General features: G+C 57.6%; 50 protein-coding genes (1 of these 50 cut by a window edge). 35 read left to right on the top strand and 15 right to left on the bottom strand.

The window, feature by feature from the left end; all coding sequences use genetic code 11:
• On the bottom strand, positions 1-2,060 hold the 5' portion of the coding sequence (plsB, locus tag PMYSY11_RS15960; protein WP_150547406.1) for a glycerol-3-phosphate 1-O-acyltransferase PlsB. It extends 424 nt beyond the left edge of the window; 2,060 of the gene's 2,484 nt are visible here — the first part of the coding sequence; the start codon lies at positions 2,058-2,060; the stop codon falls past the left edge of the window.
• Positions 2,061-2,368: 308 nt separating this feature from the next.
• Between plsB and PMYSY11_RS15955 the strand changes: the two genes are divergently transcribed.
• Positions 2,369-2,578, top strand: a complete 210-nt coding sequence (locus PMYSY11_RS15955) for a cold-shock protein (protein WP_069899496.1) — start codon at positions 2,369-2,371, stop codon at positions 2,576-2,578.
• A gap of 60 nt (positions 2,579-2,638) precedes the next feature.
• Here the strand turns inward: PMYSY11_RS15955 and PMYSY11_RS15950 are convergent, their stop codons facing one another.
• From PMYSY11_RS15950 to PMYSY11_RS15935, 4 genes are all read right to left on the bottom strand, one after another.
• A complete protein-coding gene (locus PMYSY11_RS15950; protein WP_150547405.1) occupies positions 2,639-3,010 on the bottom strand; it encodes a hypothetical protein in 372 nt (123 codons plus the stop codon).
• Between the two features lie 54 nt (positions 3,011-3,064).
• Positions 3,065-3,886 carry a putative RNA methyltransferase gene (locus PMYSY11_RS15945; protein ID WP_150547404.1) on the bottom strand — a complete coding sequence of 274 codons (822 nt, stop codon included), beginning with the start codon at positions 3,884-3,886 and terminating at the stop codon, positions 3,065-3,067.
• Complete coding sequence (gene dapE / locus PMYSY11_RS15940) at positions 3,883-5,028, bottom strand: succinyl-diaminopimelate desuccinylase (protein ID WP_150547403.1); 1,146 nt, start codon at positions 5,026-5,028, stop codon at positions 3,883-3,885. The genes PMYSY11_RS15945 and dapE overlap by 4 nt, the downstream gene beginning before the upstream one ends.
• 117 nt (positions 5,029-5,145) lie before the next feature.
• On the bottom strand, positions 5,146-7,737 hold the full coding sequence (locus tag PMYSY11_RS15935; protein ID WP_069899493.1) for a glycosyltransferase: 2,592 nt from the start codon (positions 7,735-7,737) through the stop codon (positions 5,146-5,148).
• A gap of 323 nt (positions 7,738-8,060) precedes the next feature.
• On the opposite strand from PMYSY11_RS15935, the gene tcdA reads away from it, so the two are divergent.
• Positions 8,061-8,870, top strand: a complete 810-nt coding sequence (gene tcdA / locus PMYSY11_RS15930; RefSeq protein ID WP_090508905.1) for a tRNA cyclic N6-threonylcarbamoyladenosine(37) synthase TcdA — start codon at positions 8,061-8,063, stop codon at positions 8,868-8,870.
• Here tcdA and PMYSY11_RS15925 read toward each other — a convergent pair.
• From PMYSY11_RS15925 to map, 7 genes are all read right to left on the bottom strand, one after another.
• Entirely contained in the window at positions 8,857-9,279 is a 423-nt protein-coding gene (locus tag PMYSY11_RS15925) for a SufE family protein (protein ID WP_150547402.1), read from the bottom strand. The genes tcdA and PMYSY11_RS15925 overlap by 14 nt on opposite strands.
• On the bottom strand, positions 9,276-10,481 hold the full coding sequence (locus PMYSY11_RS15920) for an aminotransferase class V-fold PLP-dependent enzyme (protein WP_150547401.1): 1,206 nt from the start codon (positions 10,479-10,481) through the stop codon (positions 9,276-9,278). Before PMYSY11_RS15920 ends, PMYSY11_RS15925 begins: the two co-directional genes overlap by 4 nt.
• Before the next feature lie 88 nt (positions 10,482-10,569).
• The gene (gene dapD, locus PMYSY11_RS15915) at positions 10,570-11,604 is read right to left on the bottom strand and encodes a 2,3,4,5-tetrahydropyridine-2,6-dicarboxylate N-succinyltransferase (RefSeq protein WP_150547400.1); all 1,035 of its coding nucleotides are present in this window, start codon (positions 11,602-11,604) and stop codon (positions 10,570-10,572) included.
• Between the two features lie 81 nt (positions 11,605-11,685).
• Positions 11,686-12,033: an ArsC family reductase gene (locus tag PMYSY11_RS15910; RefSeq protein WP_069899488.1), complete on the bottom strand. Its 348-nt coding sequence runs from the start codon at positions 12,031-12,033 to the stop codon at positions 11,686-11,688.
• Positions 12,030-13,247 carry a succinyldiaminopimelate transaminase gene (gene dapC / locus PMYSY11_RS15905; RefSeq protein ID WP_150547399.1) on the bottom strand — a complete coding sequence of 406 codons (1,218 nt, stop codon included), beginning with the start codon at positions 13,245-13,247 and terminating at the stop codon, positions 12,030-12,032. Before dapC ends, PMYSY11_RS15910 begins: the two co-directional genes overlap by 4 nt.
• A 60-nt stretch (positions 13,248-13,307) precedes the next feature.
• Positions 13,308-16,010, bottom strand: a complete 2,703-nt coding sequence (locus PMYSY11_RS15900; RefSeq protein ID WP_090508901.1) for a [protein-PII] uridylyltransferase — start codon at positions 16,008-16,010, stop codon at positions 13,308-13,310.
• 35 nt (positions 16,011-16,045) lie between these two features.
• Positions 16,046-16,828, bottom strand: coding sequence for a type I methionyl aminopeptidase (map, locus tag PMYSY11_RS15895; protein ID WP_069899485.1), 783 nt, complete (start codon positions 16,826-16,828; stop codon positions 16,046-16,048).
• Positions 16,829-17,226: 398 nt separating this feature from the next.
• On the opposite strand from map, the gene rpsB reads away from it, so the two are divergent.
• The 24 genes from rpsB to ispD all read left to right on the top strand — a co-directional run bounded on the left by rpsB (position 17,227) and on the right by ispD (position 44,809).
• The gene (gene rpsB / locus PMYSY11_RS15890) at positions 17,227-17,970 is read left to right on the top strand and encodes a 30S ribosomal protein S2 (RefSeq protein WP_069899484.1); all 744 of its coding nucleotides are present in this window, start codon (positions 17,227-17,229) and stop codon (positions 17,968-17,970) included.
• A gap of 123 nt (positions 17,971-18,093) precedes the next feature.
• Positions 18,094-18,963 (top strand): translation elongation factor Ts, encoded by an 870-nt coding sequence (gene tsf / locus PMYSY11_RS15885; protein ID WP_069899483.1) that lies wholly within the window; start codon positions 18,094-18,096, stop codon positions 18,961-18,963.
• 318 nt (positions 18,964-19,281) lie between these two features.
• Entirely contained in the window at positions 19,282-20,028 is a 747-nt protein-coding gene (gene pyrH / locus PMYSY11_RS15880) for a UMP kinase (protein WP_069899482.1), read from the top strand.
• A complete protein-coding gene (frr, locus tag PMYSY11_RS15875) occupies positions 20,025-20,582 on the top strand; it encodes a ribosome recycling factor (RefSeq protein ID WP_069899481.1) in 558 nt (185 codons plus the stop codon). Before pyrH ends, frr begins: the two co-directional genes overlap by 4 nt.
• Before the next feature lie 16 nt (positions 20,583-20,598).
• A complete protein-coding gene (gene uppS / locus PMYSY11_RS15870) occupies positions 20,599-21,354 on the top strand; it encodes a polyprenyl diphosphate synthase (protein ID WP_069899480.1) in 756 nt (251 codons plus the stop codon).
• Entirely contained in the window at positions 21,354-22,169 is an 816-nt protein-coding gene (locus tag PMYSY11_RS15865) for a phosphatidate cytidylyltransferase (protein ID WP_150547398.1), read from the top strand. Before uppS ends, PMYSY11_RS15865 begins: the two co-directional genes overlap by 1 nt.
• Positions 22,166-23,353 (top strand): 1-deoxy-D-xylulose-5-phosphate reductoisomerase, encoded by a 1,188-nt coding sequence (gene ispC, locus PMYSY11_RS15860; protein ID WP_150547397.1) that lies wholly within the window; start codon positions 22,166-22,168, stop codon positions 23,351-23,353. The genes PMYSY11_RS15865 and ispC overlap by 4 nt, the downstream gene beginning before the upstream one ends.
• An 18-nt stretch (positions 23,354-23,371) precedes the next feature.
• Positions 23,372-24,724 (top strand): sigma E protease regulator RseP, encoded by a 1,353-nt coding sequence (gene rseP / locus PMYSY11_RS15855; RefSeq protein WP_150547396.1) that lies wholly within the window; start codon positions 23,372-23,374, stop codon positions 24,722-24,724.
• Between the two features lie 73 nt (positions 24,725-24,797).
• Positions 24,798-27,194 (top strand): outer membrane protein assembly factor BamA, encoded by a 2,397-nt coding sequence (bamA, locus tag PMYSY11_RS15850; RefSeq protein ID WP_069899476.1) that lies wholly within the window; start codon positions 24,798-24,800, stop codon positions 27,192-27,194.
• 42 nt (positions 27,195-27,236) lie between these two features.
• Positions 27,237-27,746, top strand: a complete 510-nt coding sequence (locus tag PMYSY11_RS15845) for an OmpH/Skp family outer membrane protein (RefSeq protein ID WP_069899475.1) — start codon at positions 27,237-27,239, stop codon at positions 27,744-27,746.
• 4 nt (positions 27,747-27,750) lie between these two features.
• Complete coding sequence (lpxD, locus tag PMYSY11_RS15840; RefSeq protein ID WP_420830062.1) at positions 27,751-28,809, top strand: UDP-3-O-(3-hydroxymyristoyl)glucosamine N-acyltransferase; 1,059 nt, start codon at positions 27,751-27,753, stop codon at positions 28,807-28,809.
• 48 nt (positions 28,810-28,857) lie between these two features.
• The gene (gene fabZ, locus PMYSY11_RS15835) at positions 28,858-29,298 is read left to right on the top strand and encodes a 3-hydroxyacyl-ACP dehydratase FabZ (protein ID WP_069899473.1); all 441 of its coding nucleotides are present in this window, start codon (positions 28,858-28,860) and stop codon (positions 29,296-29,298) included.
• On the top strand, positions 29,295-30,071 hold the full coding sequence (gene lpxA / locus PMYSY11_RS15830; protein WP_069899472.1) for an acyl-ACP--UDP-N-acetylglucosamine O-acyltransferase: 777 nt from the start codon (positions 29,295-29,297) through the stop codon (positions 30,069-30,071). The genes fabZ and lpxA overlap by 4 nt, the downstream gene beginning before the upstream one ends.
• 3 nt (positions 30,072-30,074) lie before the next feature.
• Positions 30,075-31,208, top strand: a complete 1,134-nt coding sequence (gene lpxB, locus PMYSY11_RS15825) for a lipid-A-disaccharide synthase (RefSeq protein WP_090508894.1) — start codon at positions 30,075-30,077, stop codon at positions 31,206-31,208.
• On the top strand, positions 31,208-31,804 hold the full coding sequence (gene rnhB, locus PMYSY11_RS15820; RefSeq protein WP_090508893.1) for a ribonuclease HII: 597 nt from the start codon (positions 31,208-31,210) through the stop codon (positions 31,802-31,804). Before lpxB ends, rnhB begins: the two co-directional genes overlap by 1 nt.
• Before the next feature lie 210 nt (positions 31,805-32,014).
• Positions 32,015-33,472, top strand: coding sequence for an alanine/glycine:cation symporter family protein (locus PMYSY11_RS15815; protein WP_150547394.1), 1,458 nt, complete (start codon positions 32,015-32,017; stop codon positions 33,470-33,472).
• A gap of 91 nt (positions 33,473-33,563) precedes the next feature.
• On the top strand, positions 33,564-37,082 hold the full coding sequence (dnaE, locus tag PMYSY11_RS15810) for a DNA polymerase III subunit alpha (protein WP_090508891.1): 3,519 nt from the start codon (positions 33,564-33,566) through the stop codon (positions 37,080-37,082).
• Between the two features lie 325 nt (positions 37,083-37,407).
• Entirely contained in the window at positions 37,408-38,358 is a 951-nt protein-coding gene (locus PMYSY11_RS15805; protein ID WP_069899467.1) for an acetyl-CoA carboxylase carboxyltransferase subunit alpha, read from the top strand.
• Positions 38,358-39,671, top strand: a complete 1,314-nt coding sequence (gene tilS, locus PMYSY11_RS15800) for a tRNA lysidine(34) synthetase TilS (protein ID WP_150547393.1) — start codon at positions 38,358-38,360, stop codon at positions 39,669-39,671. The genes PMYSY11_RS15805 and tilS overlap by 1 nt, the downstream gene beginning before the upstream one ends.
• Positions 39,672-39,852: 181 nt before the next feature.
• Positions 39,853-41,484, top strand: a complete 1,632-nt coding sequence (locus tag PMYSY11_RS15795; RefSeq protein ID WP_069899465.1) for a CTP synthase — start codon at positions 39,853-39,855, stop codon at positions 41,482-41,484.
• 4 nt (positions 41,485-41,488) lie between these two features.
• Complete coding sequence (gene kdsA / locus PMYSY11_RS15790; RefSeq protein ID WP_069899464.1) at positions 41,489-42,334, top strand: 3-deoxy-8-phosphooctulonate synthase; 846 nt, start codon at positions 41,489-41,491, stop codon at positions 42,332-42,334.
• Positions 42,335-42,470: 136 nt separating this feature from the next.
• Complete coding sequence (gene eno / locus PMYSY11_RS15785) at positions 42,471-43,760, top strand: phosphopyruvate hydratase (protein WP_150547392.1); 1,290 nt, start codon at positions 42,471-42,473, stop codon at positions 43,758-43,760.
• Between the two features lie 66 nt (positions 43,761-43,826).
• Positions 43,827-44,105: a cell division protein FtsB gene (gene ftsB, locus PMYSY11_RS15780; RefSeq protein ID WP_069899462.1), complete on the top strand. Its 279-nt coding sequence runs from the start codon at positions 43,827-43,829 to the stop codon at positions 44,103-44,105.
• Positions 44,102-44,809 carry a 2-C-methyl-D-erythritol 4-phosphate cytidylyltransferase gene (gene ispD, locus PMYSY11_RS15775; protein WP_150547391.1) on the top strand — a complete coding sequence of 236 codons (708 nt, stop codon included), beginning with the start codon at positions 44,102-44,104 and terminating at the stop codon, positions 44,807-44,809. Before ftsB ends, ispD begins: the two co-directional genes overlap by 4 nt.
• On the opposite strand, the gene PMYSY11_RS15770 is transcribed toward ispD, so the two are convergent.
• On the bottom strand, positions 44,806-45,699 hold the full coding sequence (locus tag PMYSY11_RS15770) for a LysR family transcriptional regulator (protein ID WP_150547390.1): 894 nt from the start codon (positions 45,697-45,699) through the stop codon (positions 44,806-44,808). The two genes, ispD and PMYSY11_RS15770, sit on opposite strands and share 4 nt — an antisense overlap.
• Positions 45,700-45,819: 120 nt before the next feature.
• On the opposite strand from PMYSY11_RS15770, the gene PMYSY11_RS15765 reads away from it, so the two are divergent.
• The 9 genes from PMYSY11_RS15765 (at position 45,820) to rpoS (ending at position 53,889) form a co-directional block, all read left to right on the top strand.
• Positions 45,820-46,932 carry an S-(hydroxymethyl)glutathione dehydrogenase/class III alcohol dehydrogenase gene (locus PMYSY11_RS15765; protein WP_069899459.1) on the top strand — a complete coding sequence of 371 codons (1,113 nt, stop codon included), beginning with the start codon at positions 45,820-45,822 and terminating at the stop codon, positions 46,930-46,932.
• A gap of 84 nt (positions 46,933-47,016) precedes the next feature.
• Positions 47,017-47,862: an S-formylglutathione hydrolase gene (fghA, locus tag PMYSY11_RS15760; protein ID WP_150547389.1), complete on the top strand. Its 846-nt coding sequence runs from the start codon at positions 47,017-47,019 to the stop codon at positions 47,860-47,862.
• Between the two features lie 119 nt (positions 47,863-47,981).
• Positions 47,982-48,455: a 2-C-methyl-D-erythritol 2,4-cyclodiphosphate synthase gene (ispF, locus tag PMYSY11_RS15755; protein WP_090508886.1), complete on the top strand. Its 474-nt coding sequence runs from the start codon at positions 47,982-47,984 to the stop codon at positions 48,453-48,455.
• On the top strand, positions 48,452-49,510 hold the full coding sequence (truD, locus tag PMYSY11_RS15750; protein ID WP_150547388.1) for a tRNA pseudouridine(13) synthase TruD: 1,059 nt from the start codon (positions 48,452-48,454) through the stop codon (positions 49,508-49,510). Before ispF ends, truD begins: the two co-directional genes overlap by 4 nt.
• Positions 49,498-50,247 carry a 5'/3'-nucleotidase SurE gene (surE, locus tag PMYSY11_RS15745; protein ID WP_069899456.1) on the top strand — a complete coding sequence of 250 codons (750 nt, stop codon included), beginning with the start codon at positions 49,498-49,500 and terminating at the stop codon, positions 50,245-50,247. The genes truD and surE overlap by 13 nt, the downstream gene beginning before the upstream one ends.
• 41 nt (positions 50,248-50,288) lie before the next feature.
• On the top strand, positions 50,289-50,924 hold the full coding sequence (locus PMYSY11_RS15740) for a protein-L-isoaspartate(D-aspartate) O-methyltransferase (protein WP_170827738.1): 636 nt from the start codon (positions 50,289-50,291) through the stop codon (positions 50,922-50,924).
• Positions 50,925-50,945: 21 nt separating this feature from the next.
• Positions 50,946-51,875 (top strand): polyprenyl-phosphate transporter, encoded by a 930-nt coding sequence (locus PMYSY11_RS15735; protein WP_150547387.1) that lies wholly within the window; start codon positions 50,946-50,948, stop codon positions 51,873-51,875.
• Positions 51,876-51,940: 65 nt separating this feature from the next.
• On the top strand, positions 51,941-52,780 hold the full coding sequence (locus tag PMYSY11_RS15730) for a peptidoglycan DD-metalloendopeptidase family protein (protein WP_150547386.1): 840 nt from the start codon (positions 51,941-51,943) through the stop codon (positions 52,778-52,780).
• Between the two features lie 104 nt (positions 52,781-52,884).
• Entirely contained in the window at positions 52,885-53,889 is a 1,005-nt protein-coding gene (gene rpoS / locus PMYSY11_RS15725) for an RNA polymerase sigma factor RpoS (protein WP_150547385.1), read from the top strand.
• Between the two features lie 523 nt (positions 53,890-54,412).
• On the opposite strand, the gene fdxA is transcribed toward rpoS, so the two are convergent.
• Together fdxA and mutS are read right to left on the bottom strand one after the other, a co-directional pair.
• On the bottom strand, positions 54,413-54,736 hold the full coding sequence (gene fdxA / locus PMYSY11_RS15720) for a ferredoxin FdxA (protein WP_069899452.1): 324 nt from the start codon (positions 54,734-54,736) through the stop codon (positions 54,413-54,415).
• A 138-nt stretch (positions 54,737-54,874) separates the two neighbouring features.
• Positions 54,875-57,454 (bottom strand): DNA mismatch repair protein MutS, encoded by a 2,580-nt coding sequence (gene mutS / locus PMYSY11_RS15715; RefSeq protein WP_150547384.1) that lies wholly within the window; start codon positions 57,452-57,454, stop codon positions 54,875-54,877.
• Positions 57,455-57,671: the final 217 nt, after the last annotated feature.

The following is a 57,671-nucleotide window of genomic DNA, read 5'->3' as shown; positions in this document are numbered from 1 at the left end:
TTTTCCTGTTTAAGCAGGCCTTGCGAAACGAACGCCGCCAGCCACTGATCAATCACCGCGTCGAGTTCGTCGAGGCTCCAGCGGATAAACAGCTCGCTCTGCAAATACGGATAAAGCGCACGGGTGTAGCGCAATATCTGTTCACGGCTGTTGCGCGCACTGCTTTGGAAGAAGCTGGCGAGCAGCGCCGGAATCGCAAATATATGCAGCACGTTGTTGCGGTAGTACGTCATCAGGACTGCATTTTTCTCGTCCAGATAGACAATCTTGCCCAGACGATCATCCTGCTGTGCGAGCAGGTCCATACGCGCGACGTACTCGATCAGCGCCGCGCCATCGCCTTCCGGCAAGGTGGCATGCGGTGAGTAGGGCACTTCCCGGAGCAGGGCAAGATACAGATCCAAGACCCGCACCAGCGAGCGCTCATCCAGCGCCAGCTTGCTGGTGGACAGCAACGCCAATGCCACCAGATTCACCGGATTGACCGCAGCAGCTTCATTGAGGTGCTGGGCAACCCGCTGGCCGAGTCGGTTGGTTGTGGCGTTGAGCCATTCGGGGCGATAGGCCGGCGCTAAATTCTGCTGGCGCCAATCGGGTTGTTCGGCATCGAGAAATTCCGCCAGTTTGATCGGCTCGCCAAAGTTGACCCACACCTGGCCAAAGCGCTGCTTGAGCGCGCCGATGACTTTGAAGATATCGAATATCGACTCCTTCTTCTTGCTCGCGCCGCGCAACTCACCGAGATAGGTGCGGCCTTCAAGCACGCGTTCGTAGCCGATGTAAACGGGCACGAAAACCACCGGCATGCGGTTGTTGCGCAAGTAGCTGCGTACGGTAATCGCCAGCATGCCGGTCTTTGGCTGGAGCATGCGGCCGGTGCGTGAACGGCCGCCCTCGACAAAGTACTCAACCGGGAAGCCCTTGGTGAACAGGGTATGCAGGTATTCATTGAATACTGCGGTGTACAGCGGATTGCCCTTAAAGGTGCGGCGCATGAAAAACGCGCCGCCACGGCGCAGCAGGCTACCTACCACCGGCATGTTGAGGTTGATGCCCGCGGCAATGTGCGGCGGCGTCAGGCCATTGCGGAACAGCAGGTAAGACAGCAGCAGATAATCAATATGGCTGCGGTGGCAGGGCACGTAGATCACCTCGTGGCCTTGCGCGACGTCCTGCACGCCCTCGATGTGATTAACCTTGATGCCGTCGTAGATCTTGTTCCAGAACCAGCTCAGCACCAGTTCGAGGAAGCGGATCACCGTATAGGTGTAATCCGAGGCAATTTCGTTGCCGTAACGCAGGGCCTGCGCTTCGGCTTTTTCCAGGCTGATGTTGTCGTGGCTGGCAGCGTCACTGATGGCCTGACGAACCTGCGCCGAGTGCACGAGCCCCTTGACCAGATGACGACGGTGCGAGACATCCGGGCCGATAACCGCAGCTTTCTGATTACGGAAGTGCACGCGCAGTATGCGCTGAACCATGCGCAGGGTGCGTTCATGGCCCTTGTTCTGGGCGACCAGATCGCGCAACTGGATCGGCGCGGCGAACTGTACGCGGGTTTTGCGTCCCAGAATCAGAATGCTGAACAGGCGCTTGATGCGCCCGGTTACGGCCCAGCTATCGGCAAACAGTAGCTTCCAAGGGCTGGTTTCGCGGTCGGGCGACTGGCCCCAGAACACGCTGACCGGGATGATTTGTGCGCTCAGCAGTGCATCGCTGCTTAGCGCGCTGACGAGGCGATCGAGCGTCGGCGAGATTCCGCGTTTATCCTGCCGACCAAACCAGCCAGGCGCCGGGGTCAGGTAGAAAAAAGCGTTGGGCTCATCCAGCAAGCCCAGAGATACCGGCAGTACCGGGCGCGGCAATCCGGCCTTGGTACATTCAGTGTCGACCACCGCGAGGTCGGTCATCGAGGGCGATTGCAGTACGTAAAATACCGGCGTGCCGCGGTCGAGTTTGAGCGACAAGGATGACTGATTGATGGTTTCCGAGCGTACCCAGAGGTACAGCAGGCGGCGCAGTGTGCCGAAAACAAGACGGTGTAGCGGTGAGCGGGTCATACGGAGTCTGCTGGTGATTTCAATCGAGCGAATGCTCGGGGGCGCTAGTGTGACGCATCGCCCGCAGCGGGGCAAAATCTTCTCATTACCAGAGCGTTCAGCACCGGCGTCTGCTCCCGGCTTTTACTGGCCATGGACGTAAAACATCAGATAACCAGTTGAATTAGCACTTTTCAGCGAAATTCGTTGAATTATACTGAGTCTGGATTGCAGGCCGTGGCGCGCGTGCCGGTAAAGCACCAGGTGCGATTGGCGAGCTTTCAACTTACCTTTGAGACAATAAAAAACTGCAGTTGGAGAGTATGGTAATGGCTGAGCGCGAACTGGGAACCGTCAAGTGGTTCAACGATTCCAAGGGTTATGGCTTTATTCAGCGTGAGAGTGGTGCTGATGTGTTCGTCCACTATCGGGCGATTCGCGGCGAAGGCCACCGCTCGCTGGTCGAAGGCCAGCAGGTTGAATTCGCGGTAACCGAAGGCCAGAAGGGCTTGCAGGCGGATGATGTAGCGCCGCGATAAGCCAATTGGCATAAAAAAACCCGTCATCGACGGGTTTTTTTATGCGCGGCTCACATGTAATTACTGAGTGCGCCAGGTGATTTCTTCGACGCCATCGGCGCTGATGCGCATCCAGCGGTCGGCCTGCTCGACACTTTCTTCTTCAACCCAAGTGCCAGGCGCGCAGCGCACTTCTACGTTGAGAGCGGCAAAGGCTGCTTGTGCACACGCCAGATCATCTTCCCAAGGGGTGTCCGCGCTTTCGAGATACAGGCTGTGCCATTTACCGACTGCTTTTGGCAGCCAGGTCACCGCGACATCACCCGCCTTGCACTTGAAGGTCTGGCCCTTTTGCTGCCAACCGGAGCACGGGCCAATGGCCGTGGTCAGCCAGTTGCTGATGTCGTTATGGTCGGCGTCTTTCAGGTAAATCTCGATATCGGGTTGGCGCATGATGGTAAATACCTTTGGACTGTCTGGCATTGAATGGATTGGGCCGGTTGAACTCTAGTCGAGCACAATCCAGTCATAACGAATCGACACTTTAACCTGCAGCGGCTCGGCAATCACGGCCTCGCGGCGCTCGGCACTGGCGCGCCAGCCATGCGGGGTCATTGCCAGCAAGTTGGCGCGGTCAGCACTGTGTTGCAATTGCAGCTCGAACTCCAGCACTTCGCTGTGCGCCAGGCGCATACCTTGCGGAATCAGTTCCAGATGCTTCTGGTCATCGTAGTCGCGGACCTCGTCGTAGAGTTTTTCGCGCAACTGCATCAGGTGTTCACGCGTTGGCCCCATGCGCAGCAAACCGCCGCCGGGCGAGAGCAGGCGCTTGGCTTCCTGCCAGTCGAGCGGGCTGAAAACGCTGGCGAGCAACTGGCACGATGCATCGGCTAAAGGCACCCGCGCCATGCTCGCCACCAGCCACTCAACCGCGGGCGCACGGCGGCATGCACGCTTTACAGCCTCGCGCGAGATATCCAGCGCGTAGCCTTGTGCTTGTGGCAATTGTTCGGCTATCTGTGCGGTGTAATAACCTTCACCGCAGCCAATATCCAGCCACTGCTGCGGCGCATAACTGGCGGCCAGTTCGGCCAGACGCTTGGCCAGCGGGGCATAGTGACCGGCTTCCAGAAAGTCGCGGCGTGCGGCAACCATCGCGGCATTATCGCCCGGGTCGCGACTGTTCTTGTGCTGCACGGGCAACAGATTCAGATAGCCCTGACGCGCCCGGTCGAAGCGGTGGTTGGCCAGGCAGGCGACGCCGTTATCCACAGCGCTGAGCGCGCCGTGGCAAATCGGGCAAATGAGGCTTGAACGGCTCTGGCTCATGTCAGCAGATTGACCAGCGTCTGGTAGTAGATTTCGGTCAGCAGGTCGAGGTCGCTGGCGAGTACGCGCTCGTTGACCTGATGAATTGTTGCGTTGACCGGCCCGAGTTCAACCACCTGAGCGCCCATGGTGGCAATGAAACGCCCATCGGACGTGCCGCCGCTGGTGCTGGCGCGGGTTTCCTGACCGGTTACGCTGCGTACGCTATCGCTCACGGCATCCAGCAAAGCGCCTGGCTCGGTGAGAAACGGCAGGCCGGAAAGTGCCCACTCAAGGTGATAGTCGAGTTCGTGCTTGTCGAGGATCTCGCGCACGCGCTGCTGCAGGCCTTCAACGGTCGACTCGGTGGAGAAGCGGAAGTTGAAGATGGTGCGCAGCTCGCCCGGAATAACGTTGGTCGCGCCGGTGCCAGAGTTGACATTGGAGATCTGGAAACTGGTCGGCGGGAAGAAGTCGTTGCCGTCATCCCAATGTTCGGCAGCCAGTTCAGCCAGCGCCGGAGCTGCCAGATGGATCGGGTTCTTGGCCAGATGCGGGTAAGCCACGTGGCCTTGTACGCCGTTCACCGTGAGGGTGCAACCGAGCGAGCCACGACGGCCATTTTTGACCACGTCGCCGACTTTGGAGGTGCTCGAGGGTTCACCCACAATGCACCAGTCCATGCGCTCGCCACGGTCCATCAGACGTTCGACCACGGCCTTGGTGCCATGATGCGCCGGGCCTTCTTCGTCGCTGGTAATCAGGAAGGCGATGCCGCCTTTGTGCTGCGGATGATCGGCAATAAAGCGCTCGACCGCGACAATCATCGAGGCCAGGCTGCCTTTCATGTCCGCGGCGCCACGGCCGCAAAGCATGCCTTGCTCGTCGATCAGAGCATCGAACGGCTGGTGCTGCCACGCCTGCACCGGGCCTGTCGGTACCACGTCGGTGTGGCCGGCGAAGCACAACACCGGGCCGGTTTTCGAGTGACCGTGAGTGGCCCAGAAGTTATCGACTTCCTCGATGCGCATCGGCTCTACGTTGAAGCCAATGTCGGCCAGGCGGCGCATCATCAACTCTTGGCAGCCTTCATCGACCGGCGTCACGGAAGGGCGACGAATCAGATCGCAGGCAAGTTCGAGGGTCGGGGTCAGGGTGGTCATTACGACTCCAGGGCAACGGTCAGCAGAAAGGCCGACATCTTAAAGCAAAACGGCGGCCATTGGCCGCCGAAACTGCTGATCTGCATGCACCTTGAGCTGCAAGCAGGTTATTCAGGCTTAAGCCGGGGCGGTCTCGGGCGCCTCGTCTTCCTTGGGTTTGGGCAAGGAAGACAGCATCGCCATGATCAGTGCCGCCAGATACGGCAGTGACTGCACCAACAATGTGGTGATCCAGAACTTCACGTCTGCGCTCGGCAGCCCCTGAACCAGCGCAATACCTGCCGCTGCGCCCCACAGCAGGAGCATCAGGAAAACCTCTTCACGGGCCTCGGCCAACGCCACCATAAAGCCATGGCTGCTGCGCATCTTCGGTGTCCGGAAGAACGGAATGCTGGTGGTGAACGCCCCGTACAGCACGGCTTTGGCAATGGTGTGGGACAACGCCAGACCGGCTACGGCGGCGCAGAAGGCATCCTTCAGGTTGACCCCGACATTACGCTGGTAGAGGAACAGGATCTTGCCGATCTTGAACACAAACAACGCCAGTGGCGGGATTGCGAAAATCAACAGTGGCGGGTCAACCCGTTGCGGCACGATGATCATCGCCGCCGACCAGAGCAGGGCACCGGCGGTGAAGAAGATGTTCAGGCCATCGGCAATCCACGGCAACCAGCCTGCAATAAAGTGATAACGCTGCCCGCGCTTGAGCGTCGAGTCGCGGCCAAACAAGCTCTTGGCGTGGCCTTTCATGATCTGGATGGCGCCATACGACCAACGGAAGCGCTGCTTCTTGTAGTCGATAAAGGTGTCGGGCATCAGGCCCTTGCCATAACTGTCGTAGGCATACGCGGCTTGATAGCCCTTCTCGAACACGCGCAGACCCAGCTCGGCGTCTTCGCAGATGGTCCAGTCGGCCCACTGCAGTTCATCCATCACCTTGCGCCGGATCATGGTCATGGTGCCGTGCTGAATGATGGCGTTGCGGTCGTTGCGCGTGACCATGCCGATATGGAAAAAGCCTTTGTATTCGGCGTAGCAAAGCTTCTTGAAGGTGCTTTCAGTGCCGTCGCGGTAATCCTGCGGCGACTGCACCACGGCAATGCTCGGGTCGGCAAAGTGCGGCACCATGTGCTTGAGCCAGTTCGGGTCTACGCAGTAGTCCGAGTCAATAACCGCTACCACTTCAGCATCTGGCGCGGTGTGCGGCAGGATGTAGTTGAGTGCGCCGCCCTTGAAGCCTGCAAGTGGTGCGACGTGGAAGAACCTGAAACGCGGGCCCAGTTGTTCGCAGTACGCCTGCACCGGTTCCCACACCGCCGGGTCCTTGGTGTTGTTGTCGATCAGCAACACTTCAAAGTCCGGATAATCGAGGCGTGCGAGGGCGTCGAGGGTCTGTTTGACCATCTCCGGCGGCTCGTTGTAACACGGCACATGAATCGACACTTTGGGACGGTAATCAGACTCGCCCACAATCGGCCTGAAAGGGCGCCGGCGCACGCGCGTCCAAACGGCCTCGGCCAGTTCATGGGCCTCGGTGAGCAACACGATAAATACGCCGAGCGCGCCGACGCCCAGCAGCAGGCCGACCGTCAGGCTGAACCAGGTGCTGTATTGCTGGCTGTAGTCGTAGCCGATCCACACCAGCGCCGAACCGCCGGCAAAGGCGACAAAGGTCAGGAAGGTCCGGCCATTCTGGCGCAGGGCGCTGCCGTCGATCAGCAGCAGGGCGAGCGACAGCAAGGCCATGACCACAGAACCAATCGCCAGCAGACGCCACTGGGGAATCGCCACGACCGGCCCGGTCAGGTTGAACTTGGGATTTCGATCAAGGTTGTACACGCCCCAATAGGCGCCCACTGAACCTTCATCGCTGATTTTCCACGGCTGGTCGAACGCCTCGATCACAAAGTAGCTGTAGCCCTTGGCATTCAGTGTATTGACCAGGGTGCGCAGATAAATGGCCTGATCCGCCTGGCTGGCATCGGCGCCGCCACGCATGCGGCCGTTACTCGGCCAGCCCACTTCGGAAAGCAGCAGCGGCTTTTTCGGGAACAGGTTTTTCAGGTCTCGGGCACGCTCAAGCACGAACTCGGTCGAGTCCTTCATGGGAATAAATTCCCAGTAAGGCAGCACGTGCGCGGCGATCAGGTCGGAGTGCTGGCCAAGCTCCGGGTACTTCTCCCAGATGTGCCACTGCTCGGAGGTGGTCACCGGTACTTTGACTTTGCTGCGCACGTAATCGAGGTATTCGATGAGCTTGTCGGCGGTGATTTCCTCACGGAACAAGGCCTCGTTGCCCACCACAACCCGCACGACGCTGCGCGATGTGTTTGCCAGCTCGATCGCACGGGCGATCTCGCGGGCATTGCGCACCTCATCATTGCTGATCCAGATGCCCAGGGTGACGCGCAGACCAAACTCTTCGGCCAGTCGTGGGATGTCAGCTAACGTACCATCGACCGAATAGGTGCGGATGTTATCGGTGTGCTTGGAGAGCAGCTCAAGGTCGGAGCGGATCTCTTCATCGTTCGGGTAGGTATTGTTCTGCGGATCTTGCCCCTGGCGAAATGGCGAGAAGGAGAATCCGGATATCTGTTCGGGCCAGTCCGGTGCCGTAACAGGGCGGTTATACAGCGCCCAGATACCGGAAAACAGAGCGGCAATTGCCAGTACAACAACCAGGTTGAGACCAAATTTGCGCGATGGCATGGTGTTTTCAAATTCCGCAGAAAGTAGCAGAAGGGAGCAGGGAGAATCCGGCGAACGCCGGTTGGCGCGCATCCTACTCTCACCCAGGCAGGCTGTATAGCCTGCGTATGCACTGCTCCCCAAGGCAATATTTAACGATGAAGGTTAGAGCGTCGCGTTTGCAATGAGTTCGAAATTTCCTACACCTAACTTCCTGCCCTTAATAAGCGGCGGCGCGTTTCGCGGCTGGCTGATTACGGCTTATCTACCAGCGGGCTTGGGGGTTTGCGTTGAGCTTTCTATAATGCTCGCCTGCATTCAATAGCCGCCTTCAGGGGACAGTAATGACGTTCGACCCACAACGCTTCGGCGGTATCGCCAGACTCTATGGCCAGCAAGGTGCTGAGCGTCTATTGGCGGCGCATGTGGCCGTGGTCGGGATTGGCGGCGTTGGCTCGTGGGCGGCCGAAGCTTTGGCGCGCTCGGGCGTGGGCGAGATTTCGTTGTTCGACCTCGATGACGTGTGCATCACCAACACCAATCGGCAAATTCACGCAATGGACGGCGCTGTCGGCAAGTCCAAGGTCGAGGTGATGGCCGAGCGGGTAAGGGCGATCAATCCGGCGTGCAAGGTGCATGCGGTCACTGATTTCGTCACCCGTGAAACCATGGCCGAGTACATCACCGAAGACATGGATGCGGTCATTGACTGCATCGACAGTGTTAACGCCAAGGCGGCGCTGATTTCGTGGTGCAAGCGGCGCAAGATTCAAATCGTCACCACGGGCGGTGCGGGCGGCCAGATTGATCCGACGCAGATTCGCGTGGGCGATCTGAACAAGACGTTCAACGACCCGCTGGCATCCAAAGTACGCTCAACATTGCGCCGTGATTACAGCTTCTCGCGCACTCAGGGGCGTAATTACAGCGTGCCGTGCGTGTTCTCTACCGAGCAATTACGCTACCCGCTACCCAATGGTTCGATGTGCCTGAGCAAGAGTTTTGTCGGCGACGCCGTGGCCCTTGACTGTGCGGGCGGGCTTGGCGCGGCGATGATGGTGACGGCGACCTTCGGCATGGTCGCCGTGAGTAAGACCGTGGAGAAATTGGTGGAGGGCGTGCGCCGGCCATCTGAGCGGGTTAAGCCGAGCTGACCGCCAACTTCTGCATGCGCTGCAGCACGGCGTTGAGGCCGTTGCTGCGCGAGGGTGACAATTGCCGTGACAGGCCGAGCTGATTAAACCAGTCGATCAGGTCGAGTTGCGCCAGTTCACCGGCAGACAAGCCATTCACCCGAACCAGTAACACGCTGAGCAGTCCGCGCAGCAGGCGGGCGTCGCTGCTGGCGTTGAACTGCCAACTATCACCCTGTTGTTGCGCAACCAGCCAAACCTGACTTTCACAGCCATGCACGCGATTCTCTTCACAGAGTTGCGCGTCACTCAGCGGTTCGAGCCGCGCGCCCCATTGCATCAGCAGTCGCGCGCGTTGCTCCCAGCTACCGGCCGCTTGAAACGCGCTAAGCGCTTCGGCCGCAGGGGCGGGCAAGTCCGGCAGGCTCATTGCAGCAACTCCAGGGCCTGATCAAAGGCATTGAAGAAGCGCATCAAGTCGTTGCCGTTGTTGTACAAACCCAGCGACACACGGATCGCACCCGTCTGGCCGAGGCTTTTCAGCAGCGGCATGGCGCAATGATGACCAACGCGTACCGCAATGCCTTGCTCGGTGAGCAGGTGGGCGAGGTCGGCGTTGTGCACGCCATCAACCACAAAACTAACCAGCGCGACCTCGGGCTGGCCGAGAATTTTCACCTGCGGATACTGACTGAAGCCGGCAAGCAGCGCCTTATGCAGCGCCGCTTCATGCGCGGCGATGGCCGTTGGATTCTGCCCGCTCAGATAATCCAGCGCGGCGCCAAGGCCAATCACGCTGCTGATCGGTGGCGTGCCAGCCTCGAAGCCCAGCGGCGCCGGATTGAATTCCGCCGACTCAAAGGTTGCGCTGCGCACCATCTCGCCGCCGAACTGCCAATGGCGCAACTGCTTTAGAGCCTGCGCCTCGCCATAAATGACGCCGACGCCGTCCGGGCCGTAGAGTTTGTGGCTGGAGAAAACATAAAAGTCGCAGCCCAGCTGCTGCACATCGTGGCGGCCATGCACCACGCCCTGCGCGCCATCGACCACGGTGATTGCGCCGTGTGCTTTGCCGAGTTCGAGTAGCCGGGCCAAGGGCTGCCAGCCACCCAGCACGTTGGAAAGCTGGGTCACGGCTAACAGGCGGGTGCGCGGCCCTACTACTTCAGCGGCCTGTTGCAGGTCAATCTGGCCGTCGTCTGCCAGTGGCAGAACGCGCAGGGTCAGTTGCTTGCGCAGCGCCAGTTGTTGCCACGGCAGCAGATTGGCGTGGTGTTCGGCTGCGCTGATGACGATCTCATCGCCCGCCTGGAACACATCCGCAAGGCCATAGGCCAGCAGATTGAAGGCTTCAGTTGCGCCATGAGTAAAAATGATTTGCGCCGGGTCCGGCGCATTCAACCACTGGCTGACTTTTTCCCGCGTGCCCTCAAACGCCCGCGTCGCACGTTCGCCCGGCACATGCTGGGCACGATGGACATTCGCCGCGCCATGCAGGTAATAGCCGGTGATTGCGTCGATTACGCTCTGCGGTTTTTGCGCGGTGGCCGCGCTGTCGAGGTAGGTCTGGTGCTCGGTTTCAAGCGCCAGAATCCCGGGGAAGTCGGCTCGCCAGGGGGAGTGCAAAGACATGTGGGTATCCAGACATTGGAGTCGCTTAAAGACGAGCTTATACAGCGCTTCGTGTTTAAGCGACTCCCCGTAAGTCGCGCAGCCGCGTTTAGTTGTGCGCGTGCAGCGACTCGTTCAGCTCGATTGCGGACTTGTGCGTCTTGCACTCGACCGCGCCGCTCAGCGAGTTGCGACGGAACAACAGGTCGGGTTGGCCAGCCAGGTCGCGACCCTTGACCACTTTAACCAGGTTGCCTTCGCCGTCGAGCAGGTTGATCTTGGTGCCGGCGGTCACGTACAGGCCCGCTTCAACGGTATTGCGATCGCCCAGAGGGATGCCGATGCCGGCGTTCGCGCCGATCAGGCAGCCTTCGCCGACCGAGATCACGATGTTGCCGCCGCCAGACAAAGTGCCCATGGTCGAGCAGCCGCCGCCAAGGTCGGAACCTTTACCCACGAATACGCCAGCCGATACACGGCCTTCGATCATGCCCGGGCCTGCGGTGCCGGCGTTGAAGTTGACGAAACCTTCGTGCATGACGGTGGTGCCTTCGCCAATGTAGGCGCCCAGACGGATGCGCGAGCTGTCGGCGATGCGCACACCTTTCGGCACGATGTAGTCGGTCATTTTCGGGAACTTGTCGACCGAGAACACTTCCAGCAGCTCGCCGCGCAGACGCGCTTCGAGTTGACGCTCAGCCAGCTCGGCCAGATCGATTGCGCCCTGGCTGGTCCATGCCACGTTTGGCAGCAGCGGGAAGATGCCGCTGAGGTTGACGCCGTGCGGCTGCACCAGACGGTGCGACAGCAGGTGCAGCTTGAGGTAGGCCTCAGGTGTGCTGGTTGGCGATGAGTCTTCGGCCAGGAAGGTCGCGACCAGCGGGTTGTTGCTCTCTGCCAGGCGGGTCAGCAGGGCGCTTTGTGCCTCGTCTACGCTTTTCAGGGCTTCAGCCAGTTGCGCCGCTTGCTGGTTAGTGAACGCAATGGCCTGATTGCCGCCATCGTAGCCGAGCTTTTCGGCGGCCTTGGCAACCAGTTCTTCGCTCGGGTTGAGCAGTGGCTGTGCATAGAAGACTTCGAGCCAGTTGCTCTGACGATTTTGCGTACCGACCCCGAAGGCCAGGCTGAATAGTGCGTTGCTCATGTTTATCTTCCTTACAGCGAATTCAATGTGTGGCGCGTGGGGTTATTCAGTCGGCGTCATGCCTGTGCATGACACCTGGCCTTATGCCATTTCTGCGGCGTAAAGCTCGGGTTTGAAACCCACCAGCGTTTTAGTGCCCAAATCCAACACTGGGCGTTTGATCATCGAAGGTTGGGCCATCATCAATTCGATGGCCTTGCTCTGGTCGAGGTCGCTTTTCTGCGCATCGTCCAGTTTGCGAAAAGTCGTGCCGGCACGGTTGAGGATTTTTTCCCAGCCATGTTCATCACACCACTTTTGCAGGTTTTCGCGGTCGATACCGACGGCTTTGTAATCGTGAAACTGGTAGCTGACCTGATGCTCGTCGAGCCAGGTCCGGGCTTTCTTCATGGTGTCACAGGCTTTGATGCCAAACAGCGTGTTAGTCATACAGACAGACCCTTAACAAAAGTGCGAATCCGTTCGGCGGCTTCAATGCACTCCGCCAGTGGAGCAACCAGCGCCATACGAATGCGGTAGGCGCCTGGATTATTACCCTCAACCTGACGCGACAAATAAGAACCTGGCACTACGGTCACGTGTTGCTGTGCGAACAGGTCACGGGTGAAGGTTTCATCATCCACCGGGGTTTTCGCCCACAGGTAAAAACCACCGTCCGGGCGCTTTACATCGAGCACATCCTTGAGAATTTCAAGTACGGCGTCGAATTTTTCCCGGTACAGGTCGCGATTGGCCAGCACGTGCGCCTCATCTTCCCATGCCGCAATGCTCGCGCGTTGGGTTTGCACCGGCATCGCGCAGCCGTGATAGGTACGGTACAGCAGGAAAGATTTCAAAATGTCGGCGTCACCGGCGACAAAGCCAGAACGCAGGCCCGGCAGGTTGGAGCGCTTGGACAGGCTGTGAAAGACCACGCAGCGCTTGAAGTCATTACGGCCCAATTCGGCGCAGGCGGTCAACAGACCTGCGGGTGGGTTGCTCTCATCAAAATACAACTCGCTGTAGCACTCGTCGCTGGCAATCACAAAGTCATGCTCATCGGCCAGCGCGATCAACTGCTTGAGTACCGGCAGCGGGATCAGCGCGCCCGTCGGGTTGCCGGGCGAGCAGAGGAACAAGACCTGGCAACGCTGCCAGGTCTCGGCGCTGACTTTGGAGAAATCAGGGTTGAAACCATGGTCTTCAAGGCACGGCAGGTAATGCGGCTGGGCGCCGGCCAGCAGGGCGGCGCCTTCGTAGATTTGGTAGAACGGGTTGGGGCTGATTACCAGGCCCGGGAGCGCGTCGGGGCCTTGCGCACGCTTGACCACGGTTTGGGTAAATGCGAACAACGCCTCGCGGGTGCCGTTGACCGGCAGCACGTGGCGCGCCGGATCGAGGGTGCCGGCGGTAAGGTTGAAGCGACGCGTGGCCCAATTGGCGATGGCTTCGCGCAGTGCCGGAATGCCCAGCGTAGTCGGGTACACCGCCAGTTGGTCGAGGTTGCTGCTCAGGGCCTCGGCGACAAACGCCGGGCTGCGGTGCTTGGGCTCGCCAATGGACAGCGCAATCGACGCTTTGTCGGCATTCGGCTGAACACTGCCAAGCAGGGCGCGGAGCTTTTCAAACGGGTAGGGTTGCAGCTGGTTTAACGCGTCGTTCATGTGGGCTTCCTGAAACTTAAACACTGGCTGCGCGGGCCAACGATTTCTTGCGAATAAAAGTTAAATAGAGATCCGGTTGGGTTCGCTCATATGACCACTGGCTTCGGACAGCTGCGAGATTATCGTCTCTTGCAGGCGCATGCATAAGTCCGGGTCAGAGAGCGGCATATTGTTGGCGTCGGTGACGAAGAACACGTCTTCTACCCGCTCGCCAAGGGTGGCAATTTTGGCGTTCTGCAACGACAGGTCGAAGTCGAGGAATATCCCGCCAATCCTGGCCAGCAGGCCCGGCCGATCCGGCGCCGTCAGTTCGAGTATGGTCACCGGGCGCTGTGCATCGTTATGGATGGTCACGCGCGGGGCAAAGTCGAAGTGCTTGAGCTGACGCGGTACGCGACGCTGAATGATATTCGGGTATTCGTCGGGGTTGATCAGTGCGTCGATCAGGCCCTGACGGATCTGCTTGATACGTGCCGGATTGTCGCCAATCGAGCTGCCATCGCCTTCAAGGACGATATAGGTGTCGAGGGTGAACTGGCTGGTCGAGGTCAGAATCCGCGCGTCATGAATATTCAGGTTGAGCTGGGCCATGGCCGCTACGGTTACCGCGAAGAAGTCGTGCTGATCCTGCGCGTAGATGAATATCTGCGTGCCGCCTTCGAACTCGCGCTGGGTGGTTTCCTTGATCAACACCAGCGGATTGCTGTCGTTACCGTGCTGGATGATCGCTTCGGTGTGCCAGGCCACGTCATTGGCGGTGTGGCGCAGGAAGTAGTCATCGCCCAATTGCGACCACAGATGCTCCGCCTCATCAGAGTCGGTGCCGGTGCGTACCAGAATGTCCAGGGCTGCCGTTTGCGTCAGGCGGATCTGCTCTTCGCGCTCCAGACGGTTCTCAAGGCCACGGCGCAGTGCGCGCTTGGTCTCGGTATACAGCTGGCGCAACAGGCTCGCGCGCCAGGAGTTCCAGAGCGTCGGGTTGGTCGCGTTGATGTCGGCGATGGTCAGCACATACAGGTAGTCGAGATGGGTTTCATCGCCGACATGCAGGGCAAAGTCGTGGATTACCTGCGGATCAGAAAGGTCTTTGCGCTGGGCAGTGGTCGACATCACCAAATGGCTCTGCACCAGCCATGTCACCAGTTTCGAGTCCCACGTCGGCAGTTGGTGGCGCTGGCAAAATGCTTCTGCATCGACAGCGCCCAGCTCTGAGTGATCGCCGCCACGGCCCTTGCCGATATCGTGATAAAGCCCGGCGATGTAGATCAGCTCGGGTTTTGGCAGTTTGTCGATCAGCTTGCTTGCCAGCGGGAATTTCTCGGCAAGCTCGGGCCACTTGAATTTGCGCAGGTGCTTGATCAGATTGAGCGTGTGCGCATCGACCGTGAAAATATGGAACAGGTCGTGTTGCATTTGTCCGACAATCAGGCCGAACTCGGGTAAGTAACGGCCAAGAATGCCGTAGCGGTTCATGCGGCGCAGGTTGCGATGGATGCCGGAACTGCTTTTGAACAGCTCGATAAACAGGCTGGTGTTGCGAATGTCGTTGCGAAACTCATCGTCGATCAGGTGTTGATGATCGCGCAGCAAACGGATGGTATCGGCTTTGACGCCCTTGATATCCGGGTGCTGGGCCATCAGCACGAAGATTTCCATGATCGCGAAAGGCGTGCGTTTGAAGACGTTGGGGTGGGTGACCTCGATATAACCGTCGCGCAACTGGAAGCGGCTATTGATCGGTGTCGCCGGGCCCGATTCGCCTGCCCGCAGGATTTGCTCTTCGAAGTGCTGCTTGATCAGGTCGCTGAGTTCAGCGATGCCCATGACCACGCGGTAGTACTTCTGCATGAACTGCTCAATGCCGCGCTTGCTTTCATTCGTCGTATAACCGAGCAGCTCAGCAATTTGCGTCTGGTGATCAAACAACAGTCGATCTTCGGCGCGGCCTGCCAGCATGTGCAGGGCGTAGCGCACCTTCCACAAAAACTCCTGGCTGGACGCGAGCATGTTGTATTCGGTTTTCAGGAGGAAGTCCTGATCGACCATGGATTGCAGATTGAGCGTGCCGAAGTGCCGGCGGGCAACCCAGAGAATGTTCTGGATATCGCGCAAGCCGCCCGGCGAGCCTTTGACGTTAGGCTCAAGGTTGTATTCGGTGTCGTTGTACTTGGCGTGGCGCGCGCGTTGCTCTTTGCGCTTGGCCAGAAAGAATTCGTTGCTCGGCCACATCTGCTCGGTATTGGTCACCTGTTGCATGCGCTGGCGCAAGCGTTCTGGGCCGGCAATGGTGCGGCTTTCCATCAGGTTGGTGATGACGGTCAGGTCGGCGCGGGCTTCGCTGGCGCATTCATCCACTGAGCGCACGCTCTGGCCCACTTCCAGGCCAATGTCCCAGAGCAGGGTGAGGAAGCGCTCGATCGGGTCGCGGAAGGTTTCGTGGTCGGCGCAATCGAGCAGAATCAGCAGGTCGATGTCGGAGTGCGGGTGCAGTTCGCCCCGGCCGTAGCCGCCAACAGCGAGCAGGGCGATATCGGCATCTTCGCTCCACTCCAGCCGACCCCAGGCCTCAAGCAGGATCTGATCAATGAACCAGGCGCGGTCCTCGATCAGTCGGCGAATCTCGCGGCCCGCCATGAAGCGGGCGTCGAGAACTTCGTTGGCACGGCGGATGACTTTCTTGAAGGCTGCAATCGGGCTGGATTTCAATGCCAGTTCGGCTTTGAACTGGCCGCGATCAAACAGTTCGGGATCTACCTGCGGCATACTGCATCCTTCATGGTTACGGCCGTGCTGGCGGATTAGGCTGACGTGCGTGGCAGGGTGTCATCGCTGCGCAGGGTGAAAATCTCGTAGCCATCGGCGGTCACCAGAATGGTGTGTTCCCACTGGGCCGAGAGCTTGCGGTCCTTGGTGATTGCCGTCCAGCCATCACCCAGCAGGCGCGTTTCGGCGCGGCCCTGATTGATCATCGGCTCGATGGTGAAGGTCATGCCTTCCTTCAGTTCCATGCCAGTGCCAGCGCGACCGTAATGCAGAACCTGCGGCTCTTCATGGAACACCGCGCCAATGCCGTGGCCGCAGTATTCGCGGACTACGCTGAAACCGTTTTTCTCGGCGTGCTTCTGAATCACTTCGCCAATATCGCCCAGGCGGGTGCCCGGCTTGACGATTTCGATACCTTTATACATGCACTCTTGGGTGACCTGCGCCAGGCGCTCGGCCCACTCGGCAACCTTGCCCACCATGAACATCTTGCTGGTGTCGCCGTGATAGCCGTCCTTGATCACCGTGATGTCGATGTTCAGCACGTCGCCTTCTTTAAGCGGCTTCTCGTTGGGAATGCCGTGGCAGACAACGTGGTTGATCGAGGTGCAGATCGACTTGGGGAAGCCGCGATAGTTGAGCGGGGCAGGGATGGCCTGCTGCACGTTCACTATATAGTCATGACAAATGCGGTCGAGTTCTTCAGTGGTGACGCCCGGCTTGACGTGCTCACCAATCATCTCGAGCACTTCGGCGGCCAGACGGCCAGCGATGCGCATTTTTTCGATTTCCTCGGGCGTTTTGATGGTCACGGTCATGTGGGCTCTCGCGGTCAAGCTGAAAAAAGAGGTCTATGGTAACAGTTCTAGTCGCCAAGCTATAAGCCGTAAACACGCGGCGGCGAACCCTCCTGCCTGCTGCGGCATAGTTGGCGGGTTGTGTTGCTGCCGTTAAACAGGGCTGGGCGGTCCGGTGTATTGGCGGTGTCGGCGTATTTGCCACCCACCTTAGGTCGGGCAATGGGTTGATCTGATTGCTGATAGGTGTAGCTTAGATCGGGTTGTTGTGGTATAAAACGCGCCGCTTTACGGGCTGTCTGTCTGTAGAGCACTAACCCACACACGTATCGACACGATTTCCTGGGTGCCTTTTGCCACGTGCAAGGGTTGGAGATTGGGATACGTGGAGGCCTAACCCGACTTATTAAGGAACGACAATGTCCCAAGTCAATATGCGCGATATGCTGAAGGCCGGTGTGCACTTCGGCCACCAGACCCGTTACTGGAACCCGAAAATGGGCAAGTTCATTTTCGGCTCGCGTAACAAGATTCACATCATCAACCTTGAAAAAACCCTGCCAATGTTCAACGACGCGCTGTCGTTCGTTGAGAAGCTGGCTGCTGGTAAGAACAAGATTCTGTTCGTTGGTACCAAGCGTTCTGCTGGCAAGATCGTTCGCGAAGAAGCTGCTCGTTGCAACTCTCCGTTCGTCGATCACCGCTGGTTGGGCGGCATGCTCACCAACTACAAAACCATCCGTGCTTCGATCAAGCGCCTGCGTGATCTGGAAACCCAGTCGCAAGACGGTACCTTCACCAAGCTGACCAAGAAAGAAGCCCTGATGCGCAGCCGTGATCTGGAAAAACTGGATCGCAGCCTGGGTGGTATCAAGGACATGGGCGGTCTGCCAGACGCCATGTTCGTAATCGACGTTGATCACGAGCGCATTGCTATCACCGAAGCCAACAAGCTGGGTATCCCGGTTATCGGCATCGTTGATACCAACAGCAGCCCTGAAGGTGTTGACTACATCATCCCAGGTAACGACGACGCAATCCGCGCTATCCAGCTGTACATGGGCGCATTTGCTGACGCAGTTATCCGTGGCCGCAGCAACGCTAACGGTGGCACTGAGGAATTCGTCGCAGAAGCCCCGGCAGCTGAAGCCGCTCAAGGCTAAGCAGTAACCGCCTGCGTTACTCGCTGCGCGAAAAGGGGGCTTGGCCCCCTTTTTGCCACTTATAGAATTGATTGCCCTGTGAAGGGGTGAACTGGTTGAAGACCTACCAAGAGGATTTTCAAAATGGCAGAGATTACTGCAGCCCTGGTTAAAGAACTGCGTGAGCGTACTGGCCAAGGCATGATGGACTGCAAAAAAGCCCTGACTGCTGCTGGTGGCGACATTGAAAAAGCCATCGACGACATGCGCGCAGCAGGTTCGATCAAGGCCGCCAAGAAAGCCGGTAACATCGCAGCTGAAGGCTCTATCGCCGTTAAAGTTGCTGATGACAACAAGCGTGCTCTGATCATCGAAGTTAACGCTCAGACCGACTTCCTGGCTCTGCAAGACGACTTCAAAGGCTTCGTTGCTAACAGCATCGACAAGGCTTTCGCTGAGAACATCACTGACGTTGCTCAGTTGATCGCAGCTCAGGAAGCCGAGCGTGAAGCACTGGTTGTTAAAGTAGGCGAGAACGTCAACATCCGTCGTCTGGCGACTGTTGAAGCTGACGTTGTAGGTTCTTACCTGCACGGTCACCGCATCGGTGTTCTGGTTGCACTGAAAGGCGGCGACGCTGAACTGGCTAAAGACGTTGCCATGCACGTTGCTGCCAGCAACCCGCAGTTCCTCAACCCTTCTGAAGTCTCTGAAGAAGCCATCGCCAAGGAAAAAGAAATCTTCCTGGCGCTGAACGAAGAGAAGATCAAGGGCAAGCCTGCTGAAATCGTTGAGAAAATGACTGCTGGCCGTATCACCAAGTTCCTCGCTGAAGCGAGCTTGGTTGAACAGGCTTTTGTTAAAGACGACAGCGTTAAAGTTGGCGAGCTGGTCAAGAAAGCCGGTGCTGAAATCATCTCCTTCGTACGTTACGAAGTAGGTGAAGGCATCGACAAAGGCGAAACTGACTTCGCCGCTGAAGTAGCTGCTCAATTGGCTGCCAGCAAGCAGTAATTAGCCCCCAAGGCTATTGCTAAAAAGAGGCTGCCCGCTTATGCGCGCGGCCTCTTTGTCAAAATAGGGTGACCGATTGACGCTTTAAGCGTGGGGTCTTTGCATGGCAAAGTTCATCCGCACTGGCAGTGTTGTAGGTAATCCTTGCAGTAACCGGTAAGCTGTTCGGCCGGACGCTAGAATAAACACCTGGATCACGAGCGCTGTTGTTTGTTTGCACGCTCGCAGCATTTTTGTGTCGGGCGCTGTCGAAGTGCTCGAAAGTTGCGAATCATGTCGGTTCGCCAAGAATTTTTAACGCCGCAGGAGAGACTGGTAATGGCTCAGCAGGTGAGTGGTCGTCAACCGCGCTATAAGCGCATTCTGCTCAAGCTTAGCGGCGAGGCGCTGATGGGTTCCGAAGACTTCGGGATCGATCCTAAAGTGCTCGATCGTATGGCCTTGGAAGTAGGCCAGCTGGTAGGTATCGGTGTTCAAGTGGGTCTGGTCATTGGTGGCGGTAACTTGTTCCGTGGTGCGGCTCTGAGCGCATCCGGAATGGACCGTGTGACCGGCGACCACATGGGCATGCTGGCAACTGTAATGAACGCATTGGCCATGCGTGACGCGCTGGAGCGTTCAAACATTCCGGCCATCGTCATGTCGGCCATCTCGATGGTAGGTGTGACCGACCATTATGATCGTCGTAAGGCCATGCGTCATCTGAAAACCGGTGAGGTGGTGATTTTCGCCGCTGGCACTGGTAATCCGTTTTTTACCACCGACTCTGCTGCCTGCCTGCGCGCCATCGAGATCGATGCGGACGTAGTGCTCAAGGCAACCAAGGTGGATGGTGTGTACACCGCTGATCCGTTCAAGGACCCGCACGCCGAGAAATTTGATCACCTGACCTATGACGAGGTTCTGGATCGCAAGCTTGGCGTTATGGATCTGACGGCAATCTGCCTGTGCCGCGACCATAATATGCCGCTTCGTGTGTTTAATATGAATAAGCCTGGCGCTTTGCTCAATGTTGTAGTCGGCGGCGCAGAAGGCACTTTAATTGAGGAAGGTGAACAACAATGATCAACGAGATCAAGCAAGACGCTCAAGTGCGTATGGCCAAGACTCTTGAGTCGCTGGCTGGCGCCTTTGCCAAAATTCGTACCGGCCGCGCACACCCGAGCATCCTCGATAGCGTGATGGTGTCTTACTACGGCACCGACACCCCGCTGCGCCAGGTTGCCAACGTGATGGCAGAAGACTCGCGCACACTGGCATTGACCGTGTTCGACCGGAGCATGATCCAGGCTGTTGAAAAAGCCATTATGACCTCGGATCTGGGCCTGAACCCGTCCACTGCCGGCACCACCATTCGTGTGCCAATGCCTGCCCTGACCGAAGAAACGCGTAAGGGTTACACCAAGCAGGCGCGCGCTGAAGCCGAGAACGCCCGTGTTGCTGTGCGCAACATTCGTCGCGACGCGCTGGCGCAGTTGAAGGATCTGGTCAAGGAAAAGGAAATCAGCGAAGACGACGAGCGTCGCGCCGCTGATGAAATCCAGAAACTGACAGACAAATTTGTCGCCGAAGCCGATAAGGCCTTGGAAGGCAAGGAAGCGGATCTGATGGCCGTCTGACGGCCAGGATGGCGTTATGGAGAAGAGTAAAAACGGCCTCGCCGAAGTAGTGCCGCGCCATGTTGCAATCATCATGGACGGCAATAACCGCTGGGCGAAAAAGCGTTTCATGCCTGGTGTGGCGGGACATAAAGCCGGCGTTGATGCCGTTCGTGCGGTGATCGAGGTCTGCGCAGAGGCCGGGGTTGAGGTGCTGACCCTGTTTGCCTTCTCCAGCGAGAACTGGCAGCGTCCGGCTGAAGAAGTCGGCGCGCTCATGGAGTTGTTCCTGGCAGCGCTGCGGCGTGAAACCAAGAAACTCAATGAGAACGGTATCAGTTTGCGGATTATCGGCGATCGCGCTCGCTTTCATCCGGATCTGCAAACCGCCATGCGTGACGCTGAAGCACAAACGGCTGGCAATAAGCGCTTTGTGCTGCAGATTGCCGCAAATTATGGTGGTCAGTGGGATATCGCTCAGGCGGCGCAGCGTCTTGCCCGTGAAGTGCAGGGCGGCCACTTGCAGCCTGCCGACATAACCCCGCAGTTGCTGCAAAGCTGCTTGGCGACGGGCGACCTGCCGTTACCGGATCTGTGCATCCGTACCGGTGGCGAGCATCGCATTAGCAACTTCCTGTTGTGGCAGTTGGCTTACAGCGAACTGTATTTTTCCGACCTGTTCTGGCCGGATTTCAAGCATGACGCCATGCGCAAAGCACTCGCTGACTTTTCCAAACGCCAGCGGCGGTTTGGTCGCACCAGTGAGCAAATCGAAGCCGAGGCGAAAGCTTAATGCTTAAACAACGAATCATCACCGCGCTCATCCTGTTGCCGATAGCGCTGGGTGGCTTCTTCCTGCTTGAGGGAGGCGCTTTTGCCCTGTTTATCGGGGCCGTTGTGACGCTGGGTGGTTGGGAGTGGGCGCGTCTGGCCGGCTTTCCTGCGCAGTGGCAGCGTGTGCTGTTTGCAGCGCTTGTTGCCGTATTGTTGCTCGGGCTTTACCACGCGCCGATTCTGGCGACGCCGGTGTTGCTGCTGGGTGTGTTGTGGTGGTGCGTGGCGACAGCTTTGGTATTGAAGTTCCCGCAGTCTGCTGTGTATTGGGCGCCTGCCTGGCGGCGGATTGCCATTGGTTTGCTGATCTTGCTGCCGGCCTGGCAGGGCTTGGTCCTGTTCAAGCAATGGCCGCAAGCCAATTGGCTGATTCTCGCCGTGATGGTGCTGGTCTGGGCGGCCGATATCGGTGCTTATTTCTCCGGCAAGGCCTTTGGCAAGCGCAAACTGGCCCCCGCAGTGAGTCCCGGCAAGAGCTGGGAAGGCATGATTGGCGGCATGTGTACGTGCCTGCTGATTACGCTGGTCACCGGTATCGTTCAGGGCTGGTCCGCCGGAAATACAGTTCTGGCGCTGCTGGGTGCTGCCATCGTTGTGGCAGTCTCGGTCGTCGGCGACCTGACCGAGAGCATGTTCAAGCGTGAGTCCGGCATCAAGGACAGCAGCAATCTGCTGCCTGGCCACGGCGGCGTGCTTGATCGCATCGACAGCCTGACGGCTGCGATACCGGTCTTTGCGCTGCTGCTGTTGCTGTCTGGCTGGGCAACTCTGTGAGTCACGTTCAGCAAATTACCGTGCTCGGGGCGACGGGCTCGATTGGCTTGAGCACGCTTGATGTCATCGCGCGTCATCCCGAGCGTTACGCTGTTTTTGCCCTGAGTGGGTTCAGTCGTCTGGCAGAACTGGAGGCCTTGTGTCTCAAGCATCGCCCACGGTTTGCGGTGGTGCGTGACGAGCAGGCGGCTGAGCTGTTGAGCGGCGGTCTGCAATCCGCAGGCTTGAGCACCGAAGTATTGATCGGTGAAAGCGGTTTGTGCACGGTGGCCAGTCACCCGCAGGTTGATACGGTGATGGCGGCAATCGTCGGTGCGGCGGGGCTCAAGCCAACGCTGGCGGCGGTTGAGGCGAGCAAGAAGGTGCTGCTGGCCAACAAGGAAGCGCTGGTGATGTCGGGCGATCTGTTTATGCAGGCCGTCAAACACAGTGGCGCGGTGCTGTTGCCTATCGACAGCGAACACAACGCGATTTTCCAATGTCTGCCGAACAATTATGCCAATGGCCTTGAGTCGGTGGGTGTGCGCCGTATTCTGCTGACCGCCTCTGGCGGGCCATTCCGTGAAACACCGCTTGAACAACTGGCTCATGTAACGCCTGAGCAGGCGTGTGCCCATCCGAACTGGTCAATGGGGCGCAAGATATCGGTCGATTCGGCGAGCATGATGAACAAAGGCCTGGAGTTGATCGAGGCCTGCTGGTTGTTCAATACGCGCCCGGCCAAGGTCGAGGTGGTGATTCATCCACAGAGCGTGATTCATTCGCTGGTCGACTACGTAGACGGCTCGGTGCTGGCGCAGATGGGTAATCCGGATATGCGCACGCCAATCGCCCATGCGCTGGCGTGGCCGGAGCGAATCGACTCCGGTGTGCCGCCTCTGGACCTGTTTGCGGTCGCGCGGCTGGATTTTCAGGCGCCGGATGAGGTGCGTTTCCCGTGCTTGCGCCTGGCGCGTGAAGCGGCGGATGCTGGCGGTACTTCACCGGCCATGCTCAACGCGGCGAATGAAGTGGCGGTTGAGGCATTTCTTCAGCGGCGCATTCGTTTTAACGAAATCCCGAGTATCATCGAAGATGTTCTGAGCACGCAGCCTGGTGTTGCTGTCGAAGGGCTTGCTACCGTGCTGGAGGCTGATCGCGTTGCGCGCAGCCTGGCTGAGCAATGGCTTACACGTCGTGGATAAACCACGCGGAGAAGAGTGATGAGTGCGCTGTACATGATTGTTGGCACCCTGATTGCACTCGGGGTGTTGGTTACTTTCCATGAGTTCGGTCACTTCTGGATCGCCCGCAAGTGCGGGATCAAGGTTCTGCGTTTTTCGGTCGGCTTCGGCACGCCATTGCTGCGCTGGCACGATCGCCACGGCACCGAGTTCGTGGTGGCGGCAATTCCGTTAGGTGGCTACGTCAAAATGCTCGATGAGCGTGAAGGCGATGTGCCGCTGGACCAGCTCGAACACGCCTTCAATCGCAAAACCGTTGGGCAGCGCATCGCCGTGGTTGCGGCGGGGCCGATTGCCAACTTTCTGCTCGCCATCGGGTTCTTCTGGGTGGTTGCCATGTTGGGCAGCCAGCAGGTCAAGCCGATTATCGGCAGTGTCGAGGTCTCGAGTCTGGCCGCTGAGGCCGGGTTTGCCGCTGGGCAGGAAATTGTTTCGATCGACGGCGAGCCTACCAATGGCTGGTCGGCGGTCAATTTGCAGCTGGTTCGCCGTCTGGGTGAGACCGGCAATCTGGATATTACCGTGCGCGAGCCGGGCTCAAGCGTTGAAAGCCCGCGTCAGGTGGCGTTGAACAAGTGGCTGCAAGGCGTTGGTGAGCCTGATCCGATTGCTGCGCTGGGCATCACGCCTTGGCGTCCGCAGATTCCGCCGGTTCTCGATCAGCTCGACCCACAAGGGCCAGCAGGCGCTGCCGGCTTACAACTGGGTGATCGGCTGGTGGCGCTGGATCAGCAGCCGCTGGACGACTGGCAGCAGCTGGTTGATCGCGTGCGCGGCCTGCCGGGCAAGTCTGTGGTGTTCACCGTTGAACGAGACGGTGCTCAGCGTGACGTGCCAGTGACGCTGGCCACGCGCGGTGAGCCGGATGCGCCTACAGGGTATCTGGGCGCTGGGGTTAAAGGCGTTGATTGGCCGAGCGACATGTTACGCGAAGTCAGCCATGGCCCGATTGCCGCAATCGGCGAGAGTTTTAAGCGCACGTGGACCATGAGTCTGTTGACTCTCGACTCCCTGAAGAAAATGCTCTTCGGCGAGCTCTCGGTAAAAAACTTGAGTGGGCCGATAACCATTGCTAAAGTGGCGGGCGCTTCGGCTGAGTCGGGCTTGGGGGATTTTCTTAACTTCCTCGCCTATCTGAGCATAAGCTTGGGGGTACTCAATTTGTTGCCTATTCCGGTATTAGACGGAGGGCATTTGCTTTTTTACCTGGTCGAGTGGGTGCGTGGTCGCCCATTGTCTGAGCGGGTTCAAGGTTGGGGGATGCAAATTGGCATAAGTCTGGTGGTTGGGGTGATGTTACTGGCCCTGGTTAACGATTTGAGCCGTTTGTAATCGCTACTGAATTACAAATCTGTCGCCAAGAGCGGCAGATTTTTTATCGTCAGTTGGAATAAGAAAGGACTTCATGAAACGTCTGCTGCTGCCTGCGGTGCTTTCCGCATTGATGATCGCCGAAGTTCACGCCGAGTCCTTCACCATCTCCGATATCCGCGTAAACGGTCTACAGCGTGTGTCTGCGGGGAGCGTGTTTGGCGCCTTGCCGCTTAACGTCGGTGAAGCTGCTGATGACCGCGCTCTGGTCGATGCAACGCGTGATCTGTTCAAAACTGGATTCTTTCAGGATATCCAGCTCGGACGTGACGGTGATGTGCTGGTAATTACAGTCGTCGAACGACCTTCGATTTCGAACATTGAAATTGAAGGCAACAAGGCGATTACCAGTGAAGACTTGCTCAAGGGCCTGAACCAGTCCGGCCTGGCTGAAGGTGAAATCTTCCAGCGTGCAACCCTTGAAGGCGTGCGTAACGAGCTTCAACGCCAGTACGTTGCCCAGGGCCGTTACTCGGCTGAAATCGAGACCGAGGTGATCCCGCAGCCACGTAACCGTGTGGCGCTGAAGATCAACATCAACGAAGGCTCGGTTGCTGCGATCCAGCACATCAACGTAGTCGGTAACACGGTGTTCCCTGACGACGATCTGATTGATCTGTTCGAGTTGAAAACCACCAACTTGCTGTCGTTCTTCAAGAACGATGACAAGTACGCCCGTGAAAAGCTTTCCGGTGACCTTGAGCGCCTGCGCTCGTATTACCTCGATCGCGGTTATATCAACATGGATATCGCCTCGACTCAGGTTTCGATCACCCCAGATAAAAAGCATGTTTACATCACGGTGAACATCGACGAAGGCAGCAAGTACAAAGTCAGCGACGTTCGCCTCAGTGGTGACCTCAAGGTACCTGAGGAAGAAGTTCGTAAGCTGTTGCTGGTCAAGGAAGGGCAGGTGTTCTCACGTAAAGTGATGACCAGCACCTCCGAGCTGATCACCCGTCGTCTGGGTAACGAGGGTTATACCTTCGCCAACGTCAACGGTATTCCGCAGCCTAACGATGAAGACAAGACGGTTTCGATCGTATTTGCTGTCGATCCGGGCAAGCGCGCTTACGTTAACCGCATCAACTTCCGTGGCAACACCAAGACGGAAGACGAAGTACTGCGCCGTGAAATGCGTCAGTTGGAAGGCGGCTGGGCTTCGACCTACCTGATCGACCAGTCGAAGACACGCCTTGAGCGTCTGGGCTTCTTCAAGGAAGTAAACGTCGAAACGCCGCAAGTGCCGGGCACTGATGACCAGATCGACGTGAACTACAGCGTTGAAGAGCAGCCGTCCGGTTCGATCACTGCCAGCGTCGGCTTCGCCCAGAACGCCGGTCTGATCCTCGGTGGTTCGATCAGCCAGAACAACTTCCTCGGTACCGGTAACAAGGTCAGCATCGGCTTGACCCGCAGTGATTATCAGAGCCGCTACAACTTTGGCTTTGTGAATCCCTACTGGACGCCGGATGGTGTGAGCCTGGGTTATAACCTGTTCTATCGCTCGACTGACTACGATGAGCTTGATACCGACGTATCCAGCTATGCGGTAGACAGCTACGGTGCGGGCATGAGCATCGGTTATCCGATCAGCGAAACCTCGCGTCTGACCTACGGCTTGACTGTGCAGCAGGATGACATCAACACCGGTGTTTACACCGTTGATGAAATCTACGACTTCCTGAACAAGGAAGGTGACAGCTACCTGAACTGGAAAGCGTCTTTCGGCTGGTCCGAATCGACTCTCAACCGTGGCGTGCTGGCGACCCGTGGTCACTCGCAGAGCTTCGTGGTTGAAACAACATTGCCAGGCAGTGATCTATCGTTCTACAAGGTCGATTACCGCGGGCAGATTTTTGCACCGATCAATGATGACTACACCATGCGTTTCCACACCCAGTTGGGTTATGGCGACAGCTTCGGTGATACCTCGGAACTGCCGTTCTACGAGCATTACTACGCCGGTGGTTTCAACTCGGTACGTGGTTTCGAAGACAGCAGCCTGGGCCCGCGCAGTACGCCAAGTGTGGTGCGCAACGATCAGGGTGAAATCATCTACGGTGTGCCGGATGCCAATGGTCGCTACACTGACCCGGATCAGGACCCACTGCCGTTCGGTGGTAACGTGTTGATTCAGGGTGGTGCCGAGTTGCTGTTCCCGCTGCCGTTCGTCAAAGACCAGCGTTCACTGCGGACCTCGCTGTTCTGGGATGTGGGTAATGTCTACGACACCAACTGCACCGATAGCCAGAAGCAGTTGAGCGACAGCTGCGATATCGACTTGGGCAGCATGGCGAGCTCGGTGGGTGTTGGCCTGACCTGGATCACTGCTCTGGGGCCGTTGAGCTTCAGCTTGGCTGCACCGATCAAGAAGCCGGACAATGCAGACACGCAGGTGTTCCAATTCTCGCTTGGTCAGACGTTCTAAGCGTTTGAACTTAATCAATCACAAGTTTTGCAGGGGTGCATCGTGCGTAAGTTGACTCAAGTTATTCTGTTAAGTGCTGCTTTGATGGCGACTGCCACTCCGGCAATGGCTGAAATGAAAATTGCTGTGCTGAACTATCAAATGGCCTTGCTCGAATCCGATGCTGCCAAGCGTTACGCAGTGGATGCCGAGAAGAAGTTCGGCCCGCAGTTGAGCAAGTTGAAGTCGCTGGAAAGCAGCGCCAAGTCGATTCAGGATCGTCTGGTCAAAGGCGGCGACAAGATGCAGACCGCTGAGCGTGAGCGTCTTGAGCTTGATTTCAAGCAAAAGGCCCGTGACTTCCAGTTCCAGTCCAAGGAACTCAACGAAGCCAAAGCAGCTGCCGACCGCGACATGCTGAAGAAGCTGAAGCCGAACCTGGACAAGGCCGTTGAAGAAGTCATCAAGAAAGGTAACTACGATCTGGTTCTGGAGCGTGGCGCCGTGGTTGAGGTTAAGCCTCAGTACGACATCACCCGCCAGGTTATCGAGCGTATGAACCAACTGCGTTGATCTGATGACGGCTAAAGAATTTACACTCGGCCAACTGGCCACTCGGCTCGGAGCCACCCTCAAGGGTGACTCCGAGTTGTTGATTACTGGCCTTGCAACTTTGCAGGACGCCGGCGCCGGGCAATTGAGCTTCTTGGCAAATGCCCAGTACCGTAAATATCTGGCTAATACCCAGGCGGCTGCGGTGTTGCTCACAGAAGCGGATGCCGAGGGTTTCCCCGGTAACGCGCTGATTGTGGCCAATCCGTATCTGGCTTACGCCGAGCTGTCGCATGCCTTTGATCGCAAGCCGCAAGGCGTGGTCGGGGTGCATCCGAGCGCGTTGGTGGCAGCAGATGCCAGCATTGATCCGACGGCCAGTATTGGCGCTTATGCTGTGATCGAGAGCGGGGCGCAGATTGCGGCCGGTGTCACCATTAGCGCGCATTGCTTTGTCGGTGCGCGTTCGGTGATCGGTGAAGGTGGCTGGTTGGCGCCGCGCGTTACCCTGTATCACGACGTGCGTATCGGCCGGAATGTGGTTATTCAGTCAGGCGCAGTGATCGGCGGTGAGGGCTTCGGCTTCGCCAACGAGAAGGGCGTGTGGCAGAAAATAGCGCAGATTGGCGGTGTGCTTATCGGCGATAATGTCGAAATTGGCGCCAATACCACGGTCGATCGCGGCGCGCTGTCCGACACGGTGTTGGGCAATGGTGTGAAGCTGGATAACCAGATCATGATCGCACACAACGTACAGGTCGGTGACAACACCGCAATGGCCGGTTGTGTCGGTATTTCTGGCAGCACCAAGATCGGCAAGAACTGTATGATTGCCGGCGGCGTGGGCATGGTCGGTCATATTGAGGTTTGTGACGGTGTGTTTGTCACGGGCATGACCATGGTAACGCGCTCGATTACAGAACCGGGCTCATATTCTTCAGGTACGGCAATGCAGCCGGCGAACGAGTGGCGCAAAAGTGCAGCGCGGATTCGCCAGTTGGATGATATGGCCAAACGCTTGCAGCAGCTGGAAAAACAGCTCGCCGCAGTGACCTCGAACGGAAAAGCCTCATCTGATGCGTGAGCACGGAAAAACCGTGCTCCTCTTTTTTTATTACAGGCTTCTCTGGAAATGATGGACATCAACGAAATTCGTGAATACTTGCCGCACCGTTACCCGTTTCTCCTGGTTGACCGGGTGGCGGAGCTGGACGTTGAAGGCAAATGTATTCGTGCCTATAAGAATGTCAGCATTAATGAGCCTTTTTTCAACGGCCATTTTCCTGAGCACCCGATTATGCCGGGCGTCCTGATTATTGAAGCCATGGCTCAGGCAGCGGGTATCCTGGGTTTCAAAATGATGGACATCAAGCCATCAGACGGCACGCTATACTATTTTGTTGGCTCGGATAAACTGCGTTTTCGCCAGCCGGTTGTGCCGGGCGACCAGTTAATTCTCGAAGCCAAGTTCCTCAGCTCCAAGCGCAGCATCTGGAAGTTTGAGTGCAAGGCAACCGTAGACGGCAAGGAAGTCTGTTCAGCTGAAATTATTTGTGCGGAACGCAAATTATGAGTTTGATTGACCCTCGCGCCATAATCGATCCTGCTGCCAAGTTGGCTGACGACGTTGTGGTCGGGCCTTGGTGCATTATTGGGGCTGATGTGGAAATTGGTGAGGGTACCGTGCTCGGGCCTAATGTCATCATTAAAGGCCCGACCCGAATTGGTAAACACAACCGTGTTTACCAGTTCTGCTCACTTGGTGAAGACACCCCGGACCGCAAGTACAAGGGCGAACCCACGCGCCTGGTGATTGGCGATCACAACATCATCCGTGAAGGCGTGACCATGCACCGTGGCACGATTCAGGACCGTGACGAAACCACCGTCGGTGATCACAACCTGATCATGGCTTATGCCCACATCGGCCATGACAGCGTAATCGGTAACCACTGCATTCTGGTTAACAACGTCGCGCTGGCAGGCCACGTGCACATTGGTGATTGGGCGATTCTGTCCGGCTACACCCTGGTTCATCAGTTCTGCCACATTGGCGCGCACAGCTTTGCGGGCATGGGTACGGCGATCGGTAAAGACGTTCCGGCGTATGTCACCGTTTCCGGCAACCCGGCCGAAGCTCGCACTATGAACTTTGAGGGCATGCGCCGTCGTGGTTTCAGCGCCGAAGCCATTCAGGCGCTGCGCCGTGCCTACAAAATTGTCTACCGTCAGGGCCTGACCATCGAAGACGCTTTGCTTGAACTGGCTGAGTTGGCCGATGAGTTCAGCGAAGTGGCGGTATTCCGCGACTCGATCCAGTCTTCCCAACGCGGCATCACCCGCTAATTTATGTCGGCTGTATTGCGCGTCGCCCTGGTGGCTGGCGAAGCTTCGGGCGATATTCTCGGCGCGGGTCTGATGCAGGCGCTCAAGCTGCGCCATCCGCAGGTCGAGTTTATCGGGGTTGGTGGGCCGCGGATGCAGGCTCAAGGCCTCGAGCCGATTTTTCCGATGGAACGCTTGTCGGTGATGGGCTTGGTCGAGGTCCTCGGCCGCCTGCCGGAGCTGCTCTCGCGTCGCCGCGACCTGACCAAAACCCTGATTGCCGCTAAACCGGATGTGTTTATCGGCATCGATGCGCCCGATTTCAACCTTGGCCTTGAATTGAAGCTGCGCCAGGCCGGGATCAAGACCGTGCATTACGTCAGCCCGTCGGTTTGGGCGTGGCGGCAAAAGCGCGTGCTGAAGATTCGTGACGCCTGCGACCTGATGCTCACGCTGTTCCCGTTCGAGGCGCAGTTCTACGATGAACATCAGGTGCCGGTGCGCTTTGTCGGCCATCCGCTGGCGGACGAAATCCCGCTGCAAGCGGATCGCCATGGCGCCCGTGAAGCGCTGGGTCTGGCTCACGATGCTCCGGTAATTGCACTTATGCCGGGCAGTCGCGGTGGTGAAGTAGGGCGCTTGGGCGCTTTGTTCCTGGATGCGGCTGAACGTTTGCGCGCGCTGCGTCCCGGTATTCAGTTTGTGCTGCCGTGTGCGAGCCGTGAACGTCGCGAGCAACTTGAAGCCATGCTCGCCGATCGCGATCTGGCCCTGACGTTGCTCGATGGCCGTTCGCATGAAGCGTTGGCGGCCTGCGATGCAGTGCTGATTGCATCCGGCACCGCAACCCTCGAGGCGCTGCTGTACAAGCGGCCGATGGTGGTTGCCTACCGCGTTGCTCCGCTGACCTACAGCATCCTCAAACGTCTGGTTAAGAGCCCGTATATTTCGCTGCCAAACCTGTTGGCCAAGCGCCTGCTGGTGCCTGAAATGATTCAGGACGCAGCGACTGCCGAGGCGCTGGCGCAAACGGTTTCGCCGCTGCTTGATGGCGGCGAGGTGCAAACCGAGGGCTTCGATCAGATCCATCGTTCACTGCGCTGCGATGCCTCCAAGCAGGCGGCTGATGCAGTACTTGAGCTGGTAGGTCGCGCCTGATGCAGATGGGATTGGATTTTGCTCAGGTCGAAGAACTTGTCGCTGGGGTGGACGAAGTGGGTCGTGGCCCGCTGTGCGGCGCAGTCGTGACCGCTGCGGTGATTCTTGATCCGGCGCGGCCGATTCTGGGGCTCAACGACTCAAAAAAGCTCACAGAAGCGCGCCGCGAAATGCTCTTTGACGAGATTCGGGAGAAGGCGCTGTCCTGGTGTATTGCCAGAGCTGAGGTTGAAGAGATCGACCAGCTGAATATTCTTCACGCCACAATGCTGGCCATGCAGCGAGCTGTAGAAGGGCTCAGCGTCACCCCTAAACTTGCGTTGATTGACGGCAATCGTTGTCCGAAATTGAACGTTCCCAGTGCATCTGTGGTCAAGGGTGATAGCTCGGTGGCGGCGATTGCCGCTGCATCGATTTTGGCGAAAGTGAGTCGTGACCGGGAAATGCTTGCGCTTGATGCGCAATATCCGGGTTACGGCATTGCCAAACACAAGGGCTACCCGACACCGGTTCATCTTGAGGCGCTGCGGCGTCTGGGGCCAACGCCCATCCACAGGCGCTCGTTTGCGCCGGTCAGAAACCTGCTAGACAGCTAATTCGCGGCCATTGTCGCCTGACTGCAATTATGGGTCGCTCATTCGCAGGCAAGCGAGCGACCAATATTTCAAAGTCCCAGCCCTTTCGCGCTGTCTACACTGGTAGTCAGCATCATTTTCAGGTTGCACCTTGAGTGCGATGCACATTCGTTTCCGGCCGGTAATTCAGGGTCGAGCGTAAATGCCGCGGTAGGCGGTCGGAGGATTTCCATGCAAGAAGTGGCCACGCAGGTTGTCGACCTGTTGAACGGGTTGATCTGGGGGAAGGTACTCATCTGGTTGCTGGTTGGTTCCGGTTTGTACTTCACCGTTCGCTTGGGCGCGGTACAGTTTCGTCACTTCGGGCACATCTTCACGGTGCTGCGCGGCAGCCGTAACAGTGACAGTTCGGGTATTTCATCGTTTCAGGCGCTGTGTACTTCACTGGCGGCGCGCGTCGGTACGGGCAACATTGCCGGTGTCGCCGTGGCGATCACGCTCGGTGGGCCGGGTGCGATTTTCTGGATGTGGATGATTGCTCTGGTCGGCATGGCCACAGGTTTTGTTGAGGCCACGCTGGCTCAGTTGTTCAAGAGCCGCGACGAGCAAGGCCAGTTTCGCGGCGGTCCGGCGTATTACATGGAGCGTGGCCTCAATGCACGCTGGATGGGCATTCTGTTCTCGATCTTCCTGATCATTGCCTTCGGTTTCGTGTTCAATTCCGTGCAAGCCAACACCATCAGCGGCGCGATGATTGGCGCGTTCAATATCGACTGGGGCAAGTTCGCCCTGATGGGCAGCGTAATCCCAGTGGCATCAGCGGTGATCGGTCTGGGCTTGGTGGTGCTGACCGCATTGATTATCTTCGGTGGCCTGCGCTCCATTGCGCGCTTCTCCGAGCTGGCCGTGCCGGTTATGGCAGCGGCCTATCTGCTGGTGGCGCTGGTTATCATCGTGATCAATTTCAGCGAGTTGCCGGCAGTGTTCTCGTTGATCTTCAAGAGTGCCTTTGGTTTGCATGAAGCAGCGGCTGGTGGCATTGGTGCGGCGATCATGAACGGCTTCAAGCGCGGCTTGTTCTCCAACGAGGCGGGCATGGGTTCTGCGCCCAATGCTGCTGCATCGGCGACGCCTTACCCGCCGCATCCGGTCTCGCAGGGCTATGTGCAAATGGCTGGCGTGTTTATCGATACGCTGCTGATCTGCACCGCCTCGGCCGCGATCATTTTGCTGGCCAAGGTGCCAGCCGGCAGCGCGGAAGGTATTGCGCTGGTGCAGCAAGCGCTGAGCAGCCAGTTGGGTGGTTGGGCTAAGTATTTCTTGGCGGTGGTGATTCTGTTCTTCGCCTTCACCTCAATTGTTGCCAACTACTTCTATGCCGAGAACTGTCTGGTATTCCTGGAGCATAATCACCAGTCGGGTCTGTTGATTTTCCGCTTGGCAGTGTTGGCGATGGTGATGTTTGGTGCGTTGGCATCGTTGCCCTTCGTCTGGAATCTTGCGGACGTGTCGATGGGGTTGATGGCGATTACCAACCTGATTGCCGTGATACTGCTCTCCAATCTGGCGTTCAAGCTGGCGCGTGACTACAACGCACAGCGCAAGGCGGGCAAGGTGCCGACCTTCGATGCCAGCGAGTACCCGGAAGTGCAGAAAAAACTTTCACCCGGCGTTTGGGATGATCGCTAATTAGCGATAGTTTGCACCGCAAAGCTGATGTTTGATCCAAGGCTCGGTACAATCCGGGCCTTGTCGTTTTTGTGTTTTGAATAGGGCTGCCATGACTGTTCCATTTGTCCATCTGCGTGTGCACAGCGAATACTCCCTGGTTGACGGTCTGGTCCGGGTCAAGCCGTTGATCAAGGCCGTCGCCGGCGCGGGTATGCCGGCGGTGGCAGTCACCGATCAGAGCAACATGTGCTCGCTGGTCAAGTTCTATAAAGCCTCGATGGGCGCTGGTATCAAACCCATCTGCGGTGCTGATATCTGGCTGGCCAGTGCCGATGAAGATGGCGCGCTGACGCGCATGACCTTGCTGGTGATGAACGGCAAGGGTTATCGCAACCTGACCGAGCTGGTCTCGCGCGGCTGGAGTGAAGGCCAAAGCAATGATTTGGTGATTATCCAGCGCGATTGGGTCAAAGCGGCTGCCGAAGGGCTTATTGCGTTGTCCGGCGCCCGTGAAGGTGAAGTCGGGCGCGCCCTGCTGGCCGGTGATCCGGTGCTTGCCGAGCAGCGTTTGCGCGAATGGCAGGCGGTGTTCCCCGATCGCTTCTATGTCGAGTTGCACCGTACTAATCGCGTCAACGACGAAGAATACCTGCACATGGCCGTTGAACTGGCGGACCGGGTTGGCGCGCCACTGGTGGCTACCAACGATGTTCGCTTCATTAATCAGGATGACTACGAAGCGCACGAAACCCGAGTGTGCATTGGTGAAGGCCGCTCGCTGGACGACCCGCGCCGCCTGCGCAACTACTCCGATCAGCAGTACCTGAAAACCCCGGAAGAGATGGCCGAGCTGTTCAGTGATCTGCCGGAGGCGCTGGAAAATACCGTCGAAATTGCCAAGCGTTGCAATATCGATGTGCAGTTGGGCACCTACTTCCTGCCTAACTTCCCGATTCCAGACGGCATGACCATGGATGAGTACTTTCGCAAAGTCTCGTTCGACGGACTCGACGAGCGTCTGGAGGTATTGCTGCCCAAGGACACGCCGGATTACGAGGCGAAGAAGCAGGTGTATGTCGACCGCCTCAACTTCGAGCTCGACATCATCATTCAGATGGGTTTCCCCGGCTACTTCCTGATCGTTATGGACTTCATCAAGTGGGCCAAGAACAACGGCGTGCCGGTAGGACCAGGCCGTGGATCGGGTGCGGGCTCGCTGGTGGCGTATGTGCAGAAGATCACCGACCTTGATCCGCTGGCCTATGACCTGCTGTTCGAACGCTTCCTCAATCCCGAGCGGGTGTCCATGCCCGACTTCGACGTCGACTTCTGTATGGACGGGCGCGACCGGGTTATTGATTACGTGGCGGAAAAGTACGGCCGCAACGCTGTAAGCCAGATCATCACCTTCGGCACCATGGCCGCCAAGGCGGTGGTGCGTGACGTGGCGCGGGCGCAGGGCAAGTCTTACGGTTTGGCGGATCGCTTGTCGAAGATGATTCCGTTCGAAGTCGGTATGACGCTGGCCAAGGCGTTCGAGATGGAAGAGCCGCTGCGCGACTTCCTCAAGACTGACGAAGAAGCGGCTGAAATCTGGGAGATGTCGCTCAAGCTCGAAGGTATCTGCCGCGGCACCGGTAAGCACGCCGGTGGTGTGGTTATCGCGCCGACCAAGCTCACCGACTTCTCGCCGATTGCCTGTGATGAAGAGGGCAACGGTCTGGTCACTCAGTTCGACAAGGATGACGTGGAATCGGCGGGTCTGGTGAAGTTCGACTTCCTCGGTCTGCGTACCCTGACGATCATCAAGTGGGCGATGGAAACCATCAACCGCGAGCAAGCCAAGCAGGGCTTGCCGGACCTGAATATCGACTTCATCCCGCTGGACGACAAAGCCACGTTCGCGATGTTGCAAAAAGCTGAAACCACCGCGGTGTTCCAGCTTGAATCGCGCGGCATGAAGGAACTGATCAAAAAGCTCAAGCCCGACTGCCTCGAAGACATGATCGCACTCGTGGCCCTGTTCCGTCCGGGCCCGTTGCAGTCCGGCATGGTGGACGACTTCATCAACCGTAAGCACGGTCGTGAGCCGATCTCCTATCCGCATCAGGATTACCAGTACGAAGGCCTGCAGCCGGTTTTGGCGCCGACTTACGGGATCATTCTGTATCAGGAACAGGTGATGCAGATTGCCCAGGTCATGGCGGGCTACACCCTTGGTGGCGCCGACATGCTGCGCCGCGCCATGGGTAAGAAAAAGCCTGAAGAAATGGCCAAGCAGCGCGGCGGTTTCATTGAAGGCTGCGCCAGTAACGGTATTGATGCGGACCTTGCGGGCAACATCTTCGATCTGGTGGAGAAGTTCGCGGGTTACGGCTTCAACAAATCGCACTCGGCCGCCTATGGTCTGCTTTCGTATCAAACTGCCTGGCTCAAGGCGCATCACTCGGCGGCCTTCATGGCGGCGGTGTTGTCGGCGGATATGCACAACACCGACAAGGTCGTCACGCTGATCGAAGAATGTCGTAGCATGAAGCTGCGTCTCGATGCGCCCGATGTGAACACCTCTGAGTACAAGTTCACGGTTAATGATGAAGGCTGGATTGTTTACGGTCTGGGCGCGATCAAGGGCGTGGGCGAGGGGCCGGTAGAGGCGATTGTCGAGTCGCGTAAAGACGGCCCGTTCAAGGATCTGTTCGACTTCTGCTCACGGGTCGACCTCAAGCGAATCAACAAACGCACCCTCGATGCATTGGTGCGCAGCGGCGCGCTGGATCGTCTCGGGCCGCACTTCCATGAAGAGATCAAAGAGTATCGCGCCAATATCGACCGTAACCGCGCCGTATTGCTGGCCGCGACCGAAGAGGCTGTGCAGGCCGCCGAGCAAACGGCGCGCAGCCATGACAGCGGACACATGGACTTGTTTGGTGGCGTCTTTGCCGACGAAACCGCCGATGTTTATGCCAAGCACCTGAAAGCGCGGGAACTGACGCTTAAAGAACGTCTCAAAGGTGAGAAGGAAACCTTGGGGTTGTACCTCACCGGGCACCCGATCGACGAGTACGAAGGCGAGGTTCGCCGTTTTGCCCGTCAGCGCATTGTTGATCTGAAACCGTCACGTGAGTCGCAAACGGTTGCCGGCTTGATTGTTAACCTGCGGGTTATGAAGAACAAGAAGGGCGACAAAATGGGCTTTATCACCCTGGACGACCGTTCCGGGCGCATTGAGGCCTCTTTGTTTGCCGAGGCCTTCGCCAGTAATCAGGCGTTGCTGCAGAGCGATGCGCTGGTAGTGGTCGAGGGTGAGGTGAGTAACGACGACTTCTCGGGCGGTATGCGTTTGCGTGCCAAGCGCGTGATGAGTCTGGAGGAGGCACGTACCGGACTGGCCGAAAGTTTGCGTTTGCGTATTGCCAGCACAGCGCTGAAGGCGGACAAACTGAACTGGCTGGCGCAATTGTGTGAACGCCACCGGGGCGCTTGCCCGATCACGCTGGACTACGCTGGCACGGATGCACGGGCGCTGCTTGAGTTTGGCGAAAAGTGGCGGATTGATCCGGCAGACAGCCTGATTCAGGCATTGCGTGACCAGTTCGGCCGAGACAACGTCTTCCTTCAATACCGCTAAGGATTATGTAGCACTGAAAAGGACGCGTGCCGCGCAGTTACAAGGTTAGAGGGCTCATTGAGGCGCAGTTTTTGGTAAAAATCAGCGCTTTCAGAGTCTTACAAATGCCGCAGTACTGAGCCGCGCTCTTTTTCGATCCTTAACTTTTGAGGCCTAGGCCTTATGTAAGGGTGGCGGCACTTGACGTCTACAGCGTGCGCATTGATCCTTCAGGGTTGTTGCGCCAAGACTCAGGTGTCGACCTGGATGAGCCCAATCCTATAAGGTAGGGCATAAACGGATACCGCTCCCCGGCCACTTGGCCGTCGACGCAAGACGGATGACTATGAACCCGAATTTTCTTGATTTCGAACAGCCAATCGCTGACCTGCAAGCCAAGATCGAAGAGCTTCGCCTGGTCGGTAACGACAATTCACTGAACATCAGTGATGAAATCGCGCGGCTCCAGGACAAAAGCAACGCGTTGACTGAAAGCATTTTCGGCAACCTGACCAGCTGGCAGATCGCCAAGCTGGCGCGGCACCCACGTCGTCCCTACACCCTCGATTATCTGGGCCATATCTTCACCGAGTTCGACGAGTTGCACGGTGATCGTCACTTCTCCGACGATGCTGCCATTGTCGGCGGTGTTGCCCGTCTGGATGATCAGCCGGTAATGGTCATCGGTCATCAGAAGGGCCGCGAGGTTCGCGAGAAAGTACGTCGTAACTTCGGCATGCCGCGTCCGGAAGGCTATCGCAAGGCGTGCCGCCTGATGGAAATGGCCGAGCGCTTCAAGATGCCAATCGTGACCTTCATCGACACCCCAGGTGCTTATCCGGGTATCGACGCGGAAGAGCGCGGTCAGAGCGAGGCAATTGCCTGGAACCTGCGTGTTATGGCGCGCCTGAAAACCCCGATTATCGCTACCGTTATTGGTGAAGGTGGTTCGGGCGGCGCATTGGCTATCGGCGTTTGCGACCAGCTGAACATGCTGCAGTACTCGACCTATGCGGTTATCTCGCCGGAAGGTTGCGCCTCGATCCTGTGGAAAACCGCAGACAAGGCGCCAGATGCGGCTGAAGCAATGGGCATTACGGCGGATCGCCTGAAAGGTTTGGGTATCGTTGATAAAGTCATTGCCGAGCCATTGGGTGGTGCCCATTGCGACCCGGCAGCGGCTGCCGAGTCTGTTCGCCAAACATTGGCAGCGCAGCTTAAAGACCTGAAGAAACTCGATACCGACGCGCTGCTTGCCCGTCGTTACGAGCGTCTCATGAGCTACGGCGTGGCGTGATGACCCTGTGCGCCAGGGTGCTGGAAAATCTGGCTCCCTGGCGTGACGCACCTGCGTGGCGCGTCGGCTTTTCGGGCGGATTGGATTCAACCGTCCTGTTACATGTATTAGCCAGCCTTGCGCAACGTGAGGCAATCCCGGCACTTTCCGCTATTTATATCGATCACGGCTTGCAAGCTGTCGCGCAAGACTGGCCAGCGCATTGCCAGCAGTTTTGCGCGCGTTTGGCTGTGCCGTTGCATGTTCAGCGCGTGCACGTTGATGACGGACCAAGCCTTGAGCGCGCAGCGCGTGAGGCGCGGTATCGGGCGTTCGATCAGCAGTTGGCAGAAGGGGAGGCGTTGCTGCTTGCCCAGCACCGTGATGATCAGGCCGAAACCCTGATGTTTCGATTGCTCCGTGGCGCCGGCGTGCGCGGGCTCGCGGCAATGGCTGTTAGTCGGCCGTTGGGCGCTGGCGTATTGCTGCGTCCATTGCTGAATGTCGCGCAAGCTGAGCTGCGTGAATACGCCCTGGCGCATCGACTGAGCTGGATCGAAGACCCGTCCAACGCCGATCAACAATACTCGCGTAACTATCTGCGCCATAGCGTGCTGCCGGCATTGCATGCGCGCTGGCCGCAAGCGCTGGGCAATATCGCCCGCGCTGCCGAGCATTTGGGCGAGGCTTCGCAGTTGCTCGATGAGTTGGCAATTGAGGATTTACAGCGCGCTGAATCCTTTGAAACCGCGGCATGGAGCGCAGTGCCGAGCTTGTCGCTGCCGGTATTACGCAGCCTGAGTGAGCCGCGTCAGCGTAATGCTCTGCGCTATTGGTTGCGCGAGCGCACGACGATGCCAGATACGGCGCATTGGGCGAGTTGGATTACCTTGCGTGATGCAGCCCCGGATGCATCGCCAGTCTGGCGTTTGGCTGGCGGTGAAATTCATCGTGCCGACGAGCGGCTATGGTGGCTCAGTGGTGACTGGCTGAGAAAACCTCAGGCGCTTTCCCAGCCCATTATCTCCGGTCAATGGCTGGCGCTGCCCGGTAATGGTCGGGTGCGCGTTGAAGGGATGTTGCCGGACGGGGCGTTTTACATCGGCTACCGTCAGGGGGGCGAGGTGCTGGAGCTGCCTGAGCGTGGCCGTCGCGATTTGAAACGATTATTAAATGAGCATCGGGTGCCGGTTTTTATCCGCACTCGTCTACCCTTGTTGATGTGTCAGGGGCGCGTTTGTGCGGTGGCAAATGTGGAAAATCTCGATGGTTGTTCAAGCAAGCTGTGGCGTCTGGTCTGGCAATTACCGACCAGCGAACTAGGTTTGAGCTGATAAGCCATTTCCGGTAGACTACGCTCCCGTCTTATTAGCGCTTTTGTTGATTCCGTTTCTTTTGAAGAATTGGTCTCGGCAGCGCGTTCAGTTATGGCTGTTTTATAACTGCTGGCTTCGGCCTTTCCTTCGCTTTCCCCGGCGGCGCTGACCGCCTAAACGCAGACTTCTAGGGTTTTACATGACGCGCTACATATTCGTCACGGGTGGTGTTGTTTCTTCTTTGGGGAAGGGCATTGCTTCGGCTTCACTGGCGGCTATCCTGGAGGCGCGGGGCCTGAAGGTCACGATGCTGAAGCTGGATCCCTACATCAACGTCGACCCGGGCACCATGAGTCCGTTCCAGCACGGTGAAGTGTTCGTCACTCAGGACGGCGCTGAAACTGACCTCGATCTTGGCCATTACGAGCGGTTTATCCGCACCACAATGACCCAGAACAACAACTTCACCACCGGCCGCGTCTACGAAGACGTGCTGCGCAAAGAGCGCCGTGGTGATTATCTGGGCGCGACCATTCAGGTCATCCCGCACATCACCGACGAAATCAAGCGCCGTATCATCAAGGGTGCTGGTGACGCGGATGTGGCGATGGTTGAAATCGGCGGCACGGTTGGCGACATCGAATCGCAGCCGTTCCTTGAAGCAATTCGTCAGCTGCGTGTTGAGGTTGGCGCCAAGCGCGCAATGCTCATGCACCTCACGCTGGTGCCGTACATTGCTACCGCGGGCGAAACCAAGACCAAGCCAACCCAGCACTCGGTAAAAGAGCTGCGTTCGATCGGCTTGCAGCCTGATGTGCTGGTTTGCCGTTCTGATCATCCGGTTGATGTTTCGTCGCGCCGCAAGATCGCCTCGTTCACCAACGTTGAAGAACGCGCGGTTATCTCGCTCGAAGACGTCGATACCATCTACAAGATTCCTTCGGTACTGCATGCGCAGGGCCTTGATGACTTCGTCGTCGAGCGCTTTGGCCTTGAGTGCGGCAGCGCCGACCTTTCCGAGTGGGACCGCGTGGTTGACGCCAAGCTGAACCCGGAAAAAGAAGTCAATATCGCCATGGTCGGTAAGTACATGGAACTGCTGGACGCCTACAAGTCGCTGATTGAAGCGATGAGCCATGCCGGCATCCAGAACCGTACCAAGGTCAACCTGCGTTACATCGACTCCGAAGACATCGAGAACAGCGGCACCTCGCTGCTCGACGGTGTAGACGCGATTCTGGTGCCTGGCGGCTTTGGTCTGCGCGGCGTCGAAGGCAAGATTCAAACGGTGCAATACGCCCGCGAGAACAAGATCCCGTATCTGGGTATCTGCCTCGGTATGCAGGTTGCCGTTATCGAGTTCGCCCGTAACGTACTGGGCTGGACCGATGCCAACTCCACCGAATTTGACATGGCCAGCAAGCACCCGGTCGTCGGTCTGATCACCGAATGGCAAGACGCCGACGGCAGCACCGAGCAGCGCACCGAGTCGTCTGATCTCGGCGGCACCATGCGTCTCGGCGCTCAGGACTGCCAGCTGATGGCCGGTAGCAAGGTACATGACTGCTACGGCAAGGATGTAATCGTAGAGCGTCATCGTCACCGTTATGAAGTGAACAACAACCTGCTGCCAAGCCTGACGGATGCGGGTCTTAACGTAACCGGTCGTTCGGGCGACGGTGCATTGGTTGAAGTGGTTGAAGCGCCGGATCATCCGTGGTTCGTAGCTTGCCAGTTCCACCCTGAGTTCACCTCGACACCGCGTGACGGGCATCCGCTGTTCAGTGGCTTCGTTAACGCTGCATTGGCGCAAAAATCCAGGAAGGCTTAAGCCCATGGCGCAAAAGATTATCCGCGTAGGTGACATTGAAATTGCCAACGACAAGCCGTTCGTGCTGTTCGGTGGCATCAACGTCATCGAGTCGCGTGATCTGGCGATGCAGGCCTGCGAAGAATATGTACGGGTGACCGAGAAGCTCGGCATCCCGTATGTGTTCAAGGCCAGTTTCGACAAGGCGAATCGTTCATCTGTCAGCTCTTTCCGCGGCCCCGGCCTCGAAGAGGGCATGAAGGTCTTTGAGGAAATCAAAAAGACCTTCGGCGTGCCGGTGATTACCGATGTGCACGAGCCGCATCAGGCGCAAGCCGTGGCAGATGTCTGCGATATCATTCAGTTGCCGGCTTTCTTGTCGCGGCAGACTGATCTGGTTGTGGCCATGGCCAAAACCGGCGCCGTGATCAATATCAAGAAGGCTCAGTTCCTTGCGCCGCAAGAGATGGGTCACATCCTCAACAAGTGCGTTGAGGCGGGTAATGATCAGTTGATCCTGTGCGAGCGCGGCTCGTCATTCGGCTACAACAATCTGGTCGTTGATATGCTCGGCTTCGGCATCATGAAGCAGTTCGAGTACCCGGTATTTTTCGATGTAACCCACGCCTTGCAAATGCCCGGTGGCCGTTCCGACTCTGCCGGCGGTCGCCGCGCACAGGTCACGGATCTTGCCAAAGCCGGCATGAGCCAAGGGCTGGCCGGCTTGTTCCTGGAAGCCCATCCAGATCCTGATAATGCCAAGTGCGACGGCCCATGTGCGCTGCGCTTGAACAAGCTTGAAGCCTTCCTCACCCAACTCAAGCAGTTGGATGACCTGGTAAAGAGTTTTCCGCCGATTGAGACTGCCTAAAAGCGCAGATATCCGGTAAAGTGCCGTCGGGAATTACCTGACCAATTGGTCAGGTAATGGGCGTCTGTCAGAACAATGACAACAGGCGTGAAGCCCGCTGGTGCAGTTCTCGTTAACTTTTGGAGTGCTAAACGTAATGGCAAAGATCGTCGACATCAAAGGCCGTGAAGTCCTTGATTCCCGTGGTAACCCGACTGTAGAAGCCGATGTGATCCTGGAAAACGGCATCATTGGCAGCGCCTGCGCGCCATCCGGTGCTTCTACCGGTTCGCGTGAAGCGCTGGAATTGCGCGATGGCGACAAGAGCCGTTATCTGGGCAAAGGCGTCCTCAAGGCCGTTGCCAACATCAATGGCCCGATCCGTGATCTGTTGCTGGGTAAAGATGCTCTCGACCAGCAGGCACTCGACCGCGCCATGATCGAACTCGATGGCACTGAGAACAAGGCGACCCTGGGCGCTAACGCCATTCTGGCGGTCTCGCTGGCTGCTGCCAAAGCCGCTGCTCAAGCCAAAGGCGTGCCGCTGTATGCACACATTGCCGACCTGAACGGTACTCCGGGCGTTTACTCGATGCCTGTGCCGATGATGAACATCATCAACGGCGGCGAGCATGCCGATAACAACGTCGACATCCAGGAATTCATGGTTCAGCCGGTTGGCGCCAAGAACTTCGCCGATGCACTGCGCATGGGCGCCGAAATTTTCCATCACCTCAAAGCCGTTCTCAAGGCGCGTGGCCTGAGCACCTCTGTGGGTGACGAAGGTGGCTTCGCACCTAACCTGGCGTCGAACGAAGACGCGCTCGCGGCTATCGCTGAAGCTGTTGCCAACGCTGGCTACACACTGGGTGATGACGTGACTCTGGCGCTGGACTGCGCTTCGAGCGAGTTCTTCAAAGACGGCAAATATGACCTGGCTGGCGAAGGCAAAGTATTCGACGCTGCTGGTTTTGCTGACTATCTGGCCGGTTTGTCCGAGCGTTATCCGATCATCTCGATCGAAGACGGCATGGATGAGTCCGACTGGGCTGGCTGGAAAGTGCTGACCGACAAAATCGGCAGCAAGGTTCAGTTGGTCGGTGACGACCTGTTCGTAACCAACACCAAAATCCTCAAGGAAGGCATTGATAAGGGCATCGGTAACTCGATCCTGATCAAGTTCAACCAGATCGGTTCGCTGACCGAAACGCTGGAAGCCATCCAGATGGCCAAGGCTGCTGGCTATACCGCGGTGATTTCACACCGCAGCGGCGAAACCGAAGATTCGACCATCGCCGACCTCGCTGTAGGGACCGCGGCTGGCCAGATCAAAACCGGTTCGCTGTGCCGTTCAGACCGCGTATCCAAGTACAACCAGTTGCTGCGTATCGAAGAGCAGCTCGGCGGTAAAGTTGCATATCGCGGCCGCGGTGAGTTCCGCGCCTAAGTAGAAGCGTGGTAAAAAGGGGGCGGCGCAAGTCGCCCTTTTTTTCGTATGGATACTCGGTTCACTATGCGTAGTCCTTATTGGTTGTTTTTAGTCCTCATCCTTCTCTTGGGCGGTTTGCAGTATCGCCTGTGGGTTGGTGATGGCAGTCTTGCGCAAGTTACTGACCTCAAGCATCAGATTTCTGATCAGGAAGGTGAGAATGAACGTTTGCTTGAGCGCAACCGGATTCTCGAGGCAGAAGTGCGCGAGTTGAAAAAGGGCATGGAAACCGTAGAAGAACGTGCCCGGCATGAATTGGGCATGGTCAAAGAAGGCGAAACCCTTTACCAGTTGGCCGAATGATTAACGCTGAACTGCCCGGTTTTTGGGCGATAATTCCTGCTGCGGGCGTTGGCAGTCGTATGCAAGCCGACCGTCCCAAGCAATATTTGCCACTCGCTGGCAAAACCATCCTTGAGCACACCCTGGCCTGTTTTCTCGATCACCCGCTATTGCGTGGTCTGGTCGTCAGCCTTGCCGGTGATGATCCTTACTGGCCGTTACTGGCGTGCGCCAATGATTCGCGGATCGAGCGCGCTGAAGGCGGGCGTGAACGTGCCGACTCGGTGCTCAACGGCCTGTTGCGCTTAACTGAGTTGGGCGCGCAGGAAGATGACTGGGTTCTGGTGCACGACGCCGCGAGGCCGAATCTCTCTCGCACTGATCTCGATACCTTGCTTGAAACCCTTGCGGACGACCCGGTTGGCGGTTTGCTTGCGGTGCCTGCGCGCGACACCCTGAAGCGTGCCGGCGCAGATGGCCGGGTGTGCGAGACGATTGACCGCTCAGTGGTCTGGCAGGCATTTACCCCGCAGATGTTCCGCCTGGGCTTTCTGCATCGGGTGCTGGCGGATGCGCTGGTGGCCGATGTTAATGTTACTGACGAGTCGAGCGCCGTTGAGTGGGCCGGTTTTGCGCCGCGTCTGGTCGAGGGGCGGGCGGACAATATCAAAGTCACGCGCCCGGAAGATCTGCACAGCCTGGCGCGTAACTGGCGTAAGTCCTAAACCGTCTGGTATTCCTCGCGCTGGCTCAAACCTTGTTTGAGAAAGTCGACCAGTTGCCGCACCTTCGGCGATAAATGCCGTTGCTGCGGGTAGAGCGCCCACACCGCTGTATTGGGTGGGCGATGGTTGTCCAGCAGTGACACCAGCGCACCGCTGCGCAGATGCTCCAGCACGTAGTAGTCCGGCAATTGGCACAAACCAATGCCGCGCAAACACGCATCCAGCACCGCCTGCCCGCTGTTGCAGCGCCAGTTGCCATGAACGCGCAGCGACGTCTCATTGCCCTGCGAGGCAAAACTCCAGATATCCGCGCTGCCAATCAGGCAATTGTGCTGGTTGATCTCAGAGATACTGTGCGGGCGGCCGTAATGCTGCAAATACTCGGGCGCGGCGCATAAATACATCTGCCGGGGTGCCAGTTTCGAGGCGACCAAACTTGAGTCCTGCAAGCGGCCAAGGCGGATTGCCAGATCCATGCCTTCGTGGAGCAAGTCGACGGTGTGGTTGCTGAGCTGAATTTCGACGCTGAGCTGGGGATGGCGCATCATGAATTCGGTTACCAGTGGCGCGATAAAGCGCTCGCCGTAGGCCACCGCGCAGGTCAGGCGTAATAACCCTTTCGGCTCGCTGCTCAGATCACCTACTGCGCGCAGCGCTTCTTCGCGTGCGTCCTGCAGGCGTTGGCAGTGCTGCAGAAAGGTCTGTCCGGCCTCGGTCAGTGCAACGCGGCGCGTGCTGCGATAGAACAGTCGGGTTTGCAGGCGTTCCTCCAGTCGCGCCACTTGCCGGCTGACCTGGGACGACGACATGCTCAGGCGCTGAGCCGCGGCGCTGAACTGGCCACATTGGGCGACGGCAACAAACTCATCGAGACCTTCCCAGCGACTCATCATCGGTTCCTTGGTTAATTATCCCTGAATAGCAATAATGTTTTGCTTATTGGGTGATTATTGCAGGATCGCTAATAATCTACACTTTGGCCCACTGTGTAAATCTGCCGGAGAGCCACCATGATCAAGTCACGCGCCGCTGTTGCGTTTGCGCCTAACCAGCCGCTGGAAATTGTTGAAGTTGATGTTGCGCCACCAAAAGCCGGTGAGGTGCTGGTACGCATCGTTGCCACCGGTGTTTGCCACACCGACGCCTACACCCTTTCTGGTGAAGACTCCGAAGGTGTGTTCCCGGCGATTCTCGGCCACGAAGGCGGCGGCATTGTCGAGGCGGTCGGTGAGGGCGTTACCTCGCTAGCCGTGGGCGATCACGTTATTCCGCTGTATACCGCTGAATGCCGCGCCTGCAAATTCTGCAAATCGGGCAAGACCAACCTGTGCAGTTCGGTACGTGCGACTCAGGGCAAAGGCCTGATGCCGGACGGCACCACGCGCTTCTCCTACAAAGGCGAGCCGATTTATCACTACATGGGCTGCTCGACATTCTCCGAGTACACCGTGTTGCCAGAAGTCTCTCTGGCAAAAATTCCGAAAGAAGCGCCGCTGGAAAAAGTCTGCCTGCTGGGCTGCGGTGTGACCACCGGCATCGGCGCTGTGCTCAATACCGCCAAGGTTGAAGAGGGCGCTACCGTGGCCATCTTCGGTCTCGGCGGCATTGGTCTGGCGGCAATCATCGGCGCGAAAATGGCCAAGGCCTCGCGCATCATTGCCATCGACATCAACCCGGCCAAGTTCGATGTGGCGCGTGAGTTGGGTGCAACCGACTTCGTTAACCCGAAGGATCACGACAAGCCGATTCAGGATGTCATCATCGAAATGACCGATGGCGGCGTTGATTACAGCTTCGAGTGCGTTGGCAATGTGCAGCTGATGCGCGCGGCGCTGGAATGCGCTCACAAAGGTTGGGGCGAGTCGGTGATCATCGGGGTTGCTGGCGCTGGTCAGGAAATCAGCACGCGTCCGTTCCAGTTGGTGACTGGTCGCGTCTGGCGTGGGTCTGCATTCGGTGGCGTCAAAGGCCGTACCGAGTTGCCGGGTTATGTGGAAAAAGCGCAAAGCGGCGAGATCCCGCTGGATACCTTCATCACCCACAACATGGGCCTAGAAGATATCAACAAGGCGTTCGACCTGATGCACGAAGGCAAAAGCATTCGCACGGTCATTAACTTCTAAATCGCACTCAGGGCAGCCTCAGGAATTTCCGGGGTTGCCCGTTGCGGTTGCCGATGAATCTTTAGCATGACTGCGGAGTTGCTCATGGCTTTGGAAAATCTGTCCTGCCAGAAAAGCGCTGGCGGCTGGCACAAGCGTTATCGTCATCACTCAAGCACGCTGAACTGCGACATGGTGTTTGCGGTTTATCTGCCGCCTCAGGCCGAGCAGGGCGCAAAACTGCCCGTGCTGTACTGGTTGTCTGGCCTGACCTGCACTGACGAAAACTTTATGCAAAAGGCCGGCGCACACCGCCTGGCTGCTGAACTCGGTTTGATTATCGTGGCGCCGGATACCAGCCCGCGCGGCGAAGGTGTCGCTGACGATGCCAATGGCGCGTATGACTTCGGTCTGGGTGCCGGTTTTTACCTGAACGCCACGCAAGAGCCGTGGGCGCGTCATTACCGCATGCACGATTATGTGGTGGAAGAGTTGCCGGCGTTGATAGAGGCGAATTTTCCGGTGAGCGACAAGCGCGGAATCAGCGGCCACTCAATGGGCGGCCATGGTGCGTTGGTGTGTGCGTTGCGCAATCCGGGGCGTTATCAGTCGCTCTCGGCATTTTCGCCCATCGTTAATCCGATGAACTGCCCGTGGGGCGAAAAAGCATTTAGTCACTATTTGGGTGAAGACCGTTCGCGCTGGCGTGAATGGGATGCCTGCGCACTGATCGGCGAAGCGCGCGAGAAATTGCCGATTCTGATTGATCAGGGCGACCGGGACGACTTTCTCGTCAATCAGCTCAAGCCCGAAGCCTTGCAGGCTGCAGCGCAAGCGGCAGAGCATCCGCTGACGCTGCGCATGCAGCCGGGTTATGACCACAGCTACTACTTTATCGCCAGCTTTATTGATGACCATCTGCGTCATCACAGCGCGGTATTGAACGGCTGAAACAGCAGCTTTTTGCGCTTTTGCGCATTACCTCGCGACAACGGTGCACCAGTTACTGCTTGGCTCCATGTAGAATCAGGGCCTGATAGTTTAGGGTCCAGTTATAAATGAGCAGTTCGATGCGTATTGGTCACGGTTACGACGTTCACCGTTTTTGCGAGGGCGACTTTGTCACCTTGGGTGGCGTGCAGATCCCGCACAAGTTTGGTCTGCTGGCTCACTCCGATGGCGATGTGTTGCTGCATGCCCTGGCTGATGCTTTGCTCGGCGCCGCTGCGCTGGGCGACATCGGCAAGCATTTCCCCGACACCGACCCCACCTTCAAAGGCGCTGATAGCCGCGTATTGCTGCGTCATGTGCTGGGCCTGATAAAGGCCAAGGGCTGGGTTGTGGGCAATGTCGATGCAACGATTGTCGCGCAGGCACCGAAGATGGCGACGCACATCGACAGCATGCGCGCGCTGATTGCGGCCGACCTTGAGGTCGAGCTGGATCAGGTTAACGTCAAGGCGACTACCACCGAGAAACTTGGCTTTACCGGCCGCGAAGAAGGCATTGCGGTGCACGCTGTCGCCCTGTTGGTCAAACCATGAACGAATTGCAACTGCTCGGCCCCCGCGCCTGCGGCGATGCCTGCGGGCAAGCGGTATTAAAAGCCAGCGCTGAAGATTTTCAGGTTGATGAAGTCCTTGATATCCCGTTGTCGGGGCAGGGCGAGCACCTGTGGTTATGGGTCGAGAAGCGTGGCCTGAATACCGAGGAAACTGCGCGTCGGCTGGGCAAGGCGGCCAGGGTTTCGCAGCGCAACATCAGCTATGCCGGTCTCAAGGATCGTCAGGCCCTGACCCGTCAGTGGTTTAGCCTGCATCTGCCGGGCAAGGACAATCCTGATCTGGCCAGCGCTGAAGATGACAGCCTGCGCATCCTCAAACAGGTCCGCCACTCGCGCAAACTCCAGCGTGGTGCGCATTCGGCCAATGGCTTCACCCTGCGCCTGACCGGCCTTGACGCAGATATAGAGCAGCTCGATGCGCGCTTGCAGCAGATCAAGCAGCAGGGTGTGCCCAACTATTTTGGCTTGCAGCGCTTTGGCCATGAAGGCGGCAACCTGTTCGACGCCCGTCAGTTTGCCAAACGCGGTGATTTGCCCGGCCAGCGTAATGTGCGTTCGCGTATTTTGTCCGCCGGACGCAGTTATTTGTTCAATCAGGTGCTGGCAGCGCGTGTTGCTCAGGGCACCTGGAATACCGCGCAGGTCGGCGACTTGCTGGCGTTCACCGACAGTCGCAGCTTTTTCCCGGCAGGCGAGGAGCAGTGCTCTGATCCGCGCCTGGCCATTCTCGATGTGCATCCTACCGGTCCGCTGTGCGGCGCAGGTGAAACAACCACGGCCGGCGAGACCCTGAAGCTTGAGGAAAATATTTTTTCTGGCGAGCAATTGCTTGTGGATTGGCTGGTTGCGGCGGGTATGAGTCATGAACGACGCATTCTTCGACTGCCCATCGGCGGTTTGACGTGGCATTATCCCGAGCCTGATATTTTGCAACTGGAATTCGTCCTGCCGGCGGGATGCTTTGCCACCGTTGTGGTGCGTGAGCTTGTCGATTTGCTGCCTGCAGGGCCGACGGAAACCCCATGCGTATTCTGATTTCAAATGATGACGGTGTAGCCGCCCCGGGCTTGGCTGCGCTGCACGCGGCGTTGGCTGACTATGCCGAGTGCACGGTAATTGCGCCCGATCAGGACAAAAGCGGCGCCAGTAGTTCACTGACGCTGGACAGGCCTCTGCACCCGCAAACGCTGGCCAACGGCTACATCAGCGTTAACGGTACGCCTACCGATTGCGTGCATCTGGGCCTCAACGGTCTGTTGCCGCAGGGTATTGATCTGGTCGCATCAGGCATCAATCTGGGCGCCAATCTGGGCGACGACGTGCTGTATTCCGGTACGGTGGCAGCGGCCCTTGAAGGCCGGTTTCTGCAGAAGCCGGCCTTTGCATTCTCGCTATTGTCCCGTCAGGCCGAGAACCTGCCGACCGCCGCCTATTTTGCCCGTCAGCTGATTGAGGCGCATGAGCAGCTCGAACTGCCGCCGCGCACAGTGCTCAATGTCAACGTGCCGAATTTGCCGCTCGATCATATTCGCGGTATTCAGTTGACCCGTCTGGGTCATCGCGCACGTGCCGCCGCACCGATTAAGGACGTCAATCCACGGGGCAAGGAAGGTTACTGGATTGCAGTGGCCGGCGATGTCGAAGACGGTGGCCCCGGTACAGACTTTCATGCGGTAATGAACGGCTACGTGTCGATTACACCCTTACAGCTTGATCGCACCTTTCAGGAAGGCTTTAGCAGCCTGCAGACCTGGCTGGAGCGTTTAAATTGATAATTCGAGAGCGAGATGAAATGAATCGCCACGGCATCGGTATGACTTCCCAGCGCACACGTGAGCGCTTGATCCAACGGTTGTATGAAGAAGGCTTGTCCAACGCACAAGTGCTTGAAGTAATCCGCCGCACGCCACGTCATCTGTTTGTTGATGAGGCGCTGGCGCATCGCGCCTACGAAGACACCTCGTTGCCGATCGGCCATAACCAGACCATCTCCCAGCCTTACATGGTGGCGCGCATGAGCGAGTTGTTGCTCGCTGCCGGGCCGCTCGACAAAGTGCTCGAGATCGGCACCGGCTCAGGTTATCAAACTGCGATTCTTTCCCAGCTGGTTGAGCGGGTGTTTACGGTTGAGCGTATTCAGGGCCTGCAAGACCGCGCCAAAGAGCGTCTGGTTGAACTGAATCTGCGTAACGTGGTCTTTCGCTGGGGTGATGGCTGGGAAGGCTGGCCGGCGCTCGCGCCTTACAACGGCATTATTGTCACAGCCGCTGCGGCCGATGTACCGCAAGCTCTGCTCGACCAATTGGCGCCGGGCGGGCGCTTGGTGATTCCCGTGGGGACGGGTGATGTGCAGCAGTTGATGCTGATTGTCCGCGAAGAAGATGGTTTCTCGCGCCACGTTCTCGATGCCGTGCGTTTTGTACCTTTGCTTAATGGCCCCTTGGCCTGATTTTTCACGTAGATCGAATTTATGAAAAAGCACCTATTGTTGTATGCGAAAGGCATTGCTATGGGGGCTGCGGATGTTGTGCCGGGCGTATCCGGCGGCACAATTGCGTTTATCAGCGGTATCTATGAAGAACTGCTGCGCTCAATTTCCAGTTTGCCGGGCGCTTTTACGTTATTTCTGCGCGGCCGTATTGCCGAGGCGTGGCAAGCCGCCAATCTGACATTTCTGTTGATTCTGCTCGCCGGTATTCTTACCAGCGTAGTGACCCTGGCGCGCGCGATTACCTACTTGCTCGACACCCACCCGATTCCGGTGTGGTCATTCTTTTTTGGTCTGGTGCTGGTTTCATCGCATCTGGTCGCTCGTTCAATTCAGCGCTGGAGCCCGGGCCGCTGGCTGAGTTTCGCGGTGGGCGCAGCATTCGCCTACTGGATTACGGTGGCGTCCCCGGTGCAGTGGGGCACAGACTCGCTGAATATCTTTTTCGCGGGTGCGATTGCTATCTGTGCAATGATTCTGCCTGGAATCTCGGGTAGCTTTATCCTGCTTCTGCTAGGGTTGTATCCATTCATTATCGGTGCGGTCAAAAGCCTCGACTTGGGCGTTCTCGGGCTGTTCGCCTGTGGCTGTGCGCTGGGTCTGGTCAGTTTTGCCGGGCTGCTGCGGTGGATGCTGGCGCGTTGGCACGATCTGGTTCTGGCGTTTCTCACCGGCCTTATGCTCGGCTCGCTGAACAAGCTGTGGCCGTGGAAAGAAACCCTGACCTGGCGGCTTAATAGCCATGGCGAACAGGTTCCGTTGTTGCAAAGCAATCTGTCGCCCAGCCAGTTTGCCACTGTCAGCGGGAACGACCCGCAGCTGCTGATGGCCATTGTGTTGGCCCTTAGCGGTGTAATACTGGTGATTGGCATCGAGTGGCTTGCCAAACGTAACCAGAAGCTTTTGGATTGAGTTGCCTCAATCTGCCACAGTTATTCTCAGCGGTTCCTAGCAAGTCGCCAGTAAGGGAGAGACGGGTGAGTTTTACAGCCATTCAATCGCGTATCAGCACCAGCACACTGTTTTACCTGTTGAGTGGCGTGGTCTTCACCTTGCTACTGTCTGGCTGTGCCAGCAGCTCGGGCGGCGCACAAGTTGTCGACCGTAATGGTCGCGCGGTCAGTGCGGCGCCGGCGCGTCCTAAAACCACCAGTGGCCAATACCGCGTGCGCCGTGGCGATACACTGTATTCGATCGCGTTTCGTTTTGGCTGGGATTGGAAAGCCCTCGCGGCGCGTAACCACATCGTTGCGCCATATACCATCCGGGTTGGCCAGATCATCCGGTTTGACGGCAACTACGGCACGTCCAAGTCGAGTTCGGTCACTGTGACCAATGTCAGCAAGCCTCGTCCGACCACCACAACTCAGCCACGGCCGGTTGCCAAACCTGCGCCGGTGGTAACAACGCCGGCAACGACTAAAGTCGAAAGCGTCTCGAAAAGCGCCTCTGGCTGGGCGTGGCCGGCGCAAGGCACTGTAATCGGGCGATTCTCCTCAAACGGCAGTTTGAATAAAGGCATTGATATCGCCGGCAATTTGGGAGAGCCTATTTTAGCTGCGTCTGATGGATCCGTGGTGTACGCCGGGAGTGGTTTACGGGGCTACGGCGAGTTGGTGATCATCAAACACAGCGATACCTACGTAAGTGCTTACGGCCACAACCGTAAGCTGTTGGTACGGGAAGGACAGCGTGTCAAAGCAGGGCAGAGAATTGCTGAAATGGGTTCAACGGGCACAGACCGCGTGAAGCTACATTTTGAAATCCGCCGTCAAGGTAAACCTGTTGATCCTTTGCAGTTCCTTCCAAAGCGTTGATTCACTGTTGGCCCGTTCCTTCAAGTAGGAAGGACGGGCTCAAGTGTCGCCAAGGAATAGGGTGCGCTTGAGCTTGCTGTCGAACTCAGCAAGGGACAGAAACAATGGCTCTCAATAAGAAAGAAGTGCCGGAGTTTGACGTCAGTGACGAGGTGTTGCTCATGGAGCCCGCCATCGTTCTTGACGAAGGGGTTAATAATAAGGCTGAAAAGCCAGCTGCCCGGACGAAGGCAAAGACTTCCACGAGCAAGCAGCACAAGTACATCGACTACACACGGGCGCTAGACGCCACTCAGCTGTACCTCAACGAAATCGGCTTTTCGCCGTTACTGACTCCAGAAGAAGAAGTCCACTACGCTCGCTTGGCTCAGAAGGGGGATCCGGCTGGGCGCAAACGGATGATCGAAAGCAACCTGCGTCTGGTGGTTAAAATTGCCCGACGTTACGTCAACCGTGGCCTTTCGCTCCTTGATCTGATCGAGGAAGGCAACTTGGGCTTGATCCGCGCCGTCGAAAAATTCGACCCTGAGCGCGGCTTCCGATTCTCAACTTACGCTACGTGGTGGATTCGTCAGACAATTGAGCGCGCGATCATGAATCAGACGCGCACTATTCGTCTGCCCATTCATGTGGTCAAAGAACTCAATGTCTACCTGCGAGCTGCTCGTGAGCTGACGCAAAAGCTCGACCACGAGCCCTCGGCCGAAGAAATTGCCAACCTGCTGGAGAAGACGGTGGCAGAAGTCAAACGCATGCTAGGCCTTAATGAGCGGGTCTCTTCGGTCGACGTATCATTCGGTGCGGACTCAGACAAGACTTTGCTCGACACCTTAACCGATGACCGACCTACCGACCCCTGTGAGCTGCTGCAGGATGATGATCTCTCGCAGAGCATCGATCAGTGGCTGTCTGACCTGACGGATAAACAACGTGAAGTTGTAGTACGTCGTTTCGGTTTGCGCGGTCATGAGAGTTGTACCCTGGAAGAGGTCGGCCGTGAAATCGGTTTGACCCGTGAACGTGTACGGCAAATTCAGGTTGAGGCGCTCAAGCGTTTGCGCGAAATCCTCGAGAAAAATGGCCTGTCGAGCGACTCGTTATTCCAGTGAAATAAGCTATTCAGCAAACAACCGGCTCAGGCCGGTTTTTTGTGGGCGCAGGTTTGTAAGTGATTGCTTACACGCTCTGTAAGTGAATGTAGGAACTTTCGGAGGCAATAAGCTTTCAAATCATGTGGATTAGATGTAACCATATGATTTATAAGGATTTTATATTTTGTGCTGAATGTTTTCAGGCCATTTTGGGCAAAGTAGCCCCTTGTGGGAGGCTCAGAAAACTCTATTATTAGAACTGTGTCGAGGGATAGACACACGTCGCAAAGGACTGTGGCGAGGACAATCGCAGGATGCGATTTCATCAGGATGATGAAGGATTGAAAGGGAGTAGGGACTAAAGAGTGGGCGGGTAAAACCGCCCCTTTTTTTTGCCTGAAATAAAGTCAGGCAAAACGCTGTATAAAGCACCTGGATCGCAGGTGACGGCATGCAGCGATGCGTATAGCAGTGAACGAATGGCTCGCTGAACGGTTATCAGCGAGCCATACAGACGACAGAGGCCTTGTGGCTCTTACGACTAGCGTTCCAGGTACTGGAGTTTGTCTTTCACGCCATCCCACTCTTCGGCGTCTTCCAGTGCTTCTTTCTTCTCGGTGATGTTCGGCCAGATCTCGGCCAAGTCAGCATTGAGCTCAGTATATTCCTGCATATCATCAGGTACTTCGTCTTCTGAGAAGATCGCTTGGGCCGGGCATTCTGGTTCACACAGGGCGCAGTCAATGCACTCGTCCGGGTGGATGACCAGGAAGTTCGGGCCTTCGTAGAAGCAGTCCACCGGACAGACTTCCACACAGTCGGTGTATTTGCACTTGATGCAGTTGTCGGTGACGACGAAGGTCATTTCTAATTCTCTCCTCAGGCTACGGCTGGGGGCTGCCCTCATAAACAGCCCCTGAGCTGGTAAAACTCTCCAAATCACCAGGCTTTGTGTTTGGCATTTTCCAGCGCGCAGGATTCTAACAGCTTGTTTGGGCTCGCGTTAGAGCCGTGTCTTCAATGCATATAACAGTTCTAGCGCTTTTCGCGGAGTTAGATCATCCGGATTGATCTTATTCAATTCCTCCAGCACCGGGTGCGGCAGGCTTGCGAACATGTCGCTTTGCATGGGCGCCGGGGCTTCGCCTGGCCCTACACGTGGCGCTTCATGCGGCAAACTCGTGGCTTCCAGCCGTGCCAGATGCTGGCGGGCGCGCAAAATAACCTCACCGGGCACACCGGCGAGTTGGGCCACTGCTAAACCATAGCTCTGACTGGCCGGGCCCGGCAGCACGTGGTGTAAAAAAACAATCCGTTCATTGTGCTCGGTCGCGCTCAGGTGCACGTTGGCGACAATCGGCTCGCTTTCCGGCAGAACCGTCAGCTCGAAGTAGTGGGTGGCAAACAGCGTATAAGCGCGCAGTTTGGCCAACTGCTCGGCCGCTGACCACGCCAGCGACAAGCCGTCGAAGGTGCTGGTGCCACGACCCACTTCGTCCATCAGCACCAGGCTGCGTTCGCTGGCGTTGTGCAGAATGTTCGCGGTTTCGCTCATCTCGACCATGAATGTCGAACGCCCTCCAGCGAGGTCATCGCTGGAACCAATTCGCGTGAATATGCGGTCAACCAACGACAGTTCGCAGCTTTTAGCCGGAACAAAGCTGCCGATGTGCGCGAGCAGAACAATCAGCGCCGTCTGGCGCATATAGGTCGATTTACCGCCCATGTTCGGGCCGGTAATCACCAGCATCCGTGTGGCATCGTCAAGGTTCAGGTCGTTGGCCACGAACGGCGTACTCAGCACCTGCTCAACCACCGGATGACGACCTTGCTCGATGCGCATGCACGGCTCGTCGACAAAACGCGGGCAATTGAGATCGAGGTTGAGCGCGCGCTCCGCCAGGTTGCTCAGAACGTCCAACTCTGCCAGCGCGCTGGCACTGTCTTGCAGAGGGGCGAGATGGCTGATCAGGTGTTCGAGCAGTTCTTCATAAAGCTGTTTCTCGCGTGCCAGCGCACGGCTTTTCGCCGACAGGGCTTTATCTTCGAACTCTTTGAGTTCCGGGGTGATGAAGCGCTCTGCACCTTTGAGGGTTTGCCGGCGGATGTAATCGGCAGGCGCTTGTTCGGCCTGCTTGCTTGGCAGCTCGATAAAGTAGCCGTGTACGCGGTTGTAGCCGACCTTGAGGTTGGCCAACCCGGTGCGCTGCTTTTCGCGGGTTTCCAGGTCCATCAGGTACTGGCCGGCGTTCTCGCTGAGCGATTGCAACTCATCCAGCTCGGCGTCATAGCCGGTCTTGAGTACGCCGCCGTCGCGGATTACTGCAGGAGGACTGTCAATAATCGCCCGCGCCAGCAGTTCCGCCAGCTCCGGGTAGGTGCTTACAGTCGTCGCCAGAGCGCTCAGATGCGCTGAATCGAGCTGGCCCATGGCCTGTTGCAAATCGGGCAACGCGGCCAAGGCATCACGCAGGCGGGCGAGGTCGCGGGGGCGTGCATTGCGCAAACCAATGCGCGCGAGAATCCGCTCCAGGTCGCCAATTTCCTTGAGCTGCGGTTGCAATGTCTCGAAGCGGTAGCGATCGAGCAGGCACGTGATCGACTCCTGTCGCGCTTCAAGCACACTGCGATCGCGCAGCGGCCGGTTCAGCCAGCGGCCCAGTAACCGACTGCCCATTGCAGTCTGGCAGCGGTCTACAACCGATTGCAGGGTATTTTCACGGCCACCGGCCAGGTTGATGTCCAGCTCAAGGTTACGGCGGCTGGCACCGTCAAGAATAACTGTGTCGTCCAGGCGCTCATGGCGCAGGCTGCGCAAGTGCGGCAGAGCGGTACGCTGGGTTTCCTTGGCGTAGTTAAGCAGGCAACCTGCGGCGCCGATTGCCAGTGTCAGTTTCTCGCAGCCAAAGCCCTTGAGATCTTGAGTGCCGAATTGCTGGCACAGGCTTTTCAGTGCCGTGTCGCGCTCAAAATCCCACGGCGCGCGGCGCTTGGCGCCACGGCGTTTCTCGGCGGGCAGATCCTTTGGCCAGTCGTCCGGGATCAGCAACTCAACCGGATTAAGGCGCTCGATCTCGGCCAGCAGGTTTTCCCAGCCCTTGATCTCAAGCACGCTGAAACGACCACTGGTGATGTCCAGTACCGACAAACCAAACAGGCGCTCATCTCCCAGTACGGCGGCCAACAAGTTATCGCGACGCTCATCCAGCAGCGCTTCATCACTCACCGTGCCCGGCGTAATGATGCGCACGACCTGGCGCTCGACCGGGCCTTTGCTGGTGGCCGGATCCCCGACCTGCTCGCAGATAACCACCGACTCGCCCAACTTGACCAGCTTGGCCAGATAACCTTCGGCGGCGTGGTAGGGAATCCCGCACATGGGAATAGCCTGCCCGGCACTCTGGCCGCGCGCGGTGAGGGTGATGTCGAGCAGCTTGGCGGCTTTTTTCGCGTCTTCGTAGAAAATCTCGTAGAAGTCGCCCATGCGATAAAACATTAATTGCTCGGGATGCTGATTCTTCAGCTTCCAGTACTGCTGCATCATCGGCGTATGGGCGGATAAATCTTTGGTGGCCATATTCATTGGGTACTTAGCGCAAGTCTTGAAAATTCGTGGGGCGGCAGGGCATCTGGCTTGGCGGTGGAATCACGCCGAGGCTTATAGAGGTGGAATCACCGCTCGGGCGGCCATAAAAATGGCCTCGCGCAAGCTGTAATTTGCCCATGCGCATTGCAATGGGCGCAAGGTTACCACGGGGCAGGCAGGGCTCGCAGGCCAGCAATGCATGGATTGATGCAGG

Origin of the sequence: Pseudomonas marincola (assembly GCF_900682675.2) — a bacterium.
Taxonomy (GTDB): Bacteria; Pseudomonadota; Gammaproteobacteria; order Pseudomonadales; family Pseudomonadaceae; genus Aquipseudomonas; species Aquipseudomonas marincola.
This window is presented reverse-complemented; position numbering and strand designations above follow the sequence as displayed.

Bases quoted from the DNA above. Each gene is read 5' to 3' on its own strand.
- ispD (WP_150547391.1), top strand. From the start codon at position 44,102: ATGATTAACGCTGAACTGCCCGGTTTTTGGGCGATAATTCCTGCTGCG.
- lpxB (WP_090508894.1), top strand. From the start codon at position 30,075: ATGTCGGCTGTATTGCGCGTCGCCCTGGTGGCTGGCGAAGCTTCGGGC.
- map (WP_069899485.1), bottom strand. From the start codon at position 16,828: ATGACCGTGACCATCAAAACGCCCGAGGAAATCGAAAAAATGCGCATC.
- rpsB (WP_069899484.1), top strand. From the start codon at position 17,227: ATGTCCCAAGTCAATATGCGCGATATGCTGAAGGCCGGTGTGCACTTC.
- rseP (WP_150547396.1), top strand. From the start codon at position 23,372: ATGAGTGCGCTGTACATGATTGTTGGCACCCTGATTGCACTCGGGGTG.
- dnaE (WP_090508891.1), top strand. From the start codon at position 33,564: ATGACTGTTCCATTTGTCCATCTGCGTGTGCACAGCGAATACTCCCTG.
- bamA (WP_069899476.1), top strand. From the start codon at position 24,798: ATGAAACGTCTGCTGCTGCCTGCGGTGCTTTCCGCATTGATGATCGCC.
- dapC (WP_150547399.1), bottom strand. From the start codon at position 13,247: ATGAACGACGCGTTAAACCAGCTGCAACCCTACCCGTTTGAAAAGCTC.
- PMYSY11_RS15795 (WP_069899465.1), top strand. From the start codon at position 39,853: ATGACGCGCTACATATTCGTCACGGGTGGTGTTGTTTCTTCTTTGGGG.
- ispF (WP_090508886.1), top strand. From the start codon at position 47,982: ATGCGTATTGGTCACGGTTACGACGTTCACCGTTTTTGCGAGGGCGAC.
- mutS (WP_150547384.1), bottom strand. From the start codon at position 57,454: ATGAATATGGCCACCAAAGATTTATCCGCCCATACGCCGATGATGCAG.
- PMYSY11_RS15920 (WP_150547401.1), bottom strand. From the start codon at position 10,481: ATGTCTTTGCACTCCCCCTGGCGAGCCGACTTCCCCGGGATTCTGGCG.
- PMYSY11_RS15950 (WP_150547405.1), bottom strand. From the start codon at position 3,010: ATGCGCCAACCCGATATCGAGATTTACCTGAAAGACGCCGACCATAAC.
- fdxA (WP_069899452.1), bottom strand. From the start codon at position 54,736: ATGACCTTCGTCGTCACCGACAACTGCATCAAGTGCAAATACACCGAC.
- tilS (WP_150547393.1), top strand. From the start codon at position 38,358: ATGACCCTGTGCGCCAGGGTGCTGGAAAATCTGGCTCCCTGGCGTGAC.
- rnhB (WP_090508893.1), top strand. From the start codon at position 31,208: ATGCAGATGGGATTGGATTTTGCTCAGGTCGAAGAACTTGTCGCTGGG.
- truD (WP_150547388.1), top strand. From the start codon at position 48,452: ATGAACGAATTGCAACTGCTCGGCCCCCGCGCCTGCGGCGATGCCTGC.
- kdsA (WP_069899464.1), top strand. From the start codon at position 41,489: ATGGCGCAAAAGATTATCCGCGTAGGTGACATTGAAATTGCCAACGAC.
- dapD (WP_150547400.1), bottom strand. From the start codon at position 11,604: ATGAGCAACGCACTATTCAGCCTGGCCTTCGGGGTCGGTACGCAAAAT.
- PMYSY11_RS15925 (WP_150547402.1), bottom strand. From the start codon at position 9,279: ATGAGCCTGCCGGACTTGCCCGCCCCTGCGGCCGAAGCGCTTAGCGCG.
- tsf (WP_069899483.1), top strand. From the start codon at position 18,094: ATGGCAGAGATTACTGCAGCCCTGGTTAAAGAACTGCGTGAGCGTACT.
- fabZ (WP_069899473.1), top strand. From the start codon at position 28,858: ATGATGGACATCAACGAAATTCGTGAATACTTGCCGCACCGTTACCCG.
- PMYSY11_RS15765 (WP_069899459.1), top strand. From the start codon at position 45,820: ATGATCAAGTCACGCGCCGCTGTTGCGTTTGCGCCTAACCAGCCGCTG.
- PMYSY11_RS15735 (WP_150547387.1), top strand. From the start codon at position 50,946: ATGAAAAAGCACCTATTGTTGTATGCGAAAGGCATTGCTATGGGGGCT.
- PMYSY11_RS15805 (WP_069899467.1), top strand. From the start codon at position 37,408: ATGAACCCGAATTTTCTTGATTTCGAACAGCCAATCGCTGACCTGCAA.
- surE (WP_069899456.1), top strand. From the start codon at position 49,498: ATGCGTATTCTGATTTCAAATGATGACGGTGTAGCCGCCCCGGGCTTG.
- PMYSY11_RS15900 (WP_090508901.1), bottom strand. From the start codon at position 16,010: ATGCCGCAGGTAGATCCCGAACTGTTTGATCGCGGCCAGTTCAAAGCC.
- uppS (WP_069899480.1), top strand. From the start codon at position 20,599: ATGGAGAAGAGTAAAAACGGCCTCGCCGAAGTAGTGCCGCGCCATGTT.
- dapE (WP_150547403.1), bottom strand. From the start codon at position 5,028: ATGACCACCCTGACCCCGACCCTCGAACTTGCCTGCGATCTGATTCGT.
- rpoS (WP_150547385.1), top strand. From the start codon at position 52,885: ATGGCTCTCAATAAGAAAGAAGTGCCGGAGTTTGACGTCAGTGACGAG.
- tcdA (WP_090508905.1), top strand. From the start codon at position 8,061: ATGACGTTCGACCCACAACGCTTCGGCGGTATCGCCAGACTCTATGGC.
- PMYSY11_RS15740 (WP_170827738.1), top strand. From the start codon at position 50,289: ATGACTTCCCAGCGCACACGTGAGCGCTTGATCCAACGGTTGTATGAA.
- pyrH (WP_069899482.1), top strand. From the start codon at position 19,282: ATGGCTCAGCAGGTGAGTGGTCGTCAACCGCGCTATAAGCGCATTCTG.
- PMYSY11_RS15865 (WP_150547398.1), top strand. From the start codon at position 21,354: ATGCTTAAACAACGAATCATCACCGCGCTCATCCTGTTGCCGATAGCG.
- PMYSY11_RS15770 (WP_150547390.1), bottom strand. From the start codon at position 45,699: ATGAGTCGCTGGGAAGGTCTCGATGAGTTTGTTGCCGTCGCCCAATGT.
- frr (WP_069899481.1), top strand. From the start codon at position 20,025: ATGATCAACGAGATCAAGCAAGACGCTCAAGTGCGTATGGCCAAGACT.
- PMYSY11_RS15935 (WP_069899493.1), bottom strand. From the start codon at position 7,737: ATGCCATCGCGCAAATTTGGTCTCAACCTGGTTGTTGTACTGGCAATT.
- PMYSY11_RS15945 (WP_150547404.1), bottom strand. From the start codon at position 3,886: ATGAGCCAGAGCCGTTCAAGCCTCATTTGCCCGATTTGCCACGGCGCG.
- ftsB (WP_069899462.1), top strand. From the start codon at position 43,827: ATGCGTAGTCCTTATTGGTTGTTTTTAGTCCTCATCCTTCTCTTGGGC.
- PMYSY11_RS15910 (WP_069899488.1), bottom strand. From the start codon at position 12,033: ATGACTAACACGCTGTTTGGCATCAAAGCCTGTGACACCATGAAGAAA.
- fghA (WP_150547389.1), top strand. From the start codon at position 47,017: ATGGCTTTGGAAAATCTGTCCTGCCAGAAAAGCGCTGGCGGCTGGCAC.
- PMYSY11_RS15815 (WP_150547394.1), top strand. From the start codon at position 32,015: ATGCAAGAAGTGGCCACGCAGGTTGTCGACCTGTTGAACGGGTTGATC.
- lpxA (WP_069899472.1), top strand. From the start codon at position 29,295: ATGAGTTTGATTGACCCTCGCGCCATAATCGATCCTGCTGCCAAGTTG.
- eno (WP_150547392.1), top strand. From the start codon at position 42,471: ATGGCAAAGATCGTCGACATCAAAGGCCGTGAAGTCCTTGATTCCCGT.
- PMYSY11_RS15955 (WP_069899496.1), top strand. From the start codon at position 2,369: ATGGCTGAGCGCGAACTGGGAACCGTCAAGTGGTTCAACGATTCCAAG.
- lpxD (WP_420830062.1), top strand. From the start codon at position 27,751: ATGACGGCTAAAGAATTTACACTCGGCCAACTGGCCACTCGGCTCGGA.